Origin of the sequence: Flavobacterium sp. ALD4 (assembly GCF_002836475.1) — a bacterium.
Taxonomy (GTDB): Bacteria; Bacteroidota; Bacteroidia; order Flavobacteriales; family Flavobacteriaceae; genus Flavobacterium.
This window is the reverse complement of record NZ_PJBJ01000024.1, coordinates 57,672-115,342: the sequence shown is the minus strand read 5'-3', so window position 1 is coordinate 115,342 and position 57,671 is coordinate 57,672. Positions and strand designations below refer to the sequence as shown.

Here is a 57,671-nt window from a genome sequence, read left to right as displayed (position 1 = left end):
GATGATTTATATGAACTCGCTGGTGACGCCTTTCGGGGAAGAAGAGGAGGAGAACTTGGCGAAATGCGAGCTTCTGTTTGGGTGGCTCAAAAGGCCCGTGAAGCTGGCCTTAAACCTGCAGGCGAAGATGGAACCTATTTCCAGTTCTTTAATCTCAAACGCAGCCGTGTAGCCACTACTAGTACTGTTAGTGTAAATGGTAAAGCACTTGATCTTTGGGAAGAGATTTGGCCAACTAATTTGGTTGACACTACCCTAGAAGGATCCGTAGTTTGGTTGGATAAAATGCCGGACAATACTGTCGATCTGAAAGGCAAAATTGTAGCTATGAATATTATGCCACCTACTCCCATTACTCCAAGCTGGGTGAGCCTCTGGCAATATCGTTATACCGCTTCTGCTATGGGTCAGAAGGGAAGAGAACTCCTCAGCCATGGTGTTGCAGCTATCATTTTTGTTGCTGATGATACTGTAGAATCGCTTATTTCATTTACGGGATTTCATTATGAAGAAGGAAGTTATGGAATTGAAGATGGCAAATCAGCTACTGCAGCTACGGTACCAATTATCTTGGCAAGTAAGCAGTTAAAGAATACATTTTCAAAACAAGGCGCTTATTTAAAAACTAATTTGAAGGTAGAGAATTTTGACTACCCTTCTGTAAATGTTATTGCAAAGGTTGATGGAACTGATCCTAAACTGAAAGAGGAATATGTGTTATTTAGCGGTCACCAGGACCATGACGGAGTAGGACCTGCTGTTAACGGTGATCCTATCTGGAACGGTGCTGATGATAACGCATCAGTTACGGTAGCGATGCTTGCAATAGGGAGTGCGTGGAGTACACAACCCGCTAAGCGATCGGCTTTATTTGTTTGGCACGGATCTGAGGAAAGGGGATTATTGGGTTCTCGCTATTTTGTTAGCCATCCCACCGTTGAACTGTCTTCCATAACTGCTGTTTTAAATGGCGATATGATAGGACGCAATGCACCTGATTCTGCGGCGCTATTAGGCGCAACAGAACCTCATCTTAATTCTTCTGAGCTAGTAGCTATCACTTTAGCTGCTAATAAAAGTATTGCCAACTTCAAAGTAGATACTTCCTGGGATGCTGCAGATCACCCAGAGAATTGGTACGGCCGAAGCGATCATCTTCCCTATGCTCAAGCTAATGTACCGGCAATCTTTTTTACCACCTTATTGCACCCTGACTACCATACTCCTTTCGATAGCCCAGATAAAATTGACTATCTAAAACTGACTAAGATGACAAAGTGGATCTATGAAACCGGATGGAGAGTTGCTCAAAGTGCCGAACGTCCTGCTTTAACTACTGAAATAAAAAAATAAAAAATAACTAACTATTATGTTCTTAATAGACAAGCCATTTGTTTCTGATTTCCTTATCGAAACAATAAAAGAGAATAATTATAAAATAATTGCAACCAAAGCAGCCAAAGAATTGGTGAAAGATGATGCTTTGGCATGGATAGCCGAAGAGGAAGCAATCAGTTTATTAAAAAACAATCCACAAGTTTCTCTTTATAGCAATTCAGAGAACGCATTATCTTGGATCGATCAAAACTATGGAGAAAGTGAATTATCAAGTCAATTACAAGTTTTAAAAAATAAAGTAAAGTTTAGAGAACTTATAAAAGAGTTATTTCCCGACTTTTATTTCAAGCAAATACGTATTGAAGAAATCCAACGATTGTCTAATAATGAAATACGTTACCCATTTGTGATTAAACCTGCTGTTGGTTTCTTTAGTATAGGAGTTCATATCGTAGAAAATGAAAAAGACTGGATAAAAGCTAAAAATGAGTTACAACCTGATAAACTTAAAAGTATATTTCCTGAAAATGTATTAAACACAAGTAATTTTATTATCGAAGAATTTATTCGAGGAGAAGAATATGCAATCGATTATTATTACGACAATAATGGAGATGCTGTTTTGTTAAACGTTTTACATCACCTCTTCTCTTCCGGAACAGATACAAGTGATCGAGTTTATTCAACATCCAAAGCAATTATTGAAAAGTATAAAATTGATCTTGAATATTTTTTAAGTAAAATTGGTAAAGAGTTACATTTAAAAAATTTCCCGGCTCATGCAGAAGTCCGCATAGATGAAAATGGGAAAATCACCCCTATCGAAGTAAACCCTTTACGCTTCGGTGGATTTTGCACTACGGCTGACCTTATGGGAGTCACTTTAGGATTTAATGAATACAAATGCTTTTGTGAAAACAAAAAACCGGACTGGGATACTATATTTAAAGGAAAAGAGAATAAAATATTTAGTGTCATTATTTTAGATAATAATTCGGGAATAATCCCTTCGGATATTTTAAGATTTAACTATTCCGATCTTGCTAAAGATTTTGAAAAACCGATATTAATTAGAGAATTAGATATAAATAAATATCCGGTATTTGGATTTGCTTTTATTGAAACTGCTGCCAGCAATACAAAAGAATTAACTGATATTCTGACCTCTGATTTAAGAAAATATATAGTGCCAAAACAAGGAAAATTGTAACGCTCAAAAAACTTTTTTTATTAGCTAGATCAATTATTAACTCAATGTCCTTGTTTTCCTTTATAAAATCAGAAAGAAAATAAGACATTATATATTTCCCTGTTTAAACTACCAGTCAATTGCCCTTTATATTCCATCGTTTTGTAATTAATGGCATACACTTGACTGGTATATGTTCTGCTACTGCTGTAATCTCTCGACCAACCACATCATTGTGTAATCTCAAACTGGTCTTGAAAATTATTTAGCTCAATACAAGTAGCAGTCCATGTTAAGTGCAACGCTTCCGAAGACTATGAAGTGCTATGTGTTTTCACAATTTCCATTACCATCCGAAGTTGATTTAAGTCATTATTCATAAATATAATTTATGTTTTACATTATAAATATATATAAAAAACCATGAATTAAGATTCATAGTTTTGTCAGATAAAAAACAAAAGACAAAAACAACAGTCGCAAAAAGTGATGAAATAAATCCCGAGATAGTGGGTGCCCCATGAGAAATCATTTTATGCAGCTACACCCCATTAGGTATTGTTTTATTACTGGTACAAATAGATTTGAAGCTTAAAATAATGATTGGATTCTATTAGATATCGTAAAAGAAGATAATAAAATGCTAGTAAAAAACACAGCCCCTAAAATCGCTGTCGAACCAGCGGACTATTTTACACATTATTGTTTTAATTCCTATCCTCATTCAGTCAAAAAAACTGCTCACCACAACCCAAAGACAAACAACAAACCATGAATCAAAGAATTCTAATTAAAAATACAACGATTGTAAATGAAGGAACATCATTTATTGCAGATGTGCTAATAGCGGACGGAGTTATTCGCCAGATAGGTACTATTGAAATTGATTCTACGTATAACGTGATTGACGGAACCGGTAAGTACTTATTACCTGGAATTATTGACGGACAAGTTCATTTTAGAGACCCCGGGCTTACACACAAAGGTGATTTATACACAGAAAGTAAAGCTGCTATAGCAGGTGGAGTGACTTCTTTTATAGATATGCCAAATACGATTCCGAATATTTTGACCTTAGAAAGCCTAAAAGAAAAGTACGCTATTGCATCAAAAAAGTCCTTAGCTAACTATTCGTTCTTCATGGGGGTAAATGGAGACAATATTGATGAAATTATAAAAACCGATACCAGTCAATTTATTGGGGTTTCTGATGACGGCTTGTACTTTACCAAAAAAGGAAACCTACTTGCTGATAATCCAGAAACAATGGAGAAATTATTTGCTAACTGCAAATCCATTATTGCCATTCATTCCGAAAAAGAAGAAATAATAGAAGTAAACGAACAGGCTTTTAGAGAGCAATATGGTGAAGATGTTCCAGCTAAATATCATCCAATTATTAGAAGTACCAAAGGCTGTTACGAAGCTACAAAACGTGCGATTGATTTGGCTAAAAAACACAACGCCCGATTACATATTCTACACTTAACTACAGAAGCAGAAACTCATCTGTTTCAGAATGACGTACCGCTACAAGAGAAAAAAATAACAACCGAAGTTTCGGTGCATCATCTTTGGTTTTCAGACAAAGATTATGACAGATTAGGGATGCTTATCAAGTGGAATCCTGCGATAAAAACGGAACAAGACAAAGAAGGCTTGTTAAAGGCACTACTTGACGATCGAATTGACATCATCACCACTGACCACGCACCTCATACTTTGGAGGAAAAGCAAAAATCTTATTTTCAATCTATGTCAGGTGCCCCAATGGTGCAGCACTCGCTCAATTGCATGTTAGAGTTTTGTAAACAAGAACTCATTTCATTAGAAAAAATAGTTGAAAAAATGTGCCATAATCCTGCTATACTCTATCGTATGACCAACAGAGGATTTATCCGAGAAGGCTATTTCGCAGACTTGACCTTGGTGGACTTCAATAGCCAATGGACAGTTGCTAAGGAAAACCTCTTGTACAAATGTGGTTGGTCACCATTAGAAGGTACCACTTTTAATACCAAAGTAATACAGACTTTTGTAAACGGAAAACTGGTTTACGACCACGGACAATTCCATGAAGGCACCTTCGGAATGGCAATAGACTTTGATAATAAAGAAGTCTAAAATGTCTATTATTTCAAAAGCAATCGAAATCTTAAATAACATAAATCTAACAGCAATACCAATAGATACCCTTTAGTGATTAACAGAAAATATTGACCATGCAAAAGCAATTCGCAAAATACTTCAGATATAAGAAAGGCTATTGTTTCATCCTTAAATAAGAAATATTCAATTCACTTGTCAATTACAAAAGATAATAAGTGAATTCCAAGATTTTGAGTTAGGAAAATCAGTTAATGATAGATTACAAAGAGCCACAAAATATCATAATCACCCCAAATTATATGAGTACCCTATTATTTACAAACAGAAGACTCTTAATCGCTACTAAGCACGAAAAGGAAAAAGTAATTGCTCCTTTACTAGAAAAAAGCCTTGGAGTAATCTGCTTTGTTAATGAAAATTTTGACACAGACCTATTAGGCACTTTTACAGGAGAAATTGAGCGAGAACTAGACCCGATAGCAACTGCGAGGCAAAAATGCCTTTTGGCAATGAAACTAAGCAACTGCGATTTAGGTGTAGCAAGTGAAGGTTCTTTTGGCTCTCACCCTTCCATATTTATTGCAAGTGCAGATGATGAGTTTTTAATATTTATCGATACAAAAAACAACTTGGAAATAATAGTCCGAGAACTAAGTATGGAAACCAATTTTAACGGAAGTGAAATTACGAATGAACAAGAACTATTGGACTTTGCTGAACTCGTACAGTTCCCTTCCCACGGATTAATCCTTCGTAAATCAAAATCAGAAAATAGTACTATAATCAAAGGTATTACAAACCTAAAAGATCTAAAAAACGCTTTTCATTTGTTACATGAAAAGTTTAACCAAATTTATGTTGAAACAGATATGCGTGCCATGTACAATCCTAGCCGGATGACTGTAATTCAAAACGCAACTAAAAAACTGGTTGCTAAGATAAATTCTTGTTGTCCTCAATGTACTATTCCAGGTTTTGGAATTACAGACGCTAAAAGAGGCTTAAAATGTAGCTTATGTGGTTCGGCCACCAATTCAACTTTAAGCTTCATTTATACATGCCAAGATTGTCAATACACCAAAGAAGAAATGCATCCACATAAAAAAACAACCGAAGACCCGATGTACTGTGACTATTGCAATCCATAAACTCTTTAAGAGCTTTCATGACGTAGCCAAGCTTAAAAACATAATTCTTGTTTCTCTTATTTATAGACTACTTTTTGAAAAAAATTATATAAACCTCATAATACTACGTCACTCTACTTACTTTAGTTTATAACTAAATCAAACAACCTCCTTCGATTAATTCTGATTATCTGCAACACCCCACATATCCAAACTTCTTAAAATATTTTCAAGCGATCTTCCTCTCTCCGTCAATTTGTATTCCACTTTGGGAGGAACCACAGGGAAAATTTTTCTAGAAATTAGACCGTCTTTTTCTAATTCTCTTACTGTTTGGGTAAACATCTTATTTGAAATACCGGAGATTTTATTTTGTAATAATCCAGAACGTAAACCGCCATCTAATAAGTGAAATAAAATTAAGGGTTTCCATTTAGTCCCTATTAAACTCATTGTATAATTGAGAGGACAATAATTTTTTTCGCTCATTTTTAATATTAATCAATTGATAATGTATATTTTACTCTTTTTAGTATGTATAACACTTTATAGTGCGTACTTGCTATTAAAACAAATATAATCTAATTTTGTAATCTAAGACAATAACACATGACAACTAAGACAAATTATCCAAAAGCATTTTCTCATATCGGAATCACAGTGCCTAATATAAAAGAAGCGGTTACCTTCTACTCGGAGGTAATGGGTTGGTACATTATTATGGAACCATCCATAGTAAAAAAAGAAAAGGAAACAGCTATTGGCCAAATGTGTATTGACGTTTTTGGAGAAGATTGGGAAGAATTTGAAATTGCGCATTTAGCCACTTCAGACGGTATAGGAATAGAACTATTTTCATTTCCACACGGAGTTAAGGAAGCGCCTGAATTCAATCCTTTCAATACGGGTCTTTTTCATTTTTGTATCCAAGATCCAAACATTGAAGACCTCATCGCTAAAATAGTATCTTATGGCGGAAAACAGCGAATGCCTATTCGGGAATATTATCCAAATGAGAAGCCTTTTAAAATGTGCTACGTAGAGGATCCCTTCGGAATTGTTTTCGAAATATACACACACAGTTATGAGCTAACCTATTCTTCAGGAGCCTACACAAAATAAATGAATAAGGTTCAATAAGCTCTATTGGACAATTAAAACCCAACTAAAATGAAAAAAAGTATTTACCTACTCTCCCTTTTTATAGCGGTTGTTTATTGTAAAGAGGCGACCAACAAGACAATGAACACTGAAGTCTTAAAACAAGGAGACAGTATTACAAAACAAGTACAACAAGTTGCTGAATTTACCGGACAGCAAGTTACTGGTGTTACTGTGACTTCGACAGAACGAATTTTTGTGAACTTTCCTCGATGGAGAAAAGGAGTTGAAAACTCAGTGGTCGAAATCACTAAAGACAATCAAAAATTAGCCTACCCCGATGAAGAATGGAATTCCTGGGAAATTGGTAGCGCAGTTGAAGATCAAAAATTTATTGGTGTTCAATCTGTAGTGGCTTTTGAAAACAAACTGTATGTATTAGACACACGCAGTCCATTATTTGGTGCCGTTTTAGACGCACCTCGCCTTTTTGTCTTTAATCTAAGTAACGACAAATTAGAGAAAACCTATACATTACAAAAAGATAGTTACTACTCTAATTCTTATATTAACGATTTACGCGTTGATGCAAAAAACAATAAAATTTATTGCACTGATTCTGGCAGAGCTGGTTTAATCATACTGGATATGACTTCGGGAAAATCTACTAGAGTTTTAGACAATCATTTTTCCACAAAAGCAGAGCAATCCTATTTAACTTTCGACAACAAAAAATGGGAGAACACTATTAACTCTGACGGAATTGCGTTAGACACCAAAAATGACTTACTCTACTTTCATGCACTAACAGGCTACAGTTTATATTCTGTACCCACTAAAGGGTTGGCAAATTCAACTAATACGGAAGTAGAAAAATCAGTTAAATTAGTAGCGAAAACTGCAGCTCCTGATGGAATGATATTCGACGAAAATGGTACTTTATATTTTGCTGATTTAGAAAATAACAAAATTATGTACCGCAAACAAGATGGCAGTATTCACACCCTAGTGGAAGGTGAAAAAATCAGATGGGCTGACACGTTTAGTATCTATAACAACTACTTGTATTTCACCAACTCGAGAATTAATGAAGTTACAGCTGATATTTCAAATATGACTTTTACTTTGAATAAAATAAAATTAGCTAACAATTAAAGGAAGCGCAAATTGACTTAACTGCTAGGCCATTTTTCTACTTCAAAAACAACCAGACAGGAAGCCGCTTTTAAAGTAATTTATAGGTGGCTTTTTTATTGAAATAAGCGCTATAATATTATAAATTAGATATATACATCGCAGTACAAATACCAATAATATCTATGAAAACAAAGTACCTAATGATTATTATGAAGAACATTTAAAACTGAAGCCTTAGAAGAAGATACAATCGGTATAATGATAATTTACAAATCATAACTCTTTTCGCCTTATCAGTGTAACAATTACTAAAAACTAACGTCTTGTTAGCACAGTTAAACTTTTATCAATCCTAATGAAAACAGTCAATTTCGAAAGAATAAAGAGGTATCGTTATGGACAGATAGGTACATAAATGAACTTTAGATGATTAAAAATTAATTTACCCAGCATGAAAAAAATAATACTACCGCTTATTCTTTTGCTCGCCCTAACAGGAAAAGCACAAATGAAAGCAGACGATGTAAACACCTTTACTCTCAAAAACGGAATGAAAGTATTGGTTGTAGAAGACTTCTCTATCCCAAACGCTAATATGTATCTGTTTTACAAAGTAGGGAGCCGCAACGAATATCAAGGCATCACTGGTCTTTCTCATTTTTTTGAACATATGATGTTTAATGGTGCAAAAAAGTATGGTCCAAAACAATTTGACCAAACAATGGAATTCAATGGAGGGGCCAATAATGCCTATACCACTGAAAATGTTACCGTGTATACAGATTGGTTTCCTGCCTCAGCTGCTGCTGTTATATTTGACCTCGAAGCAGATCGCATTTCGAGCTTGAGTATTGATCCTAGCATTGTTGAAAGCGAAAGAGGTGTTGTATTGAGTGAACGTCGTACAGGTCTTGAAAATTCTCCTTGGCGACTGCTGTCGCAATCCATGCAGGCAACCGCCTTTCAAGAACATCCCTACCACTGGCCGGTGATGGGTTATGAAGATGATATGAAAAATTGGAACCAACAAGACTTGGAGCGTTATTTTAAAACATATTATGCACCAAATAACTGTGTTGTTGTCGTTAGTGGTGCTATCAAAACCGAAGAAGTAAAACGATTAGCACAGAAATATTTCGAACCAATTCCAGCTCAACCAGCACCACCGCAAGTCCATATTGTAGAACCAGTACAAACTGGCGAACGAAGAATCACAGTTCAAAAAGAAGTAGCTACTCCTTATCTTATGATTGGTTATCATACTCCTGAGACCAAACACGAGGATTACTACGCCTTAAATATTCTCAGTTCGATCCTTTCCAGTGGCAAATCATCCCGATTGTATGCTTCACTCGTAGATGAAAAACAGCTTGCTACGCAAGTATTTACAGATTATGGCGATAGCTTTGATCCTAATCTTTTCAATGTCTATGCTGTAGCCAATAAAAATGTAAATGAAACAGCTTTAGAGAATGCCATATATGCTGAGATTGAAAAAATAAAAAAAGAAGGCATTAGCGAAACAGAATTGCAAAAAGTAAAAAACCAAAAATTGATGGAGTTTTACGACCAAGTAGAAACCATCAACGGTAAGTCCAATAACATAGGTACTTATGAAGTGTTTTTTGGTGATTATAAAAAAATGTTTGATGCTCCAGCCAATTTCAATAAAACTACGATAGCTGATGTACAGAACGTAGCCAAAAAATATTTTACAAAAAGTAACCGAACAGTGGGAGTATTAAAAACAAATGTAGAAAACTAATTATATGAAGAGTATTAGCCAAAAAATCATAATGGTATGCCTACTTGTACTAACACAAATAAGCTTGTCCGCCCAAAGTTATAAATTACCGGATTACACTACTTTTAAATTAGCAAATGGCCTTACTGTTTTCCTGATGGAGCAGCATGACGTACCAGTCATCAGCGTATCTGCACTCATACCTGCAGGCGCGATTAATGATAAAGACAAATCTGGACTTGCTTCACTGACCGCAACAGCTTTAAAGCATGGCACTAAAAATTTCACAAAAGCAAAGTTAGATGAAGAACTCGATTTCATTGGTGCCAACGTCAGCACTTATGCATCTAAGGAATACTCCGGACTTTCCTCTCACTTTGCAACTAAAGATAAAGACAAGGTGCTGACTATTATTAAAGAAGTATTGCTTAACCCTGTTTTTGACTCTTCCGAATTTGAAAAAGAGAAAAGTAGGTTATTGGTTAGGTTAGAGCAGCAAAAAGAAAGTCCACAATCTGTTATAGGAGCTTACTTTGAGTCAATTCTATACGGAGACCATGTCTATGGGAATATAATAACTGGTAATCAGTCAACCGTGAGTAAATTAACAGTAAATGACCTCGGCACTTTTTACAAAATGAATTACAATCCGGACCATGCTGCGATCAGCGTAGTCGGTGATTTCAACAGCAAAGAAATGAAAGCTGCATTGACTGTCTTATTTTCGAAGTGGGAGAAATCGGTAAAAGAGGAAGAAAGTCCTGCTTCAAAAGCGATTGTCATCCCTCAAGAAAGCAGGGTGTTACTCGTAAATAAAGAAGATGCTAGGGAAACAACTTTTTATATCGGTGCGCCAGGAGTAAGTAGAAATAATCCGGATTATGTTGCCATTGAAGTGGTGAATACCCTTTTTGGCGGACGATTTACGTCTATGCTAAATGATGAATTGCGAGTAAATTCTGGTTTGACTTATGGGGCAAGCAGTCGATTTAATGCCTTAAAAAATGGAGGTTCATTCGCAATCAGCACTTTCACAGCCGAAAAAACTACAGAGCCAGCTATCGATAAAGCCTTGGAAGTCCTTAATAAGTTGCATAAAAATGGTATCGATGAAAAATCATTGGCTTCTGCTAAAAATTATGTAAAAGGACAGTTTCCCCCAGGATACGAAACTACCGAACAACAAGCCAGCTTACTGACACAAATGTTCTGGTATGATTTTGACAAATCTTTTATAAACAATTTTGAAAAAAATGTTAATGACTTGGATTTGGCAAAAGCCAACCAAATCATTGCTAAATATTTTCCTATAGACACCCTCCAATTTGTTTTTGTAGGAAAAGCAGATGAAATCAAAAACATTGCGAAAAAATATGGTAAAGTGACCGAAGTGGAAATAAAGGATGGCCCAAAGAGCGGACTTTAATTACGAGGACAATAAATTAGGTATTCCATGGCAAAAAATAAAGAGACATTTCATCAAATATTTTTTTCCTAACTAAGTACATTCTTACCAAATAGCCACAAAAGACCGCTTTTAAATTACTTTAAAAGCGGTCTTTTTTATTGAATTGATTGCCACTCTTCCTAAACTCTATATTCAAATTATACTAAAAAAGACCTAATCTTACCTGAGGTGCGCTCACTCCTATTTGTGTATTCACTGTAGTCCTATAAGCTCTATTTTCATAACGTGATTCTCGATATTCATAGTAATAATATCCTGCATGCTGATACCAGTACTCGCTATGATGACAATGACTGTCACAATAATTATAGTGCGCTGCGTAACCCTCTTTTTTACCTTGAAGATACGCTCGATGTGCTCTTCGATCATTTTTCTTTAATTCCTTTTCGTATTGTTTTTGTTCTTCCCAAAAGGTACGTTCCTCTGCTTTGCTTTTAACCTCTAGCTCTTGTTCATGTTGAGTATCTTCTAAACCTCGTCGCTGATAATAAGACATACTATTTTTTGTCTCTAATTGGGCTTGATCACTAGCTTTGGATTGTTGCGCTTTCATATGTGGCGCAAAAGAAAAAATCAATAGTATTAATGCCGCTTTAAATGTTTTCATAAATTTAAAATTAGTATTATTAGAATAGTATTTCATTGTTAACTTCACTAGTAAGACAACTGTAAACAAGTTTACCCTACCTTACTATTCACTAATTTTAAAAAACATTTATTTCAGGTGACTCTTCATAAAGTCAACTACCTCATCAAGTCGGTTGCTCCAAGGCCAAAAATACTGGGTAACCATCGGAACATGCTTTTTGTTCAATGGTATTACTTTAACTTCTGGCTGAAACGGATGCAAGGCATCGATAAAACGCTTGTTGGTTGTTTTGATGGAAGAATAAGTTTTATCACCTACATAAATTAAAAAAGGAGGCGTATTCTTGTCCAAGAAATAAATGGGTGAAGCATCCTGCCACTTAGCGGGTGAGCTAGTCCAGGTTGTTATATAGTTGTGTGCAGCAGTAGGTGGGTTTTCTTCTAAATAATATTTCATATCTAATCCAGCGGCATCATTCAAAATGATTCCAGAAATACTTTTAGGATCAATTCCATACTTGGGATTCATAACGGCCAATGCGCCCAGGTGTCCCCCTGCTGAATGTCCAGTTATAAAAACTCCATTTGGATTACCATTGAATTTACCGATACTGTCTTTCGTCCATTGAATTACAGCAGCAATTTGTTTGGCCATCCCGTTATAATCCGTATTTGGACTCAAAGTATAATCCGGAATAACAGTTACTACTCCCTTGCCTGCAAAGTTTCTTCCTAACAAATCATAAGTTCCTTTTCGTCCACTATTCCAGTAGCCTCCATGTACAAAAATCAACACGGGAAGCTGTTTTGTTTTTGAATTTCTGGGAACAAAAATATTCATTTTCGGTACCGCTATTGTGCTTTCTTTCGAAGGTGCTAAATATGAGGCATCCTTAATTTTTTTTGAGGCACAGCTGCCCAACAAAAAACTATTTAAGAGAACGAGTATAGCAATTTTATTACGCATGTTTTTTTTACAAATATATAAATTAAAGAAAAAGTAGTCGCCATTATTTCAAAAGGCTTTCCTGTGCTTTTATTCCTGATCAAATTAACTATTATGACCGCAGGAAGAAATGGAATTCATTAGCTTTGTAATTTAAAAGCAATAATTTAAAACGGATGCTTGTACCAACACTATCGCTAAAGCACCGGCAATAGCAACCGTGTTTGAAGAGACAGCTACGCTGCTTTTTTTTGGGATACAGACTTATACTTTATAATAAAATGAAAGACATGAAGCACACTATTTTAATCGTTACCGGTTTAGGAGATTCAGCAGAGACGCATTGGCAAAACTATTGGTTGCAGCATTTTGAAACTGCCCAAAAAGTGATTCAAAAGGATTGGGACAACCCTCTTTTAGAAGATTGGTTGGAAAGTCTCAAAACTGCAATCGAATCTGCAGAAGGCGAAATCATTATCGTTGCCCATAGCCTTTCCTGCTCACTGATCAGCCATTGGTCAAAAGAAAATAAAACCCATAAGATAGCCGGCGCTTTGCTTGTCGCACCCGCAGATGTAGATTCTCCAGAGCATACCCCTGAGCAAATCAGAAACTTCGCCCCCATTCCCTTATTAAAGCTTGATTATCCTTCCATTGTAATCACAAGTTCTAATGACCCCTACATTTCAGTAGAAAGAGCCGCGTTCCTGGCTGAAAAATGGGGAAGTTCCTTTATAAATATTGGAGAGAAAGGACATCTGAATTCCGAATCAGAATTGGAATATTGGGAAGAAGGACAAGAAATTCTGCAATCGTTAGTGCAAATAATAGAATCTAATAAATAAAAGCATCCTACGATTAATGTTACGACTGTTACCTTTACAGATAACTAAAACTACAGTCTACAGCTATAGCTAACTAATAAAATGACCTACCCGTTATTTAGCCTTTTGTACAAGCAAACGAAGTTTACCCTATATTTACTCATAAATTAGATGCATTTTATCCCCACTGTCAAGCACAGCTATTTCTAGGATATGGAAAGAATAAATAAAGTAGCTCAAATCACAGTACTGTTTTGGTTAATGAAAATTATCGCGACGACCTTAGGAGAAACTTTGGGTGATTATATAGCACAAACGCAACAGTTCGGCTATACAATTGCTCTACTTGTTACGCTACTTTTCTTTTTGGCGGTGCTATCCATTCAATTATTTACTGAAAAATATATTCCTGTTTTCTATTGGATGGTCATCATCGCGACAACAACGCTAGGGACAGAAATATCTGATTTCATTGACAGAAGCTTACACCTAGGATATAGTATTGGGAGTGTGATTTTGTTTTCCTGTTTAGCGTTTACATTGCTGCGTTGGCAACAAAAATTCAAGAATCTAAATGTATACCCCATTACTGACAGGAATAAGGAAATCTATTATTGGTTAACCATCCTTTTTTCAAATAGCTTAGGAACAGCTTTTGGAGATTATTTAAGTGATGTGGTTGGACTGACTTATTTGAACGGAGCTCTTGTTACGGCAGGCGTAATCCTGATTGTTGTAGCCTTACATTATGCCACAAAAATAAACCACATTCTGCTCTTTTGGGTCGCTTTCATTTTCACAAGACCTTTTGGTGCCACCTTCGGGGACTTTTTGACAAAACCGGTTGCAAAAGGAGGGTTAGACTTAGGAACTTTAGCCGCCTCACTGGTTTCACTGCTATTAATGACTATCCTTATAATTGTAGCCCATAAAAGACATAATGTAGTAAGTAAATAAACGGATAGTAAATCATTCAAATACTTCTAATAGCGGACTTTAATATCTAGGCAAAATGGAAAACAGCAAAATATTTATAAACTATATCGCGACATTTATTGAAATCATAGGGCGTATTACTATTTTCACGGGCGTACTTTATTCCCTTAGTAAGCTCCCTAGTGTCATTTTACAAAAGAAAACCAGAACCTTCTACTGAATTAATACAAACACTAGGCAAATGGATACTTTTAGTACTGGAAATATTAATCGCCTCAGACATAATGGCCATAGTAGCAACAGAGCCTACATTAGAATCAGTATCTGTTTTATGCTTAGTTGTAATTATCAGGACCATTATAAGCCTATCATTAGAGGCCGAACTCAAAAACGAATTTCCATGGCAAAAAAATAAAATCTAATAAATTAATAACTCTTTATCAAATAACCGTACTATGTTAGCAAGAAAAAATTGGCATGATAAACATTTTGAAACTTTAGGATTTGGGAGCCGCCTGGCTGATGCCGTGGCAAAAAGTATGGGATCCTGGAAATTCATAATTGTACAAACGATATTAGTCGTTCTTTGGATGACATTAAACCTTATTGCTTTTACTAAACATTGGGACGTCTACCCCTTTATTTTACTTAATCTGGTATTCTCAACACAAGCCGCTTATGCCGCTCCAATCATAATGATGGCCCAAAACAGACAAAACGAAAGAGACAGAACACAAGCCCAAGCAGATTACCAGACTAATGTAGATGCGAAACTTGAAATAGAAGCACTGACAAGAAAGCTAAATAGTATTGAAGTTGACAAATTAGACAAAATAATCAGAATGTTAGAACAATTGGAAAAACAGACTTAATTAAAGGAAAAAAACAACCAATCGGATTTTAATTGTTTCGTGATTTTTACTTAAAAAACGAAGCCCATTTAGCCCCTATCACTAAGGCATAAATGGGCTTTCTTTGTTATATGAAACTGTTAAATCCACTCCTTCCTATATATTTTAAAGTAATAATTACTCTTTTTACTTTGGTCGCAACCAAAAAAATAGAAATGCACCTGCAAAAACCAGGAAATTTTATTTTAAAGAAACCCCTTATTATTTTTAGTTAAAAAACCTCCTTTTTAAACTTATTTAGTTAATTAACAATTATTTACAGATTATATTTTTTAATTTTAATTTAAGAAAAAGGAAAATATTAATATTTAAAATCAATTATTATGGCAACTCCAACAGCAAAAAAAGTAGAAGTTACAAAAGCAAAAAAAAATGCAGCTCATGGATTGAGAGATTTATTTGAAGTGGGATTGAAAGATATTTATTATGCAGAAAAAGTATTGAGTAAAACACTTCCGAAAATGGCGAAAAATGCTTCCACTCCAGAATTGGTTACGACTTTAAATAAACATTTGACGGAAACAAACGAACACATTTCCCGTTTGGAAAAAATATTCGAAGTTACTGGTATTAAACCCGCTGCAAAAAAATGTGATGCGATGGAAGGGATACTAAAAGAGAGTGATGATATAATCAACAAAACAGATCAAGGTATTGTTCGTGATGCCAGTTTAATCGCTTCTGAACAAAAGATAAAACATTATCAAATTGCAACTTATGGTACTTTACACGCCTTTGCAAAAACAATGGGAGAAAACAAAGCAGCTGATTTATTAGCAATGACTCTTGATGAAGAGAAAAAAGCAGATGCTGTATTAACTAAGCTAGCGATGACTTCCATTAACAGCCAAGCTTTTAAAGCGGGTGCCCTCACAAATCCAAAGATGTAATTCTTGAACTAAAAACAAATTATATTAAAAGCCTGTTCTTTACAGGCTTTTTTTGTGGACACTATTCCAGTGCGAACCAATTGAACGAGTTTTAACTATTGAACGTTAATTATTTGCTTGTGTAACACAAGTTACTAATAAGCCTTTTCCTTTGTCTTACTTTTGCCTTATCAAATTAGAATAAAGCATAAATACAATTGAACAATAGGATTACTTTTCAGAGTAATTCAAACCCTATAAATTAAACAAAATGAGCTTAGAAAAAATAATCGAAGAAAATGAAGGGACTATTATAGATGTCCGTTCTTACGGTGAGTTTATGGGAGGTAACGTAGTGGGGATCCATTAACATTCCGTTAAATGAAATACCGGAAAGAGTCGAAGAATTAAAAAACTGAAAGCGCCTCTGGTACTATGTTGCGCCTCTGGAAACAGAAGCGGACAGGCGCAACAATTCCTTTCAGAACTTGGAATCGAATGTTACAATGGTGGTGGTTGGTTAGACGTAAATTATTATAAATCGCAAGCAACAAAGTAAGATGATAAACACATTAAAAAAAATATTTGGTCTAGGACCTAAAGTAGACTACGCTGATTTAGTAAAACAAGGGGCTGTAATTCTGGATGTTCGTAGCCCCGGAGAGTACAAACAGGGACACATAAAAGGTTCAATAAATGCTCCGTTAAATGATCTTTCAACACATATTGCAAAATTAAAAAAAGACGCTACTATTATTACCTGCTGTGCTTCAGGGATGAGAAGTGCTTCCGCAAAAAGCACTTTAAAATCGAATGGCTTTGCACAAGTACATAACGGCGGAGGCTGGAGTAGTTTACAAAAAAAAATATAATGAATATATAAACCTTATTAAATGATTGGCACTTCGTGCGTTTTGTCCATCTTACTCTTGGGGTTTATATTGGGATACAAACGTATCAAACCCAAAGTATTCTTTCCGGTCTTTTAGCCGGTTTTTTACTATACCAGGTCTTTACAAATTCTGGCTGCGGTGGAGCGTATGGTTGTGCACTACCGTTGAAGAAAAAGAATAATGACACTGCGGAGGATGTGGAGTATGAAGAAATAACCACAAAATAAATCATTTATTTTCTTATATGCACTACTCATGAAAAACATAGTCATAAAGTATCATTTGATACTGAAGCATTTAAAATACATGTATATAAAAAGCCCCAAATTGGGGCTTTTTATATTATTATCGTCTAAGAGTTAGCACGAAGAAATACCTACGCTGCATAATTAGTATTCGACACTAAAAACTATAAACCATTCAACAAATTAAATATTCATAAAAAATTACACTTCCATTTTTGGATAATGATTATATCCCTTAGCGGTAAAAATATAAAAGTAATTCCGCTTTGTTTAAAGGAACCTCTATCGTAAAGTGTTACACTAAATCAAGATTATCGTTAAAGTGCACTCCGTAAGATATGATATCAGCATCATCTGCCTCTATAACTTGATTGCCGGTTTCTTTGGTACACCCTTTATTAATAATTAGTTTAACTGAGATACGAACGTGGTAAAGCCACATCTATCAAAAATACCTGAAACGGTATCCAAAGCTTTTGAATCATGACCTTCCAAAAGAAATTCTTTTTCTGCCATCTTATCTGTAGAGACATTGATGATTTCTACAATTTTAGAATGAGGGAAAATAAGATCAAAACTCAGCTGGCGGCTTATCGATTTAGTAAAATCATCTTCATTTTCCATAATAATGATAATTTTTGCGGTAGCAACTTCCTTAATTTTTTCGATAGCATCTTGATCATTGACATAAATACCGGAAAGAATAATGATGTCTGCTTCCCAGCTTGCATTTACGGCACAATTCATTTTCTCGATATAGCCATGGCGATTTTGTGCCACAAGTCTCTCATGAATGTCTAAAAGTGCTTTTTCATTTTTGTCAAATAATAAAAGGTGGTAACGCTCCGATAATTCTTTGAGTATCGGAAAATTTCTTTCCTCGGAAGCACCAATCACGGCGATAGTTGTTACATTTTGCATTGTTCTTGTTTTTACTGATGCAAATATACAGCAGGAAGAAGCCTCGTTCCATTGAGATAGAACAAGAAATGCCATTGATCTAAATCAATTTTATTTACGAAGTGTAATTTGTTTCCTCACACGACTTAGCGTTTCCGGGGTGAGACCAAGGTAGGAAGCAATCATGTGTTGGGGCACAAGCGATATAATATCAGGGTAAGCGTTAGTGAGTTTAATGTATTTCTCTTCAGCAGTTGCAGTCAAAGCGGAATTTACTCTTACCTGCAAAGCAATATAGGCGTTTTCCAACAAAATTCTTTGGTAGCGTTCAAATACCGGTAGTGCATTCATTAATTCCTCTCTTGCAGCTACAGTTAACAACAACAGTTCCGAATCTTCAATGGCTTCAATCGTATAGGTTGAATGCTTCCCCATTAAAAAGCTCGACAAATCAGTGATCCACCAGCCCTCAAAAGCAAACTGCATGATGTGTTCATTTCCTTTTTCATCGGTAGTATACGAACGCAAAATACCTTTCTCAATAAAGGCATTATAAGTACAAACGTCCCCTTCTAATAGCAAAGTTTGTTTTTTCCGTAATTTCTTTGGAATAAAAAAAGTCTTACACACGTCAAACTCTTCTGCCGTTAGTGTAACTTTCTGGCCAATACTTCTTGATAATTGTTCATACATCTTCGCAAGATAATAATTACTAAATCAATTAAAAAAATCAACGGTAAAAATGATTACCCTAGAAAAACTAAATCCTAAAAAAGAGACCGTTACGACTCTTATTTCCGCCTAATGATGCCACAAATAGCCATTCTAACAAAATCAAAAATCATTTGTCTTACGGCAAAATAAAAATTACCTTTGGCGCAGTTTAACTTTTACACACAAAATGAAGCGTAACACACAACAATTAAAGGATTTAACTATCCAAGTAAGAAGAGATATCCTTCGAATGGTACATAATGTAAACTCAGGTCATCCGGGAGGATCTCTTGGTTGTACTGAATTTATGGTAACCTTATACCAAAATCTAATGGACCGAAAAGAAGGTTTTGATATGGACGGAATTGGAGAAGACCTTTTCTTCCTTTCAAATGGACATATCTCACCAGTTTTCTACAGCGTTTTGGCAAGAAGTGGTTATTTTCCAGTTTCGGAACTAGCTACCTTCCGTCTAATCAATTCAAGATTACAAGGACACCCAACTACTCACGACGCTTTACCAGGAGTTAGAATCGCATCTGGTTCTCTTGGACAAGGAATGTCTGTAGGTATTGGAGCTGCTCAAGCTAAAAAATTGAACAATGACAACCATTTAATTTATACCCTTCATGGTGACGGTGAATTGCAAGAAGGTCAAAACTGGGAAGCAATCATGTATGCCTCTGCTAAAAAAGTAGACAACCTTATTGCTACAATCGATTTGAACGGAAAACAAATTGATGGTTCTACTGATGAAGTTTTACCAATGGGAAGTATCCGAGCTAAATTTGAAGCTTTTGACTGGGATGTTCTTGACATCAAAGAAGGAAACAACATCGAAGCTATCTTAGCTGGGATGACGGAAGCAAAATCCAGAACAGGAAAAGGTAAACCAGTTTGTGTGCTATTGCATACTGAAATGGGGAGTGGTGTGGATTTCATGATGCATACTCATGCTTGGCACGGAAAAGCACCCAATGATGCTCAACTGGAAAATGCTTTGGCACAAAACAACAATACAGGAGGAGAATTAGACTATTAAGAATTAAGATTGTTGATTACTAATTTCTGAATACAGAATTTTTAATATTTCAATTTTTTCATCTTTCAATTAAAAAAATAATGAAAAACTATATAAACACAGGAAGTAAAGATACGCGTTCCGGTTTTGGAGCGGGAATGACTGAGCTAGGTCAGAAAAACGAAAACGTGGTGGCACTTTGTGCTGATTTAATTGGATCGTTAAAATTTGACGATTTTAAGAAAAATCACCCAGAGCGTTTTTTCCAAATCGGAATTGCGGAAGCAAACATGATTGGAATTGCCGCAGGATTAACCATTGGAGGTAAAATTCCTTTTACAGGAACTTTCGCAAACTTTTCTACAGGAAGAGTATATGACCAAATTCGTCAATCAGTTGCTTACTCTGATAAAAACGTGAAAATCTGTGCTTCACACGCCGGTTTAACATTAGGAGAAGATGGTGCTACACACCAAATACTGGAAGACATCGGTTTAATGAAAATGCTACCTGGAATGACGGTAATCAACACCTGTGATTACAATCAAACGAAAGCAGCTACTTTAGCGCTTGCCGATCATCATGGACCAGCTTATTTGCGTTTTGGACGTCCTGTTGTCCCTAACTTTATGCCTGCTGACGAAGCTTTTGTAATTGGGAAAGCAATCATGCTAAGCGAAGGAACAGACGTAACAATCGTAGCGACTGGGCACCTAGTTTGGGAAGCACTTATAGCCGCTGAAGCATTAGAAGCAAAAGGAATTTCTGCTGAAGTAATCAACATACATACAATCAAACCATTGGACGAAGAAGCAATTCTAAAATCTTTGGCTAAAACAAAATGTATCGTTACTGCCGAAGAGCACAACATCCTTGGTGGTCTTGGCGAAAGCGTATCAAGAGTATTAGCATTGAACAATCCTGCTCCACAAGAGTTTGTTGCGGTTAATGACAGCTTTGGAGAATCAGGAACACCGGCACAATTAATGGAAAAATACAAATTAAACAATCAAGCGATTGTTGAAGCTGTAGAAAGAGTTATCAAAAGAAAATAACCTTCTTTTTTTATGATAAAAAAAACCCCATTCGCTATGCGAATGGGGTTTTTTATTTATCACCAAATTTTATTAGTGACAATTTTTATCTAAATGTTTTTTTAATCTCGCCGGATCGGCAGTATTACCACTACAACTTGGAATATCAGCAAAAAGATAAGACAATCCGGTTGCAGGATTCTTAATTTCAATTTTTGTCCCATAGCCATCACCGTCATCATCAACATCTGCAAAGTTAGGGATACCATCTCCATCGGTATCATCAGGATTCAATACACCAGTTGCCAAAATTCTCACATAACCATCTCCATTAATGTCCTCTTGATAAGAAGGTACTCCATCGTTATCTTGATCTAATCGTTGCAGTGCATATAATTTAAAGCTAAACACTAAAGGTGAATAAGAAGGAATAGTGCCACTTCCCGAGGCATAATAACCCAACCCGGAAGGAATAAACATTACTCCCGCACCAAAATCCTTATGCGTTACTGTTCCATCAGCGTCGTTTGGTTGTGAAGTACCTGTCTTGAACTGCGGGAAAATCTCACTCCAACCTTTTATAGTGCTAAACAAGCTTAACATTTGCTGTGGATACTTCACTTCTTCAAACTGCGTAGCCGTTAATGTAGTAACACTTGATGCCAAAGTTTGCTCTAAATAATCACCTTTATAAGATGCTAAAACGGCATCTACATTACAAGGCGCAGTACCCGTTCCTTCTCTTAATACCAAATAATACAATTTATAAGTAATATCATGAAGGTTTACATCTCTACTCAACAATTTCGGGAAAGTTGATTTGCCGTTATAAGACATAATAGAAGGTTGAGTTCCTCCAACAGGAATCTTAGTAAATTCTACATCCTGATCATTAGGAGCTCCTGGGTTATCAGTAACCGTAATATAGTATGTTTTTAAATATTCTTCAATATCTGTAATGTCTGTAGTGTATTGTACCGCAAAATCTCTTGGCGGAGTAACTTCGGCTGAATCATTATTTTTTGAACATGAAAATAAAGAGAGTGTTGTAATTGATAAAATAAAATAATACTTAAATTTGTTCATTATAGCTGATTTTTAAGTGCGCAAGATACAATATTGATTGATTTTTGTAAACTATTTAACTCCGATTTTAGAATTATTATGAGAATAGATAAATATTTATGGTGTGTCCGATATTACAAGACCAGAAACATGGTAACAGAAGCATGTAAAAAAAATCATGTCACTGTAAACGGCCTTGTTGCCAAACCATCAAAGGAGGTTTTCCCGACTGATAAAATCACCTTTAGAAAAGACCAAATCACGCAAATCCTGACCGTAATAGACATTCCGGAAAGCCGTGTAGGGGCAAAACTGGTTGATATGTACAGAAGAAATGACACTTCTGCAGAGGCATACCAGCATCTGGAACTATTGAAATTATCAAAGCAGCATTATCGAAAAAATGGTACCGGAAGACCTACCAAAAAAGATAGAAGAGATATCGACGAGTTTGGAAATGAAATAAAAACCGAGGGAGACGAAGATAAGTAGTTTCAACGCTTTTACTCTTCTTAAACCTCACTTTAAACTAAAAAAATGAGCAAAAATATCATTTTAACCAATCAAGAAATTGAACATAAAATAAAGAGAATAGCCTACCAGATCTATGAGACGTTTGTAGATGAAAATGAAGTTGTTCTTGCCGGAATTGCAAGCAATGGATTCGTTTTTGCAGAAAAAATAGCCAAAGAGCTGCAAAGCATTTCTACCTTAAAAGTTTCGCTGTGCGAAGTTACAATCAACAAAATCAACCCAGAACTGTCAGTACAGACCTCTCTGACAAAAGAAGAATATGCAAACAAGGGATTAATCCTTGTAGATGATGTCTTAAACTCAGGAACTACTTTAATCTATGCTATTAGGCACTTTTTAGATGTTCCATTGAAAAAATTCAAGACAGCGGTTCTAGTAGATAGGAATCATAAAAAGTATCCCGTAAAAGCCGATTTCAAAGGAATTTCGCTATCCACATCACTATTAGAACACGTTCAGGTCGTTTTTGATGAAAACGAAAATAGCTATGCCTATTTAAGTTAAAATTGCAAGAACGTCCGAAACCGTCTGATCGACAGTTTTACCATCCACAGCAACCTTATATTGCGCCTGATTGTAATAAAAACTTCTTTCAAAAAGATGCACAGCAATAAACTCCTTCATTTCAGCATCACTTTTGCTGGCAAGTAGGGGTCTTTTGCTTTTATTAGCAACCAATCTATTATATAAGGTATCAATTGATGCTCTCAAATAGATCGACAGTACATTTTCACCATTTAACAGTTCGTGGTTATTGGCATAACAGGGAGTTCCTCCACCAAGGCCAATAATCATATCCCCGGGAGCATTTAATAAATCCACAAAAGCTTCATGCTCCATCTTCCTAAATTTGATTTCGCCCTGCTGTTCAAAAATAGCATTTATCGATAAACTCGCTTTTTCTTCAATATATTTGTCCAAATCGACGAACGGCACCCTTATGATTGTCGACAGTGCCTGAGCAATGGTAGACTTCCCGCAGCCCATATAACCTAATAATATAATTTTTCTCATAGAATAAAACCTTCTAAACTAAGGCGTTAAGATTTATTGTTAAAAAAAGACAAATTTAAACTAAAAATACTTGGAAAACTCCAAATTAAGTCCTTATATTTGCACCCGCATTCAAGGCAAGAATATGACTCGATAGCTCAGTTGGTAGAGCACATCACTTTTAATGATGGGGTCCTGGGTTCGAGCCCCAGTCGGGTCACAATTTAAGTGATCAACACATAATTTCCTTGAAGCATTGACTCGATAGCTCAGTTGGTAGAGCACATCACTTTTAATGATGGGGTCCTGGGTTCGAGCCCCAGTCGGGTCACTAAAAGGTCGAGTAATTTATTACTTGACCTTTTTTATTTTTAGGCCACGTGGAGAAACGGTAGACTTGCCAGCTTGAGGGGCTGGTGCTCGCAAGGGCGTGTGGGTTCGAATCCCACCGTGGTCACTATTTACTAGTAATTAATAGCTAAAAGCACCCAATCGGGTGCTTTTTTTATATCTACTAGTTAAAATATACATATCAATAGTGATACTTACTAGTTTATGATTACATTTGGTCGGACAAATGTCGGACAAACAATAATTTAATAGTAACCTTTTAAAAGTAAAAGTAATGGCAACAATCAATTTAATCCTAAGGACAAAAAAGAATCCTGCAAACATATATGCTCGGTTCACAAATTCAAGATCGCTGGACATAACAGTTTCGACAGGCGTATTTGTCGATCCAAGTGTATGGGATAAGAGAAATCAAAAAATTAGAAATGTAATTACAGTTCAAAATCGAGATGAATTAAACTCCACTCTTGCTAAGCTAAAAATTAATATTATAGATGAATTTAATAGCTCATATACTCAGGGCAAATTGATCACACAAGACTGGCTTAAAGACATTATTTCAAAGTTCTTTTTAAGACCAAAACACGAAATCAAAAAAATAAATCTAAACCATCATATATACTTGACTGATTTTGCTACTTGGTGGCTAGAAGAAAAAGCCCCTAAATGGAAGGTAAAAGCGGGGAAATATATGGATGCTAAAACCAAAAAGCATTACAAAATACTTAACGACATCATTATTCGATTTGAAGGTAGAAATAAAATTAAACTTAGAGAGATTGATAACGATTTATTAAGTGATTTTTCCGAGTTCCTTACCAATGAAAAATACGCGGAAATCACGGCAAAAAGAATGGTGGGAAGATTCAAGTTTTTTTGCACCAGATCAGAAGAATTGGGATTTGAAGTAAACAGCAACTACAAACAAACAGTATTCGTGGCCAAAGACGAAGAGGAATACAAACACCCGTATTTAAGCGTCGATGAAATCAATAAGGTATTCAAGTTAGATTTAAGCCACGATAATACCTTGGAAAACGTGAGAGATAATTTTATAATTGGCTTATGGACCGGTTTACGCGTATCTGACTTTTTAACTAGACTTAAAATAGAAGATTTAAAAGATGATTACATTAACATAAAGACTCTGAAGACCGGGACTTGGGTTTCACTACCTATACACGATCACATTCAAACCATACTAAATAAAAGAGGTGGTTTCTTCCCTTCAAAAATATCTGAGCCGAAGTTTAATAAACATATTAAAACGATTTGCCAATTAGTAGATATAGATGAAGAAATGATTGGTGGAGTAACCGAGGTCGACGAGAAAACAAAAACCAAAAGAAAGAAGGTTAAAGTATATAAAAAGCACGAGCTCGTAACCAGTCATATCTGTAGAAGAAGTTTTGTAACAAACCATATTGGTAAAATACCTAATTCAGAACTTTGCAAACTTGGTGGATGGGCAACAGAAGATATGATGCTACACTACGTAAAATCAACAAGCAGACAATCCGCTAATGAACTTAAAAAATATTGGGATGGGTTAAAAATTAATAGTAATAGCAAATAGTAATAATAAATCAATACTTTAGCAATAAAAAATAATTTAAATTAGAAAAAAATGGACCCTAATAAAAGATTAACAGACCCTGAAATACTTCTACAAATTATAAACGCTGTAAGACTTACTAAAAATGGTTTCGCTACTAAATGTAAATACAAATCAGCTATGAGTATATACAATGTATTAGAAGGAAGAAATGGAATATCCGATGATATGGCTGCCCGAATTACTCAAACCTTCCCTGAGGTCAATTACAAGTTTATAATAACTGGCGAAGGGGAAGTTCTAAATGCAGAGGTATCACCTGTACAAAGACCAATATATCCAAACACCAACGATAAACCAAAAGGAACACTCGAAGATTTTGCTTCTGTCCCTGACACTTTACTCCGAATAGAAAAACTACTAGAGGAACTATTAAAAAAATATTAATATTTTATTTATATAATATTGATATTCTATTAATAGTTTATACATTTGCAAATATCAATGCGAGTGGAAATCGGATTTGATTATCTGATTTCTCAACATTGAATTGAATAAGATAACCCGATAACAAAGCCTCCACTCCTTTGTTATACGGGTTTTTTTTATGTCTAATATTTAAATAACATAAGCAAATGATAATATCAACGTACAAGAATTTCGGAACAAAATTAAAAGACGATAATATTCTTAATGTTCTCCAGGACATAATAGACGGTAAATATCAAAGTCAAATAAATTCTATTCGTTATGCAATGCAATCAGGCAAAGAGAAACGAGCAGATGAATTAAAAAGCGAGTTACCTGCCTTTACTACATCTGGTACATTTGATCAGCAAAGAAAAACAGAGTTTTTAAAAACTTATTCTCAAATCGTAAACCTCGATTTCGACCATATCCCTATAGATAAATTAGACAATCTTGCGGCTATTATAAACGATTGCAAGTTTACACTTGCTTCGTTTGTTAGCCCAAGGGGGGAAGGCATCAAAGTATTTATTAAAATCAATTCTAATGCAGACAAACACGTGCTTGCTTACAATCAGGTCGCTAATTATTATAAAGGACTTACAGGTTTTGATTTTGATCCAAAATGCAAGGATATTACCAGATTATGTTTTGTTTCTTATGATCCAAATACATTTGTAAATCAAGATTCAAAAATTTTTAAGGTAGCAGATGAAGTAACTAAAATAACCACAAAAGTTGAAAAGGATAAAACCCCTAATCTTTCTATTGATGATTTACTGGATAAATGCTTAAAATTCACGGAGCAAAAAGAACAATATCAAACTGGCAATCGGAACAATTTCATTTATCTGTTTGCATCTAATACCAATCGAATCGGGATAGACGAAGCTGATGTACTAGACTATTGCATTACTAATTTTGATTTAGGGGAGAAAGAAATTAATAGTTCGATCAACAGCGCTTACAAAAATCAGATTGCAGACTTTGCAAAGTATGCCAAGTACGCAAACCTGCAAACTAACGAAGTAGTGACAAAAAAGGATTCAGTTTTAAAGCCAATAGTAGAGGAAGAAGATTATCTAAAACATACACCTATAATCCCGCAATCAGTTTATGACAATCTACCTCCTATATTATTCGAAAGCTGTCAAGTATTCAGAGAGAATAGAGCAAAAGACACCTTTCTAACAGGAGCACTAGCCATTCTTTCGGGTTGTTTACCCAATGTTTCGGGCTTATATAGTGGAGATGTAGTCTATCCAAGTCTATTTTCTTTCATATTAGCGCCAGCTGCGTCAGGAAAAGGAGCGTTGAAATTTGCTAAAGCTTTAGGAGATAAGTACCACAATACACTACTAGAAGAATCTAAAGAAGCTCGAAAAATATACGAAGAAGATCAAGCAGCTTACAAATTGCTAAAAAGCAAAAACAAACTAGAGCCTAATCAAGCAATGCCAGTAGAGCCAAAGTTTAAAGTAGTTTTTATTCCTGCCAATACCAGTAATGCTAAAATAATTCAGCATTTAGACTGGAACGAAGGTAGAGGTATTATTTGCGAAACAGAAGCCGATACTTTAGGGCAGACCTTTAAAAATGATTGGGGTTCCTATTCTGATATGCTGCGCAAATCCTTTCATAATGAAAAAATATCTGTTAGTCGTAAAACAGATGGGGAGTTTATAGAAGTGAACAATCCGCAACTTTCTGTAGCGCTCTCAGGTACGCCAAAACAAGTTTTTAATATCATTGCATCGGCAGAAGATGGTTTATTTAGTCGTTTTATATTTTATGTATTCAAAACAGATGCTGTTTGGCTAGATCCTTCCCCCAAGGGCAATCCAGTTAATTTGACTGACTATTTCAAAACACAATCTAATCAAGTGTTTAAAATGGTAGAATTTTTCGAAAGAGACGAAATGATAGTATCATTAACAGAGGAACAATGGGATAGATTCAATCCTATTTTCAGTGATTATTTAATACAAATAAGCACATTTGTTAGTGATGACGCTCAAAGTGTAGTGAAGCGATTAGGAATCATTTTATTTCGATTGTGTATGATATTTACAGCCATTCGAAAGTTTGACACAAACGATCATCACAAAGAAGTATATTGCTCTGATATTGATTTTGAAACCGCTTTAACACTAATAAAAACTTATTTGCAGCATAGCATTATTATGTTCGAAAACTTACCGAAACAAGAAGAAGGTGGAGTTTTTAAGTCAGGGCAAAACAAAAAATTATTCTTTGATGCACTACCGCAACGATTTACACGTGGAGAAGCGATTGAATTAGCTAAGAATTTCAATATAGCCGAAAGATCAGCGGGAACATTCCTTAAATCCTGCTTAGGCAAATACTTAAAACAGCCTGAATATGGGGTATATGAAAAGATTTAGTCTTTTTACGTTATGAAGAAGACTACAATTTCATCAAGTTTTACATAAAATCACCCACTTTTATAAAAGAGAAAAATCACTAAAAGTGGGTATAGTAAAATCCTACAAAATATCGTTTATTTACATAAATGCAATTAGAACAAGCCAGAAAGTATGTAAATAGTTTAAAAGATTAAAAGCCTTTTAAGTTTCCCTCATTCATTCTAATTAAATATTCGATACTTTAGCTACTGAAATATCAGAATTTAATTCTAAAAGCTAATTGCATTAAAATTGTAATATAATAAGTTTATGAACATTGCTCAAATTGAAGAAAACCTTCAAAACCTTATATTAAACTACACCCAAGAAACATTCATTTATGAATTGTTGTTGGCTTACGGTTTACCCAAAGCATCCATTACCAGATTACAAAAAGGTAATTTAAACCTTTCTAAAATTGAAGGAGAAATCTCGTGGAAGAAGAAGCTGTTTTTTAAGCCAGTTTTTAACGAAGATTTACACATTGCAATTACTGCTTGTAAGGACCAATTAAAGCAAGAACAACGTTTTGTTATCGTTACTGATTTCAAAACGGTATTGGCTATTGACACCAAGACTACTGATACTTTAGATATTGAATTTGAAGCTTTACCAAAACATTTCGATTTCTTCTTGCCATGGGCGGGAATGGAGAAAGCAACGCATCAAAACGAAAATCCAACTGATGTAAAAGCAGCAGGAAAAATGGTGAAGCTTTTTGACGAAATCAAAAAAGACAATCCTGATACTTCTCCTGAATTTATTCACGGACTCAATGTATTTCTTTCTCGTTTGTTATTCTGTTTCTTCGCCGAAGATACAGACATATACAAACCAGGACAGTTTACAAATGCTATTTCATCGCACACACAAATTGATGGAAGTGACTTAAATGAGTATTTAAATAAGTTGTTCAATGTATTAAATACACCCGAAAACAAACGAAAAGACTTACCAGAATACCTCAATGCCTTTCCTTATGTAAATGGTGGTTTGTTCCAACACAATCACCCGACACCCGCTTTTACGCGTCGTTCACGTCAGGCTATCATAGATGCTGGAGAACTAGATTGGGCCGCCATAAATCCTGATATATTTGGTTCTATGTTTCAGGCAGTTATTTTACCAGAACATCGTGGAGGATTAGGAGCGCATTACACCTCAGTTCCTAATATTATGAAAGTCATAGAACCTTTGTTCTTAAACGATTTATATGAAGAATTTGAGAATGGTAAGAATGAACCTAAAAAACTAAATAAACTATTAGACCGTATAAGCAAACTAAAAATATTTGACCCTGCCTGTGGTAGCGGAAACTTTTTGATTATTGCCTACAAAGAATTACGATTACTGGAAATTAAAATCTTAGAGCAATTACAAACATTACAAAAAGCGGCTACAGGATTTGAACCCTATCAATTGGAACTTATACCTAAAGCGCAATTAACCTTAGCGGCCCAATACCAACATTCCATGTTTTCAAGAGTAGAATTGGCTCAGTTTTATGGTATTGAAATAGATGATTTTGCTCACGAAATTGCTATTCTTTCCTTGTGGCTGGCACAGCACCAGATGAACCAAAAATTCAAAGAAGTTTTTGGCTCAGCAAACCCAACATTACCTTTACAAGCTGGTGGTAATATTGTTCATGGTAATGCTACTAGAGTTGATTGGGAAATAGTTTGTCCTAAAAAAGAAAATGATGAAATTTATGTTTTAGGGAATCCTCCATATCAAGGCTCAAGAAAACAAGATAAAACTCAAAAAGATGATTTAACCACTGTTTTATCAAATTTATCAAAGTACAAAGATTTAGATTATATCTCAGCTTGGTTTTATAAAGGTGCTATATTCATTAAAGATTGTAATGCAAAACTTGCTTTTGTTTCAACCAACTCAATTTGTCAAGGGGAGCAGGTATCTCTATTATGGCCATATATTTTTGAAATGAATATTGAAATATTTTTTGCACACCCTTCTTTTAAATGGAGGAATAATGCAAAAGACAATGCAGGTGTTTCTGTTATTATTGTTGGATTATCAAATAAAACTATATTAGATAAATTTATTTATTTTGAAGCTTTAAAACAAAAAGTTAATAACATTAATGCTTACTTGATATCAGGTACTAACAATAATTTTGTTTTCTCTAAAACCAAACCAATTTCACAATTACCACCAATGAATTTTGGAAACATGCCGGCAGATGGTGGTAAACTATTATTTAGTACACAAGAAATGAATGCGTTTATTTCTGAAGAACCTGATTCAGAAAAATGGTTTAAAAAACTAATCAACGCACAAGAGCATTTGAATGGTAGAGAAAGATGGTGTTTATGGTTAGAAAATATTACAGAACAAGAACTTGTTTCTTTGCCGAAAGTAATGAATGTTGTAAATGAAGTTAAAAAAATAAGAGAAAATTCATCTAGACCACAATTATCGAAAATACCACATTTATTCGCCCAAATCACACAACCTGCTGATGAAAATTGTATAATTGTACCAAGAGTATCTTCTGAAAACAGAAAGTATATCCCAATTGACTTTCTAGATGGTAACAATAAAGTTACTGACTCTTTTTTTACAATAGTTACCAATAGTTTAGAAGTTTTTGGTATAACAACTTCTTTAATGCACATGGTATGGTTAAAAACCGTAGGTGGTAGATTGGAAACTCGCTGTCAATACTCAAAAAATGTTGTTTATAATACATTTCCATTTCCAAAAATTTCAGAAGCTCAAAAACAAGAATTAACACAATGTGTATTTAGGATTCTTGAAGAGCGTGAAAACCACTCTGAAAAAACATTGGCGCAAAAGTATGATCCTGATAAAATGCCTGAAGGTTTACGAGAAGCACACAGATTAAATGATTTAGCAGTAGAACGTTGTTACCGCTCTAAACCTTTTGAGAGCGATGAAGAACGTTTAGAATATTTGTTCAAACTCTATGAAAAAATGATAGCGGAGGAAAAGGAAAAAGATACATTATTTCAAGCCGCGAAAAAAGTAAAGAAAACCAAAAAACTAAAATAACCAATATATGCCAGATTTAGTAAACGTAAACTACCACCAAACGGGAAATAGTACCAAAATCAACACTATGGGTATGCGCGAAATGCAAACCCGTGCCTTTGAATCTCGTGACGCACAATATTTATTATTAAAAGCGCCACCAGCTTCGGGAAAATCTCGTGCTTTAATGTTTTTGGCTCTCGATAAATTAATCAATCAAGGAATTAAGAAAGTGATCGTTGCCGTTCCTGAACGCTCAATTGGAGGTTCGTTTTCTAAAACCAACTTAATGAAAGAAGGTTTTTTCTCTGATTGGGAACCAAATGATAATTATAATTTATGTACTCCTGGAGATGATGGCAGCAGTAGTAAAGTAAAAGCTTTCCATAAGTTCATGGATAGTGATGAAAAGATATTAATTTGTACCCATGCAACACTGCGTTTTGCTTGTGAGGAATTAGACGATGCTAAATTTAACAATACCCTTTTGGCAATCGATGAATTTCATCACGTTTCTGCTGATGCAAACAATAAATTAGGTGAATTATTAAAAGCGATAATGAACAAATCTACGGCTCATATTGTTGCAATGACTGGATCTTATTTTAGAGGGGATTCAGTGCCTATTTTAACTCCCGATAATGAAGCTAAGTTCACTAAAGTAACTTACAATTATTACGAACAGTTAAACGGGTACAACTTCTTAAAATCATTGGGTATTGGCTACCACTTTTACACAGGAAAATACACCTCGGCAATCCTAGAAGTTTTAGACACGAATAAAAAAACAATAATTCACATTCCAAATGTAAATTCAGGGGAATCTACAAAAGACAAACACAATGAAGTCGATTTTATTATTGATGCAATAGGTAAAGTAATCAAGCAAGATTCAGACACAGGTGTTATTTATGTAGAAAGACATGCTGATGGAAAAGTACTTAAAGTAGCTGATTTAGTAGAAGACAGTTCAAGAGAAAGAGACAAAATTGTAAACTATCTTAGAAATGTAAAATCTGTAGATAATATGGATTTAATTATTGCATTAGGTATGGCAAAAGAGGGTTTTGACTGGCCTTTTTGTGAACATGCTTTAACCGTTGGTTATCGTGGTTCATTAACCGAAATTATTCAAATCATTGGTCGTTGTACACGAGATAGCAATAATAAAACACACGCACAATTTACCAATTTGATTGCCCAACCAGAAGCGATACAAGACGATGTGAAATTAGCTACCAACAATATGCTCAAAGCCATAACAGCATCTTTGCTTATGGAACAAGTACTGGCGCCTAATTTTAAGTTCAAAACTAAACTTGATAATGATGATGGCGATATTGAACCAGGGGTAATTAAAATAAGAGGATTTAAGAAACCAAGTTCTAAAAGAGTAAAAGATATAGTTGAATCAGATTTAAATGACTTAAAGGCCACCATATTGCAAGATGACATTATGCTTAAAGCAATACCAGGAAACGTGGACCCTGAAGTAATCAATAAAGTTTTAATACCTAAAATTATTAGAATTAAATACCCTGAGTTATCTGATGAAGAAATTGAAGAAATTCGTCAATATGTAGTGGTTGATTCTGTAATAAAAGCAGGAGAAATAAAAGAGGTGGGAGACCAGCGTTTTATTAGAATGACTGATAAATTCATCAACATAGATGATATTCATATTGACTTGATAGACACTATAAATCCATTCCAAAAAGCATTTGAAATTCTATCCAAATCAGTAACTACGCAGGTGTTAAAAGTAATTCAAGACACAATTGAAGCGACACGGATCAAAATGGATTTTGAAGAAGCCAAGATTTTATGGCCCAAAATAGTACAGTTTAAAAAAATGTACAACAAAGAGCCTAGTCTACAATCAAATGATCCACTAGAGAGAAGAATGGCGGAATGTATCATTTACTTAAAAGAGGAAAAAAGAAAACAAATGGCAAATGGATAAACATCAAGCTCTTAACGATATTTTTAATGATGATGAGTTTGATATTCTAAATGTCAAGCCCAAAGTGTCAAATGCTAAAAATGCAGATGAACGTTTGCTAGCTACTTTTAATGAAATTAATGATTTCTTTTTAAAAAACAAGGTGGAGCCACAACCTAATGCAACCAATATATCAGAGTTTCAACTCTATTCAAGATTAAAGGGGATTAGGGAAAATCCAGAGAAAAGTCTGTTATTAGAAAATGAAGATGTACATGGGTTATTAAACACTCAGAAAAAAGAAATCAAGTCGATTGAGGATATTTTCAACGATGATATGTTTGATATATTAGAAGATGACACCGATTTATTTGATTTCAAATATACTCCAAAACCTGATGAAAGAGCTGCTACGGATTTTGTAGCCAGAAGAAAACCATGTAAGGATTTCGACAAATTTGAAGAAATGTTTAAAAAAGTACAGAACGAAATTTCTAATGGTTCTCGAAAGGTTCTCGATTTCAAAGAAAAGAATTTAGTACAGGGCAATTATTACATTCACAATGGGATTCTTTTTTACCTAGAAAATGTAGATTTTACCGAAAACGAAGAAACTTTTCCAAGTGGTTCAAGAGTACAAAAAAATGGTAGAACGAGATGTGTTTTCGAAAATGGTACAGAATCTAACATGTTATATAGATCAATTATAAGGGCTTTATATACCAATGGTAAAATTGTAACACAAAATAATGCGGAAGTAAATAATGAAATCGAATCAGGATTCTTAGGAATTACTGAAGAAGACAAGGAAGAAGGTTTTATTTATGTATTGCGTTCTAAAAGTAAAGACGACAGAATCATTGAAATCGATAATTTGTTTAAAATTGGTTACTCTAAAGTTCAAGTTGAAGAGAGAATAAAAAACGCCGAAAAAGACCCAACGTACTTAATGGCCCCCGTTAAAATTGTTACATCTTGGAAATGTTATAATATGAACCCGCAAAAGTTGGAGCAGCTGCTACATAATTTCTTTGGTAAAGCATGCCTTAATATTGATATTTATGATGAAAAAAAACAAAGACATTCACCACAAGAATGGTTTATTGCCCCTCTGGAGGTTATAGAACAAGCTATTCAATTAATTATAAACCGAGAGGTTGTGAAGTATAAATATGACGCTAAAAGTACGTCTATAATGGAGAGATAAAGACACTGATATTCTTTTTTCATTAAATAACAGCAAAAACGTACTTAATCAAGAAGGTGTTTTTCTTTGGAATGCACATCCAACAAAACCTATTGAGCTAATTGGTGACGAGATGTACAAGGATGGAAAATCCCCAGAAGAAGCTAAAAAATATAGTTTTTACAATTGCTTTAATATTCATAAAAGTCTTAAAGATCATATTCGTCAACGATTAGACGCTGATGGTATTTCTAGAGATTTTATTTACCCTACACCAGAAATCAACACTTGGGAAGTATTTGAAAAAGCAAAAAAAATAAGAAATAATACAGACTATGAAGTCAATAAAAAGTACTAATTTGAGATGAAATAATTTTACAGTTATGAAATATCCACCACTTTATATTATACATACACAAGCTTGTAAATACCTCACTACAGAAGAAGCTGCCGATTTAAATAAAAAACTTTCCAAAATAACCATTTATGGTGGTAGAATATTTTTAAGAACATTTCTTAAAAATTTTGACATTGAGGTATTCAAAGACAAACCTCTAATTCTAGAAGATATATACTTATACAATTACCTTAAATATGAAATTACAAAAACGAGCATACCAAGAATAGGACTTATCGACCTATACGAAAGAGAAGTTTTTTTGAAAACAAAATAAAAAAGAAATAAAGTCTTAGCATTAATCTATGAATCGAGTCATGTCTTTATATGTAAAAGACAAACTGCTTTTATAAAACCAAATGTATATGTAGCGTTGCAACTCTATTTTATTCAAAATTCTCTCGCGTGTAAACCATCATCGTATACATCATCAACACAAAACGGCCCTATTAACTCAAAAAACGTATAGTAACAGTTCTTTTTATTATAAGAATATTTTTAAAAGATAATTTCAAATGTTAGTTTAAGTTATATGAATATAAAACAAAAAATCTCTTTGTTAAAGTGAGCCTACCCCCCTATCCTTCTAACTGCGCACAAAAAGAAACTAAAAAATAAAAGGGTATGGGGGTACGATTATTTTTTTTAAATAAATATTTTTTGGGTTTTGATCCCAGAAGTTCATATCAACTTTTCATTTAATCGTAGTTGGGTCACAAATAAACACATAAAGTACCAGTGTTTACTGGCTGCTTTAAATCTACAAAATCTATTTTCCCAACATATACCCGACAGCTTGATTTATTACCTTAAAAGCAAACAAATAGGAAGACCTATGAGTACTTTGCGACTAAATTATAATAAGTTACTTGAATTTTTATATAATTTATTTAAAAGATATTTCATATCTTGTTTAGTATTAACATGGGAAACAAAATGGACAAAAACGGCCAAGACGAAAATAAAGTGATGATGCACAAGATTGCATTATTTGTAAAAGAAAAAAGATTAGTACTTGGAATGACACAAAGCGATTTAGCAGAAAAAATCTTTGGCGACCCTAAACAAAAAGGATATATAAGCCAAGTTGAGTCTGAAAAAAAAGAAGGATTAACTATAAAAGTGCTTGCTAAAATTCTAAAAGAGCTAAATTCGGATATATCATTCGTAGAATTTTAATCGAAAATATAGTGAAATATAGTGTTTTAGCGATACACTTGGTCGCTACAATGGTTGCTACAAATTATATTTTAATCACATGAAAGTCAATGAGAGTAAGCTTTAACATAGAATTAAACGAATCCCACCGTGGTCACGAATAAAAACGAATGCTATTAAAATAATTTCAAGCTAGCTTGATTATTTTAATAGCATTTTTTTTTCAAAGCGGAGCTTTGTTGGGAAAGACGAAATCAATTACAAACGTCGTCACTCAAAAAGTACAATAAAACAGGAAAAGGTCAAGATTACACTATGGACTTCCAATCAAGAGAACAGGAGGTTTCCTCTCTTATACAAAAACCCCCCGAATACCGTTACTCACAAGAATCATGCATCCTTCAAATAACCGCTGTGAATCGAAAAAAATAGTTGCCAGGCATCCATTTTTAATGTCTAACCTAAAATAAAATCCATAAAAAAGCGTCCCGACAAATTGCCGGGACGCTTTTATTTATAACTGTGTTTTTTTATTTTTTAAACATTTCCTGTAAAGGCTTTAATTGTGCCATATCGATATTAGAACTTTTCAAAACGGACATCAATGTGACAATAGAATTAGCGTTCATATCGGTACCTAAAACCCGTACGACGGCAAATCCGGCCTCTTTGCTATTTGCAAACAATACAAACTCGTCTATATGCTCATCTGACCCTACATAACTCACTGAGGCTCCTACCGAACCAGAACCATACTTCATAAGCTGCTGGTACTTTTTATTCTTTAGAATCTGATTAACCTTTGCACGTTCTAATTCGAATTGCGCTTTGTTGGTTTCATTAAGCTTAAATGCTAAAACATTCATTTTGTCAAATGACTCTAAAGCTCCAATCTGCTCCGTGGATAATTGCGCTTTGTCAACGTTCAATATACTCGGCGACACATCCAGTGCAATGAAATTTTTATTTTCCGTGTTTTCCACAAAATATTTCTGAAGCGTCGGTTCTGAATTGCAACCAACAACTAAAAGGCTCAGAAAAATTGTGATGTTATAAATCGTTTTCATATTATTTTTTCCCTTTGGTTGCTCTCTTCAAATCCTCGCCTCCAGGGATTCGCATTTTATCAGTAAGAACTGAAATTTCATTCAAATCAAAGTTACCCGTCAACGACATCAAAACAGTTTCATTTGATTTACTCCCGCCTTCGATAAACATCAACAGTTCTTTTATTTGAGAGTCTGTGGCTCCGGATTTCACCAATATTTTAATGTTTTTACCACTGTCATTGACACGCATCAATTCTTCTAAACCTGCTGTTCTTATATACTTTTCCGCAGCTGACCTCATATCAGTAGTCGCTCTTGCGCTACTTGTAGTAAAGACTTTCAAATTGTCCAGCTTTTTTATCAAATTCATGTATTGCTGCGTTTCCTTATCAGAAGCGTCCACTTTAACCTTACTCATTAATTCAAACATTTTTTTATTTACGATAATGGACGTAACATCATCTTGTCCGTCAAATTTATCAAAAACGGTTTGTGCAAAAAACGGGCTTGTAATTAATGCAACTACTAATGTGATTATAAGTTTTTTCATTTTTTTTTATATTTATTATTGTTTGAAAATTAAATTTTTTGAATCCTCATATTTCTCAAGAGTTATAACACTTTCTATGCCAAGATTCACATGGTTCGACAACATTGCCAATGCCTTTTGGGTTTCTTTCATCGCTGCCTCCGGATTGTCGCACGTTCCAAGGTTTTGGCTTGAAACTTCCGTGTCAAAATACAGATAGGTCCCCGCACCAAGCATTACGACAACTGAGGCAGCAATCGACAGCCAAACTTTAATTCGTTTTTTATCCTGAACCATCGGTAGTAATACAATTTTTTGTTCCAACTCCTGCGCAGCTGCCTGTGAGAAATACCCAAACATCAGCTTATATTGTTTTAAGTGAGGCGCAACATCAGCTGAAGCAAAATATTTTCGTAACTCTTTCTCCTCTCCGACATTAGTTGCACCGTCAAAGTATTTTTCAACTAAACTTTCTATTTTATTCAATTCCATACCTGTGAATTTTATTCATATTTTCCCTTATTGTTTTTCTTGCTCTTGAAAGTGCCACTCGGATAGCCGTTTCGTTCATTTGCAGTATTTTTGCAATTTCTTCAAACTCATATTGTTCAATGTCCCGCATCTGAATTATTAATTTTTGCTGTCCCGGCAATTGATTAATGATTTTTTCAACCCAACTCAAACTGTCTCCGTCTTCAACTATCTTATCTAATCTTGCCGATTTGTCAGTAAAATTATCATGACTAATCTTCATGTTTTCAGCTCTTTTTGACTTTAACTGATCCAAACAATAATTTTTGGTCATGGTCATAGCAAAAGCCTCTACACTATTAAGCTTATCTAAGTTTTCATTCTTACTCCATAATTTACACAAAATCTCTTGAGTGGCATCCTCAGCTTCCTCTGTACTTTTAAGCAATCGTTTTGCTAATCGAAAGACTTTGTCTTTGAATGGAACCGTAATCTGCAAAAACTCTATTTCATTCATAAATAAATAAATTATTAGTCCGGCTTATACTATCAAGACGAAACAGTTTTATTTTTGTTACAAAAAAGATTAAAATTAAAACTAAAGATAGTATTTTTACGTATATTACAAAAATTACCCGATATATATGAAACCTACTTATAAATTTGCACTACTACTCTTTTTAGTAGTTTTTTCTCTCCAAGGTTGTCAAGACATGGATGATACTGCGGCACCGATAAACCTAGAAGTTCAAGATTTTATTTGGAAAGGACTAAACCAATATTATTTATGGCAAGCAGATGTACCTAACTTATCTGATGACCGCTTTGCATCACAAGACGCACTGAACACTTTCCTAAGAGGATATCCTGTTCCTGAAGATTTATTTAATGCATTAAGAGTCGACAAGTCGATCGATAGGTTCAGCTGGATCGTAGATGACTATTTAGAACTCGAAGGAGCACTTCAAGGGACCACTAAGAATGATGGGGTCGAATTTGGATTAGTTTACAAAGCCGGCAGTACCACAGAAATATTTGGTTATGCGCGCTATATTATTCCAGGATCAGATGCAGCAACAAAGGACATTCGACGTGGCAGTATTTTTTATGGTATAAATGGAACACAACTTACGGTAAGTAATTACCAATCTTTGTTAGCCTTAGAATCTTACACTCTAAATTTAGCAGATTATAATGCCGGAACCATTACACCAAATGGGGAATCGGTTGCATTGACTAAAACAGTATTAGCCGAAAATCCAATTTTAATAAATAAAGTCATCACTAATGGAACACATAAAATTGGTTACTTGATGTACAATGGATTTTATGCAGATTATGACAATAAATTAAACGAAGCATTTGCAAGTTTAAAATCACAAGCTGTCACCGACTTGGTTCTTGACTTGAGATACAATTCAGGAGGATCTGTGCTGACCGCTACCCGTCTGGCCAGTATGATTACCGGACAATACACTGGAAAAGTTTTTGCAAAGCAACAATGGAATGAAAAAATCAACAGCTATTTTGAATCCAATAATCCTGATGCGTTAAAAAATCTGTTTACGGATAAAATAGGGAACACGTCCATAAATAGTTTGAATTTAACCAAAATCTACATCCTTACTACAAAAAGTTCCGCCTCAGCAAGCGAGCTTGTTATAAACGGATTGAAACCTTATATGGATGTTGTTCAAATAGGCGATGTAACCACCGGTAAAAATGTGGGCTCTGTTACGCTATACGACTCCCCCACTTTTGGAACAGAGAATAGAAATCCAAATCACCGTTATGCCATGCAGCCAATCGTTTTAAAAATAGTAAATGCAGACGGTTTCGGTGATTACTTCAACGGACTGACACCTACTATTCAACTTAAAGAAAATCTAGGGGATTTGGATATCCTTGGAAACACAACCGAACCTTTATTAAGTACTGCAATAGGAAAAATTACAGGAACGGGCAAAATGCTAAGACAAAGTCCTGAAAAAGAGTTCAACTATTTTAAAGACGCAAAATCTTTGAATGGTCTGCAAAATCAAATGTATATCGAAAAAGCGCCAGAAGGCATTTTGAAAGCGTTGGACTAATTCATAAAAAGGAGGCGATAAATTTATATGAAAACGCAACCAAATTATTTTTGACTTTAACTGCAATGCTTTGCTTTTGTAAAACCAACTCCTTCCGAGTCAAAACAAATACATGTTGTTATTGATGCCTCTCATAGAGATTCTGATTTTGGAGCGACTTTCGAAGGTGACAATGAAAAAAAGATTGTAAAACAAATGAAACCGATTGCAAATATCTAACTGATGATCAGGAACAAAATTGCTACTTCAAATTTAGATTAAATATCAACATTAAATTAAAACTAAGAAAGGCTTTCATCACTGAAAGCCCTTTTTTTTATTCTAAAGAGAGTACTATTAAAACCGTACGTTCACTCCTATTTTAAAATTCCTTCCTTTTGTGCTATACCCCACTGTTTCAACAAACTCTTCATTTAAGATATTGTTTATTGACACGAAAACATTTATTCTGTTCTTAATAACATCATATTTAGCCATCGCATTAAACAACTGATATGAATCCAAAAGAACAGCTGTTGTGGCAAACGTTCCTCCATCAAAGAAAGCATCTTTTCTTTGATCAACATACTGGTAATTGATATTAAAAAAAGATCGTGCTGTTGCCTGATAATCTAGAGAAATATTTCCTTTATGTTTTGGAATTAATCTACTTAAAGGCTCTTCCACTTGAGTAAATGTATAATTTGCATTAATCTTCAAAGCATTCGAAAAAGAATAAGAGATCATCGTTTCAACTCCTTTGGCATTATTTCTTCCCACTATATTGATATAATTCGAAGCATAAGTATCAGGATCTGTATAGAACCCAAATGGATTTTGCTCTTCCCTGTAAAAAGTAATGGTATTTAAAGTCAGTTTTTTATCCAATAATGAAAATTCAAACCCTGCTTCTATAGTAGAACTCTCCTCAGGAGTTAAGTCCAAATTGCCATAAGGAGAATACAATTGATACAAACTTGGAGTAATGTAAGCGGTACTATACGATGCCAATAGTTTCAATGGAATTTCAGAAAAAGAATAGGACGGATTCACATTAAAAACAAAATTACTATTATAAACACTGTGCATATTAAAGCGCCCACCAACATTTAGGTTTAAACCAAAATCAGAATTATAGACCGCTGTCAAATAAGGGTCGATTGAATTAAATTTTGCTTCCTCCCCAACAATGGAGTCATAAGGTGTATTCGAATCCATTTCATGGAATTGAAACTGCCCTCCGGCCACTACAAAAAATTGGTTGCTGAATGAATATTTATTGAATGCATCTACATTGACACTTCTCGATTTATAATCGCTAATGTCTACCGAATTAGAATAGCTATTAAAAGTATTATAATTTCTTTCGATAGTGTTGAAACTCGAATTCAAAACAAACTCTCCTTTTTCGTACTTATATTTCGGAGAGAACCCGAGACGAAACTGTTCCGACTTCGAAACATTTAATGGGGTATCAGGATTATTGAAATTATCAAATGTTCCGTCAAAATCATTTTTCATCCTATCGTAATTTGCAAAAAAGTTTAATGACAGCTTTGTTGTTGGCGAAAAACCCACTTTAAGCAATGAATTTATTCGGGACAAACGATCTGCTTCATAAGCCGCTGGTTGTGCAACTGCAGCTTCAGAAATTCCTGTTGTCTCCGTGCTGTTTAAAGAAGCATAATAATTAAATTTATCTAAATTTCCATTAACAGAAAGCCCTTGGTTGTAATCTTCAGGACGATAGTTAGTTCGATCTGCCGTGGTTTGCGTCCCAATATTCATATAGGCATTTCCCGCAATTGCTTTCTTTCCTGCTTTTTTTAGAGTGATATTAATAACTCCGGCTGCAGCACCTGAACCGTATAAGGTACTCGCCGCCCCTTTCATGATCTCAATACTTTCCACCTGCTCCACAGGAATTAGACGTAAATCGTACTCTAAATTGATCCCAGAAGCATCTGTTACCGGGATTCCGTCAATTAAAATAAGGGTTTGTCGGTTACGACCTCCCCGAATGTAATAGCCAAGGTTTTTACCGGCACTGCTTTGGCTTCCATTTATCTCAAGGCCTGCAACGGTACTTAAAATAGTAGCAAGAGATTGACCTGATTTCTTAGACAATTCTTCAGCGGTAATTTTTACAATTACCTTTCCTGACTTTTCTTTTGCCAAAGCAAATTTAGAATCGGAAATTACAACTTCATTTAACTCCTTTGGAGCAGAAGCAGCTTCTTTTTGTTGTGCAAAGGCACAAGCACTCATCAGCACGCATAACGCACTAATACGAACGATTTTGTTGTTCATTTTAATAAAACATTTTTAATAACAGCTCTTGCCGTTACATGACTAAAAATGGGAAGAAAGTATGAAATAACCCATACCCAAACCTTTTTTCCCGAAAGTTTGATACACGATGTAAAAGGCAGGTCTCCTGGCTTGCGTCTTGTTGTTTACCTTCCCATTCCGGATCGTCGGAACAGTGGTTTTGTAGATAACAACAAGCTTGATAGCTTACAGTTGCGGGTACAGCTCAAGAATTTTGATTTGGAATTACGATTTGGAATTTAAATTCCTAAATCTAAATTCGTAGTTCCTAAAATTTCACTTGATTCCCTTTTAATGCCGTTTTAAATAATAAAACAGCAACCTAAATACGGTTGCAAATATAACTTTATACAGCGAATAAAAAATAAAATTTGATTTTTAAAAAGGATTAAATATACCTTTGCAACTCCTGAAAATCATTTTATGAAATTAAATGTATTAAAATTTACTGTTTTGTTGTTTGCCTTTTTTGCCATGGGATGCAAGAAAAAAAAGGAAATTTATAGTTCCGAAACGGCAACTGTAAAAAATGAAATCAAATATGCTAAAGGATTAGAAATCTATAGGTATGGTGGCTATTCAGTCATTAAAATTACCAAACCTTGGCCTGGAGCCAAAGAAAATTTCACCTATGTTTTGCAAGAAAAAAACGGAATCATTCCGGACAGCATAAAGCAGTTTACCGCAATCCAAATTCCTATAAAATCAATTGTCGTAACCTCAACTACACACATACCAGCCTTGGAAATGTTAGGTGTAGAAAATACGCTCGTTGGCTTCCCTAATACCGATTATATTTCTTCCGAAAAAACGCGAAAACGGATTGATGTGGGAAAGGTTAGAGAAGTGGGGAAAAATGAAAACCTAAATACGGAAGTGCTAATTGACATGCAACCAAATCTGATTGTTGGTTTCGGACTAAACAACAGCAATCCCTCTTTAGATATTTTACAAAAAAGTGGTTTAAAAGTTATGTTCAATGGCGATTGGACGGAACAAACCCCTCTTGGAAAAGCAGAATGGATTAAATTTTTTGGCGCTTTATACGGACTGGACTCCACAGCGACTTCGGTATTTAGTGAAATTGAAAAAGAATACAATACTACTTTAGCTTTAGCCAAAAAAGCGACAAGAAAACCAACAGTTCTTAGTGGGTCTATGTTCCAGGATCAGTGGTATGTGCCACAAGGTAAAAGTTGGGCTTCTCTATTTCTAAAAGACGCACAAGCAGATTATTTATGGAAAGATACTAAAGGCACCGGAAGTATATCCTTGCCCTTTGAGATCATTTTAGAAAAAGCTCAGCAAGCAGAATTCTGGATTGCTCCCGGTGATTTTTCTTCTTTAAAACAAATGAGCGACAGCAATCCCCATTACGGAGAATTTGAAGCATTTAAAAATAAAAAAGTATATTCGTACGCTTTAAATAAGGGGGCTAAAGGAGGGATTCTCTATTTCGAATGGTCTCCTACTCGTCCGGACTGGGTTTTAAAAGATTTCATAAAGATTTTTCATCCCGAATTAGTACCAAACCACACGCTTTTTTTCTTTCAGAAATTAGAATAAATTGAGTCATACAAATCGAAATACCGTTCTCTTCACCATCCTAACCATTGGAATGCTTTGTCTATTTCTGGTTAACCTCAGTTTAGGCTCTGTTTCCATTCCCCTAAAAGAAGTGTTTAAAAGTCTTACTGGCGGAGTTACGAGCAAAGAAACCTGGAACTATATCATAGTTAACTATAGATTACCCAAAGCCATTGCCGCGATATTGGTGGGCATGGGATTATCGATTAGTGGATTATTGATGCAAACCTTATTTAGGAATCCATTGGCTGGCCCTTACGTTTTAGGACTGAGTTCAGGAGCCAGTTTAGGCGTTGCCACCGTGATTCTTGGAGCGGCATTTTTACCGCAATCCCTCGCTGCAATAATGCTGTCCTCATACGGAGTCGTATTGGCTTCAAGTCTTGGAAGTTTTTTAGTTTTAATGGCCGTTTTGGCCGTCTCTTATCGCTTGCGCGACACGATGGCTATCTTGATTGTGGGGCTGATGTTCGGCAGTTTGACTAGCGCTCTTGTGGGAACACTCACCTATTTTAGTACCGCTGAACAGTTACAAAAATTCACCTTTTGGTCCTTAGGTAATTTAGGTAATTTATCTTGGACATCTATTGGCATTTTATTCCTTTGCGTGCTACTGGGTCTGTTTCTAAGTCTCTTCAGCATCAAACCGTTAAATGCACTGCTGCTGGGAGAAAATTACGCCCGAAGTTTAGGATTGAATTATAAAACAACTAGACTTATTATCATTTTTGCCACCAGTATTTTGGCAGGTAGTATAACTGCTTTTGCCGGCCCAATTGCCTTTATAGGACTCGCAGTTCCACATATTGCAAAATTGGTATTTCAGACCAGTAATCATACTATTTTATTTTGGAGTACGCTACTTTTTGGAGCTAGCATCATGCTTGTTTGCGACAGCATTTCACAAGTTCCCGGCGGAGATATCACACTACCGATTAATGCCGTTACTTCGGTTTTTGGAGCACCGATTGTTATTTGGTTATTGGTTAGAAAACGAAAAATGATTGGATGATTTTAAAAAAACCTTTTACACCTATAAATGATTAGTAATAACAACATACTTACAACATCAAATCTAAGCATTGGATACACTTCCAAAGCGGCGACTACTATTATTGCGGAAAACCTGAACTTGAATTTGCAGGCTGGAAAACTAATTGCTTTAATTGGAGCGAATGGAATCGGAAAATCAACCTTACTTCGAACAATTATCGGAATTCAGAAACCGCTTTCGGGAACTATTTCACTTAATGGCAAAAACATTCATCAAATAGACTCCTTAACCTTAGCGCAAAACCTAAGTGTGGTGCTAACCGAAAAATTACCGCCCAGTAATTTGACTGTTTTTGAGCTGATTGCTTTAGGAAGACAGCCTTATACCAACTGGATTGGAAAACTGACGGAAACGGATATCTCCAAGATTAACGAAGCCATGGAACTGACTCAAATCAGCCATTTGGCAGCCAAAAAACATTACGAAATCAGTGACGGTCAATTGCAGAAAGTGTTAGTTGCTAGAGCTTTGGCACAAGACACACCGCTGATAATTTTAGATGAACCCACTACCCATTTGGATTTATTGCATAAGGTGGCGCTTTTCAAACTCTTGAAAAAACTCACTAAAGAAACGAATAAATGCATTCTGTTTTCTACCCATGATATCGATATGGCCATACAATTGAGTGATGAAATGATTATTATGACTCCCGAAGCTGTTGTTCAAGATGAACCTTGCAATTTTATCTCCAAAGGAACTTTCAATACCCTATTCAAAGACGAACATATTGTTTTTGATCCAAATAAAGGGAAGTTTGTGATTGTGTAATCCTCCTCCCACCTCCTCCGTAGGAGGAGCAACTGACTTTGAAAACTGAGTGTGAAAAGTAATGCTGAAAGCTTGGTCTTAAAAACTGCAATCTCAATAACTGAGACTCCATACTAAAATACGGAATACTGATTACTCCTTTACTTTCCTTTCAATAAATTAATACTCACCGTAGCAGTATTCGAATCCGGGAATCGCTTAAAATACTGAGTGTCCGGATACAATCCCGCTTCGGCAGCCACTTTATGCAAGACAGGGATTTCCACGATATATTGATCTGAAAAACCATGGGTCGCGTCATATGCCGTTGCGGCAGTCTTTCCAATATTAGCGGCTGTTACACTGGGTGGAATGGTGTGTAATTCTATCATAAGCAAACCAAAATTCCTAACGTAAGGCGACCATTTATTAAAATGCTCCACTAAATTGTCCTCTACTAAATTAGTGCTTACTCGCTTCCCTCGATGAGCAAAAGCCCCAGTCGACTGGCTTATTCTGTCCTTAGTAATGTGCATTGGCTCTTCCCAAATCCTGTTGTGATCCAGAAAAGTGCGCACATTCAATAGATCTTTTAAATCGATACCATAATTTTCCGTTAAGTCATCCGCTAACAAGTCGGGACGACCTATGTCTCCCCAAATAACTTTAGCCCAAATATCGGCTTTAATCAGATTAGCCCGAGTCACTTTGAGAGCTGCTTGGTTGTAATCAGCACCCACTAGAAATAGAGGATAATCATCAAGCATTTTACCTCTTAACGTTTGCCTTTCGATTACAGTGAAGATATGTTCCAAAAAGGCTCCATTTCCGCACCCCATATCTAAAATTCCTTTTGGCTGGTCTTCGATGGGTAAATTAAACAATTTAATGATGATTTCATCCACCACTTTGAAATAGGTCTCGTGTGCACCACCGCTTCCCCAAACATTCATTTCTCGGTCTACGTGAACTTCGTCTTTCCCTTCGGCGACTGTCCTTAAAATACTAGCATTACCAAAAAGCAAATCGTCCATTTTACTGAAAGTCGGCAAATAGGAAACCGTTACACCATAAGCCGTGGCTCTTTTGGCAAAAAACAACCCTATTTCCGTGAATTGATAATTTCCGTTCTTTTGAGTAAACCAGCCTAAATGCGCAAAGAAATCTAATATTATTTTAAAATTTTCAGGTGATTTATGAAATTCTTCCGGGCGGAAAGATATCTCCATAAAATATTTATGAAACATACCGCTCATCCCTAATCGGACTAAAGTGGGGCCAACCAAAGCGCCCTCAATATGCATTAAAACCTGATCTTGTATCTCTCTTTCTATTGAATCATTGGAAAATTCAATCTCATAGTTTTTTTTATATTTTTCGAAAATAATCCGCAAACGCTCAAAGGGAGCCTCTTCAAATAACCGAGCATGAAACTGCATCGAAAACTGCAATAGGTCCACCACGTCTTCATACAAATGAAACAAGGAAAAAGCCGTTTCACTCTTATCCGTGACCGTAAATTTAATTTCGTCAGTAGCGTTGTTGATATGATAATCTAGAAATCCTTGGGAGCATAAGACCCGTAGGCCCACATTCAGATAGCCTTCGTTTGCTTTAAAATGAGAAGTAAGTTCATCAAGGGTTGCTTCCTTTTTATCAAGTATAAAAGACAAAACTCCTTTTTTATAAAGAGCATAGGCTACGGGTGCCGTCACTAAACCATCTAAATGTCTGAAAATTGTACTTCGTAGAGAAACTTTATCGATCATAAAAAGAAAATTTAAAATGAGTACCGTTTGCTTAAAAATACAAATGCAGTACTCAAATATATAAAATTCCTTCTTAACAATGCAATTCCTTTAAAGCTCCTGATTTTAGCGTACTACTTGAGTAGGATCTGTCTTTTGGCCTCTCCGATAACAAAAGCAACAGAATTAGCAATATTAAAACTCCGAATCAAATTTGACATCGGAATTTTTAGATGATTCTCGAATTTACCTAAAACTTCTTCACTTAACCCTTTGCTTTCTTTTCCAAAAACCAACCAATCTCCGTCTTGAAACTCAATCTCCAAATATGATTTTTCGGCATGGGAACTCATTAAGAAAACACGCGATACGTCTGGAATTTGCGCAATCCATTCACCTACATTCTGATATTCAGTAACATCAAGATGAATCCAATAATCCAATCCAGAACGTTTCAAGTTTTTATCATTGATCACAAAACCGAAAGGATGAACCAAATGTAAGCGACTTTCGGTACCTACGCACAGTCGGCCAATATTCCCGGTATTATTGGGTATTTCGGGTTCCACTAAAACGATGTTTAACATTTAAAAAGATTTAAGATTGTTGATTAACGATTTTTGATTGATGTCTATGATTAGATCTCTTGATTTTCGTAATTGTTATTGACTATTGATATTTGCTATTGAAAACTTTCAACTTCTATAACTCCCCCAGCTTGCAAATTGTCGAGATGTACATTTCCTATTCGCACGCGAACCAATCTAAGGGTGGGGAATCCAACTGCAGCGGTCATTTTCCGTATTTGACGAAACTTTCCTTCGTTTACCGTTATTGAAGCCCACGAAGTGGGTCCATGTCGTTCGTCCCGTATTTTTTTTCCTCTAGCACCAAAAGCGGGAACTTCAGTTATCAAAGCGGATTTGCATTTTTTAGTAATGTACTTAGTTCCGTTGAAACCTATTTCGACACCGGCCTTCAGTTTGTCAATGGCTTCCTGATGAATAATTCCATCCACCTGCACATAGTATTCTTTTTCTACTTTTTTAGAGCGAATGATTTCACTCATCATCCCATCCGTCGTCAGCAACAATAATCCTTCCGAATCTTCGTCCAGACGCCCTATTGCCATTGTGCCTATGGGAAAATCATACAATTCCCCCAACAGTTTCTTTTTTCGTTTCAATTCATAAATAAACTGACTTAAATAACCATACGGTTTATGAAGGATGAAATGCTGATGGGACATTGACTTTGTTTGATTTTATAAAGCGCAAAGATAGTCTAGTTTTATTAGCATCAAATTATCCACAACCTATATTCTTAGGATCTAAAAGCTATGTTAAATAATTTACTGTATTCATATAAAATATTTAATAGTAAGGATCTACACTAACAATCACTAAAATTTTATATCATGAAAATAAAGATAAAAATTCAAAAAAAGAGTTTAAGGAACAAAATACAAATGAAGGTTTTAGCGAGAAACACATGACCGATAAAGACAAAGCGCAAGATTCTCTTCTTAGTGACGAAATGGAAATTGATGCCGAAGGAAATAAAGTCATCGTACAAAGAGCCCTCAATGCTAATGGATCAATTGCTCATATTCCTGATGAAGAACGTACATGGAATGAAAACGAAAGCTTGAGCAGAGGGTTTTCAGCAGAAAAAAAGAGGTGAAAGCTGATGCATTGGAAGGCTTAAACAACACATCTGAAACTTATCCAAAAAACCCACTGATAGAAAACGAAAAAATATAAAATTAACTGTATCACGTGATAGCCTATTGGTATACTTAATCCAATAGGATTTTTTGTTTATAATACCTTTAAAAAACACCTGTCATACTCTGATTGATAACGAAAAATTAATTTTTAATTAATAATTAAATAGAAACATCTAATATTCCATACTTTTACTTTTTACAATAATCAGTCTTTCTATGTCCAACATGCTCCCCTTTTTATTCTTGTTTAGTATTGCCCTCGCTATTGGTGTCTTCATCGGAAAACTCATTTTCTCCGCCCGTTTTCAGTCCGAAAAAATAAGCCTCGAAGAAAAACTGATTGCCTTTTCTTCTCAATTCAATCAACTGAAAGAGCAGCTCTTGAATGACAAAACCATTTTTGAAAAGCAATTAGAAAACAGTACCACTGAGAAAGAAATCATCCGTAACGAAAAAGACAGTTTGGCCATCCAACTTTCTAAAAAGGAAGTTGATTTTGAAAACCTTTGGGAACGCAACAAAGAGCAAAAAAATGAAGTAGAAAAACTACAGGAAAAATTCACGAAGGAATTTGAGAATCTCGCCAATAAAATATTAGAAGAAAAATCGAATAAATTCACGGAACAGAATAAGGAAAACATGAAAAACATCCTGTCTCCTTTACAAGACAAGATTCATTTATTCGAGAAAAAAGTTGAAGATACCCACAAAGAAAGCATTGATTACCATGCTGCTTTGCGTCAGCAGATTCTAGGCTTACGCGAAATGAATATCCAAATGAGCAAGGAAACCATCAACCTGACCAAGGCATTAAAAGGGGACAGCAAGATGCAGGGAAATTGGGGTGAGTTAGTGCTGGAAAGAGTATTAGAAAAATCAGGCCTAGAAAAAGGACGCGAATATGAAGTGCAACAAAGCTTTACCACTGAGGAAGGAAATCGTGTTTTTCCTGATGTTGTGATCAACCTCCCTGACGGTAAGAAGATGATTGTCGATTCAAAAGTTTCCTTGACCGCTTATGAAAAATACATCAACGAAGATGACGACGATTTAAAAATCAGTTATTTAAAAGAGCATGTCAATTCGATTAAGCGCCACGTAGAACAATTGGGAAATAAGAACTATCAGGATTTATACCAAATAGAAAGTCCTGATTTCGTGTTACTTTTTATCCCTATCGAACCCGCATTTGCTATTGCACTTAATGAAGACACCACTTTGTACAACAAGGCATTCGAAAAGAATATTGTAATTGTAACCCCTGCTACCCTGCTGGCTACACTAAGAACGATTGACAGCATGTGGGCAAATCAAAAACAACAGGAAAACGCCTTTGAAATAGCCAGACAAGCCGGTGCATTATATGATAAATTTGAAGGCTTCGTGACTGACTTAATAAAAATTGGAAAGAAAATCGACGAAACTAAAACGGAATATAGCGGCGCTATGAGTAAACTCGTAGAAGGAAAAGGAAACCTCATTATCAGTGTGGAAAAACTAAAAAAAATGGGAGCAAAAGCAAAAAAGTCCCTACCTGAAAAAATCTTATCAAGAGCTGAAAAAGATCAAAACCAACTATTAAACTAATAACCTATGAAAAAAATTTTAGGAATTATTGTGGCAGTATTTATACTGTCTATAATTAGCTATTTTACGTTTGTGTATTACGCCACTTATAGCGAAGGTGTTCGATCTGGCCAACTAATCAAGTTTAGTCATAAGGGTGTCGCCTTCAAAACCTGGGAAGGAGAAATAAGCCAAGGCATGTCAGGTTCGCAAATTTTCTCTTTTTCCGTGTTGGATAAAGACAAACAAGTAATTTTTAATCTAAAAAATATGGAAGGACGGTATGTGAAATTATCTTACATAGAACGCTACAAAACATTCCCATGGTGGGGCGACACTAAATATTTCGTAACAGCAGTAAAAGAAGAAGAAACTCCCTTTAAATCAAATTAAATATGAATACCACATACAAAACAGTTGCCTCGTCTAATATTACCATTTCAGAATTAATGTTGCCTTCGCACACCAATTTTAGCGGAAAAATACACGGTGGCTATATCCTTTCCCTACTCGATCAGATTGCTTTCGCCTGTGCATCCAAGTTTTCCGGCAATTATTGCGTAACAGCCTCCGTAGATACAGTGGATTTCTTGAGACCCATTGAAGTAGGAGAACTGGTAACCATGAAAGCCAGTGTCAACTATGTAGGTAAGAGTTCCATGATTATCGGCATTCGTGTGGAATCTGAGAATATCCGCACCGGAACAATAAATCACTGCAACTCCTCCTACTTTACTATGGTTTCAAAAGACAAAGATGGTAAAAACGAAAAAGTCCCAGGCCTTATTCTTTCCAATTTAGAAGAAGTTCGCCGGTTCATCAATTGCTTAAAACAAATTTCCATGAAAAAAGAAAAAGACCGTCATGAGGAGATTTTTGATTACACCTCTATAGAAACATTGGCCAGCTTAGATAAGTATAATGTAATGGTCGAATTAGGCTAGTTTTATTTTCTAAAACTCCCTCTTAGTAGTCAAAATCATGTAGAAAACATAACAAAACCTAAAAACCGCTTTTTAAGGTATTATTAGCTGTTTTAGTAGTCGTTTTACACTACCTATTCCAAATAATATTCGTAACTTAACGTAGTATCATTTATCCTCTAAAATGAAGAAAAAACTACTCTTATTTTTGTTATTAAGTGCATTTGCCATTGACGCGCAAGAAAAAATGACCACAACAAAGGGCGTCATTGTTTTTGAAGCGTCAGTGCCTTTTTTTGAGCCAGTAAAAGCCATAAATGAGGATGTAAATCTTATTTTAAATACGAAGAGAGGAATCATATCATTTGTAGTCTATATAGATCGGTTTTCCTTTGAAAGAAGTCTAATGGAGGAGCATTTCAATGAAAATTATATGGAAAGTAAAAAATACCCTAAAGCTACCTTTAAAGGTTTAATTGAAAAGTTCGATTTAAAAAACATTACGCCTGTTGCAAAAGGATATTACATCAAAGGAAAACTAAGCATGCACGGAAAATCAAAAAATATCCGCGTCCCTGCCAAAATTAAAAAAGTAGCTGACGGAATACAATTAATCTCAAATTTCACTTTAAAGTCTGATGATTATAATATTGAAATCCCGTATATCGTCAGAAGTAAAATATCCAAAAACGTAAAAGTCAGGGTCAAAGCTGTTTTATAATACGTTTATTTGACTAAAGCAGTCAATATATTAGCGACATTTTCATTACTATAAAGAAGCTTAAGGCTAGTGTGTTTATACTCTATACAACTGTAGACCTAAATAAATGGAGAAGACCCTGTTGATGCGGCAACTATTTGGATAAACAATAACGAAGTGTTTCTTTTAAATCACTGTGTTTAAAATGAAATCCCAATTCCTCTAATTTATCAGATGAAACTCTTCTTCCCGTCAATACTATCTTCGACATTTCGCCTAATACCATTTTAATTAAAAAACCGGGAACATTAGGAAGCCAGATTTTGTAACCATATACATTAGCCAATGTTTTAGAGAAACCAGCATTATCTGTATTATCATTTATCGCTGCATTATAAGGCCCTTCCATATTTAGATTCTTAATCGCTTCAAGATATATTTCGCACAAATCCTCCACATGGATCCATGGCATGTATTGTTTTCCAGAACCCAATGCCGAACCGAGTCTCCATTTAAAAATAGGAGTTAATTTATTCAAAAAACCATCATTTTCACCTAATACTAGACCGGTACGTACTTTCACTGTGCGAATGCCTAATTTTTCAAATTGATCTGCAGCTGCCTCCCATTTTTTACACGTAAGCCCAAGAAAATCATCTCCGAAAGCTGTGTTTTCAGTACAAATTTCTTGCCCGTTAACTGCTCCATAAATACCAACTGCCGATGCAGAAATAAAAGCATCTATTTTTTTATTACTTTTCTTTAGAACGGAGTAAATAAGTTGGGTAGAACGTTCTCTACTATTAATGATTTGCTCTTTTCGCTTATTAGTCCATGGCTTTTCGGCAATATTAGCTCCCGCTAAATGAATGATATAATCAGCATTTAATACTGCGTCCTTTTCTATCGTCTGCTTTTCTATATCCCAAGTATAATAAAAAACACTTACCGTATTTTTTATCTTAGTCCTACTTAAGATTGAAACTGTGTACCCGACATTAATCAAGGCCTTAGTTAACTCCTTACCTACAAACCCGGTACCTCCTGTTACTAATACATTCTTTTTCATAGTAATATTTATTGGTGTAATTCAAACGACTCAAAGATACAAAATAATTTTTGTTTAACTTTATTGTTATTTAGTTAAACATTCATTACCTTTATGCTCTAATTTAAATAATTTAAAATGGCGACTAAGAAAACTATAATAACAAAAGACACAATTGTTTCTTTTTATATGGACTATGTTTTAGAAAATGGCGAAAAACCCAAATCAGTATATCTTTTCGCAAAATTAAACGGTTTCACAGAAGCCGAATTTTATGACTTTTTCGGTACTATTGAAAGTTTAGAAAAAGAAATATTTAAAATATTTTTAGAGAAGACAATAGAATTACTTCATAAAGACAACGACTACCCGGGCTATGACATGAAAACAAAGATGTTAAGCCTCTATTTCACTTTCTTTGAATTGCTAACTGCAAATAGAAGTTATGTTATAATGAGTTTAAAGAAGTATGATAGTAATTTAAAAAACTTACTACAGCTTTCAGGACTTAAAGAGAGTTTCAAAACATATGTCGCAGATATTATAACCGACGATATTCGCACAAAGCAAGAGCAGTTTCAAGAATTTCAAACAAAATCAATTCAAGAAAGTTCTTGGATTCAATTGTTATTAACACTTAAATTTTGGGTAGATGATGTTTCACCAAAATTTGAAAAAACAGATATCTATATTGAAAAGTCAGTAAACCTAAGCTTTGAGCTTATCGACACTGCCCCTTTAGACAGCCTAATTGATCTTGGAAAATTTATTTTCAAAGAAAAAATACAAAAAACATAATGAAAACATTAGATTATATACCAACATCCAAAATCGAAAGAGCTACTAAACTAGTTCAGACTGGAGCAAAGGTAGGCGTGAATTATCTTAAATACTATAGTGGAAAAATAGTTGATTCAGGATTAACACGCGCAAAATTAGATGAAGATAATGCTGAAGACATTTACGATGGATTAAAGACATTGAAAGGAAGTGCATTGAAAGTTGCTCAAATGTTGAGTATGGACAAAAGTTTTTTACCTCAAGCTTACGTAGAGAAATTCTCTTTGTCACAATTTTCTGTTCCACCACTTTCAGCTCCATTAGTTCTTAAAACATTCAAAACAAATTTAGGGAAAACACCTTACGAAATTTTTGACGAATTTAATGCTAATTCTGTAAATGCTGCGAGTATAGGACAAGTACATTTAGCAGTAAAGAATAACAAAAAACTTGCAGTAAAAATACAATATCCAGGAATATCTGATAGTATTTCCTCTGATTTGTCATTGGTAAAACCTATGGCAATTCGAATGTTTAACCTTAAAGGAAAAGGATCTGATCAGTATTTTAAAGAAGTAGAAGACAAGCTTATTGAAGAAACCAATTATACATTTGAGTTGAAACAAAGCCAAGAAGTTGTTGCTGCATGTAGAAAAATCGATAATTTGCTTTTGCCGGAATATTATCCTGAATATTCCTCTGAGAAAATAATCACCATGGATTGGATGGAAGGAGTTCATCTATCTCAGTTTAAAAATTCAGATCCAGTAGTAGCGGATAAAATTGGCCAAGCCTTGTGGGATTTTTATATGTACCAAATTCATATCCTTCGAAAAGTACATGCTGACCCGCATCCAGGTAATTTTTTAGTAAGTGACAAAAACCAGTTAATTGCCCTTGATTTTGGATGTATGAAAATAATACCAAATGATTTTTATGTTCCTTATTTCGAGCTAATAGACCCACAAGTAATTGATAACGCAGAGCTATTCAGAGAAAAACTATTTGAATTAGAAATCCTAAGGCCTGATGATACTGAGGAAGAAATCAAGTACTTCACTTCCCTATTTTATGATTTACTTTCTTTATTTACTAAACCTTTTCAGTCAGAAACATTTGACTTTTCAGACGAAGTATTTTTTGAAAATATTGCTTTATTAGGGGAACGCTTTGCAAAAGACCCAAACCTCAGAAAGATGAATGGAAATCGTGGATCTAAGCATTTTATTTACATCAATAGAACATTCTTTGGTCTTTATAATTTGATGTTTGATTTAAAATCTACGATTAAAGTAAATGATTATTTAAGATATTAACAATGACAGAACAAACTTTAACAGACCTAGAAAAAGACAGAGTGATCGAAATGGCGTGGGAAGACAGAACTACGTTTGATGCTATTTTACTTCAATTTGGACTAAAAGAGCAAGAAGTGATAGACCTAATGCGCAACGAAATGAAACCTAAAAGCTTTATAATGTGGCGCAAAAGAGTTCAAGGACGCAAAACAAAACACGAAAAATTACGAGGTTTTAAGGAAGGTAGGTTTAAGTGTACGATGCAAAGACAGATCAATAATAACAAAATTTCAAAACGTTAGCCTTAACGGTCGAAAATTACAACTTTACTGAAATGATTATTAAAAACGTTCGTAAAAAAACTTCATTCATCTGATGACGAGCATAAAATGAATAACCACTTCAGTAAAGATAATTAGAATAGAAAACAGAATATTAAATAAAATCAAGATGAAAAACATATTAATAGTAGGCGGAAGTAAAGGTATTGGAAATGCCATTTTATTGCAGCAATTAGAAAACAATCGTGTAATCAACATTAGTAGAAATGCTCCTGAAGTTTCACATGCTAACCTAACTCATTATTCATTAGACGTACTTAAGGATGAGCTTCCTCAAATAGACAATATCGACACCTTAATTTACTGTCCTGGTTCTATTAATTTAAAACCGATAGGCAGCTTAAGTATTGATGATTTTAGAAATGATTTTGAAATTAACGTAATTGGAGCCGTAAAAACGATTCAAAGATACCTACCAGTCTTAAAGAAAGGAACTAATCCATCAATCCTATTGTTTAGTACAGTAGCTGTAAAATTAGGAATGCCGTTCCACGCTAGTATTGCTACCGCAAAAGCAGGAGTAGAAGGACTCGTAAAATCGTTGGGAGCAGAACTTGCATCAACTGTACGAGTAAACGCAATCGCACCTACCATCACTGAAACGACTCTTGCAGCAAATATTCTAAGAAATGACCGCATGAAAGAAAACATGATAGAGCGTCATCCTATGAAAAGTTATTTAAAACCAGAAGAAGTAGCAGACATGGCTGCTTTTATTACCTCAGAAAAAGCAAAATCAATCTCAGGTCAAATTTTTGAAATGGATTATGGAATTGTGAGCTTCAAAATATAATTAAAATCAATCGCTGATAAGGCTAAAAAACAAGACTATGATAATTAAAGAAACGTTAAGTTACGAAAAGGTAGAGCTGTATGATACTGAAACTACAGACTCTATAGCTGAAAATTACACTTCAATAATCCGTAACTTAGGTGAGGACGTAAATCGTGAGGGGATTTTAAGCACGCCTGTTAGAGCTGCAAAAGCGATGCAGTATTTAACTCATGGATATGGACTAGATCCACTAGAGATTCTAAAATCTGCTCTCTTCACAGAAGATCATAGACAAATGATTGTAGTAAAAGATATAGAGGTATATTCTATGTGTGAGCATCATATGTTGCCTTTTTTTGGTAAAGCGCATATTGCATATATTCCGAATGGCCAAATTGTAGGACTCAGCAAAATTCCAAGAATTGTAGATGCATTTGCTAGAAGAATGCAAGTGCAAGAGCGATTAACAGATCAGATAAAAAACTGTATTCAAGAGGGATTAAATCCTTTAGGTGTAGCAGTAGTAATCGAAGCACAACACATGTGTATGCAGATGAGAGGAATACAAAAACAAAATTCAGTAACAACTACCTCTTCGTTTACAGGTGCATTTGAAGAAGACAAAACAAGAAGAGAGTTTATTAGCTTGATTTCCAATAAATTTAGTTAAATTTAGCACTCAAAATAAAATCTATGAAAATTCTCTTAACGGGCGCAACAGGATACATTGGAAAAC

59 protein-coding genes, 3 tRNA genes and 1 riboswitch (2 of these 63 cut by a window edge) are annotated in these 57,671 nt (G+C 34.9%); of the genes, 46 read left to right on the top strand and 16 right to left on the bottom strand.

The annotated features are described in order from the left end of the window. The 4 genes from CXF59_RS05095 to CXF59_RS05080 form a co-directional block, all read left to right on the top strand. On the top strand, window positions 1-1,353 hold the 3' portion of the coding sequence (locus CXF59_RS05095; protein ID WP_101136719.1) for a M28 family peptidase. Its footprint begins 105 nt before the window's first position; the window shows 1,353 of its 1,458 coding nt (coding positions 106-1,458); its start codon lies beyond the left edge, outside the window; the stop codon is at window positions 1,351-1,353. A 16-nt stretch (window positions 1,354-1,369) separates the two neighbouring features. Then, window positions 1,370-2,548, top strand: coding sequence for an ATP-grasp domain-containing protein (locus tag CXF59_RS05090; protein ID WP_101136717.1), 1,179 nt, complete (start codon window positions 1,370-1,372; stop codon window positions 2,546-2,548). Between the two features lie 750 nt (window positions 2,549-3,298). Next, window positions 3,299-4,651 (top strand): dihydroorotase, encoded by a 1,353-nt coding sequence (locus tag CXF59_RS05085; protein ID WP_101136715.1) that lies wholly within the window; start codon window positions 3,299-3,301, stop codon window positions 4,649-4,651. Window positions 4,652-4,935: 284 nt separating this feature from the next. Then, complete coding sequence (locus CXF59_RS05080; protein WP_101136776.1) at window positions 4,936-5,784, top strand: DUF6671 family protein; 849 nt, start codon at window positions 4,936-4,938, stop codon at window positions 5,782-5,784. A 156-nt stretch (window positions 5,785-5,940) separates the two neighbouring features. On the opposite strand, the gene CXF59_RS05075 is transcribed toward CXF59_RS05080, so the two are convergent. Beyond that, window positions 5,941-6,252 (bottom strand): helix-turn-helix domain-containing protein, encoded by a 312-nt coding sequence (locus CXF59_RS05075; protein ID WP_101136713.1) that lies wholly within the window; start codon window positions 6,250-6,252, stop codon window positions 5,941-5,943. 120 nt (window positions 6,253-6,372) lie between these two features. Between CXF59_RS05075 and CXF59_RS05070 the strand changes: the two genes are divergently transcribed. The 4 genes from CXF59_RS05070 (at window position 6,373) to CXF59_RS05055 (ending at window position 11,171) form a co-directional block, all read left to right on the top strand. Beyond that, window positions 6,373-6,885, top strand: a complete 513-nt coding sequence (locus CXF59_RS05070; RefSeq protein ID WP_101136711.1) for a VOC family protein — start codon at window positions 6,373-6,375, stop codon at window positions 6,883-6,885. A 48-nt stretch (window positions 6,886-6,933) separates the two neighbouring features. Continuing rightward, window positions 6,934-8,019: an L-dopachrome tautomerase-related protein gene (locus tag CXF59_RS05065; protein WP_101136709.1), complete on the top strand. Its 1,086-nt coding sequence runs from the start codon at window positions 6,934-6,936 to the stop codon at window positions 8,017-8,019. Between the two features lie 433 nt (window positions 8,020-8,452). Beyond that, window positions 8,453-9,766, top strand: a complete 1,314-nt coding sequence (locus tag CXF59_RS05060; RefSeq protein WP_101136707.1) for a pitrilysin family protein — start codon at window positions 8,453-8,455, stop codon at window positions 9,764-9,766. A gap of 4 nt (window positions 9,767-9,770) precedes the next feature. Next, window positions 9,771-11,171 (top strand): pitrilysin family protein, encoded by a 1,401-nt coding sequence (locus CXF59_RS05055; RefSeq protein WP_232758661.1) that lies wholly within the window; start codon window positions 9,771-9,773, stop codon window positions 11,169-11,171. A 184-nt stretch (window positions 11,172-11,355) separates the two neighbouring features. Here CXF59_RS05055 and CXF59_RS05050 read toward each other — a convergent pair whose 3' ends face one another. Together CXF59_RS05050 and CXF59_RS05045 are read right to left on the bottom strand one after the other, a co-directional pair. Further along, window positions 11,356-11,820, bottom strand: coding sequence for a hypothetical protein (locus CXF59_RS05050; RefSeq protein ID WP_232758658.1), 465 nt, complete (start codon window positions 11,818-11,820; stop codon window positions 11,356-11,358). A gap of 108 nt (window positions 11,821-11,928) precedes the next feature. Further along, on the bottom strand, window positions 11,929-12,768 hold the full coding sequence (locus CXF59_RS05045; protein WP_101136702.1) for an alpha/beta hydrolase: 840 nt from the start codon (window positions 12,766-12,768) through the stop codon (window positions 11,929-11,931). A gap of 269 nt (window positions 12,769-13,037) precedes the next feature. On the opposite strand from CXF59_RS05045, the gene CXF59_RS05040 reads away from it, so the two are divergent. From CXF59_RS05040 to CXF59_RS05005, 7 genes are all read left to right on the top strand, one after another. Then, entirely contained in the window at window positions 13,038-13,592 is a 555-nt protein-coding gene (locus CXF59_RS05040) for an alpha/beta hydrolase (RefSeq protein ID WP_101136774.1), read from the top strand. Window positions 13,593-13,784: 192 nt separating this feature from the next. Continuing rightward, window positions 13,785-14,528 (top strand): hypothetical protein, encoded by a 744-nt coding sequence (locus CXF59_RS05035; protein WP_101136700.1) that lies wholly within the window; start codon window positions 13,785-13,787, stop codon window positions 14,526-14,528. 161 nt (window positions 14,529-14,689) lie between these two features. Continuing rightward, window positions 14,690-14,929 (top strand): DUF1622 domain-containing protein, encoded by a 240-nt coding sequence (locus CXF59_RS15670; RefSeq protein ID WP_157824521.1) that lies wholly within the window; start codon window positions 14,690-14,692, stop codon window positions 14,927-14,929. Window positions 14,930-14,962: 33 nt separating this feature from the next. After that, window positions 14,963-15,379: a DUF1003 domain-containing protein gene (locus CXF59_RS05025; RefSeq protein WP_101136697.1), complete on the top strand. Its 417-nt coding sequence runs from the start codon at window positions 14,963-14,965 to the stop codon at window positions 15,377-15,379. A gap of 362 nt (window positions 15,380-15,741) precedes the next feature. Then, entirely contained in the window at window positions 15,742-16,308 is a 567-nt protein-coding gene (locus CXF59_RS05020) for a ferritin-like domain-containing protein (protein WP_101136695.1), read from the top strand. Window positions 16,309-16,847: 539 nt separating this feature from the next. Next, window positions 16,848-17,159: a rhodanese-like domain-containing protein gene (locus CXF59_RS05010; protein ID WP_101136693.1), complete on the top strand. Its 312-nt coding sequence runs from the start codon at window positions 16,848-16,850 to the stop codon at window positions 17,157-17,159. A 35-nt stretch (window positions 17,160-17,194) separates the two neighbouring features. Then, window positions 17,195-17,407 carry a hypothetical protein gene (locus CXF59_RS05005; RefSeq protein WP_101136692.1) on the top strand — a complete coding sequence of 71 codons (213 nt, stop codon included), beginning with the start codon at window positions 17,195-17,197 and terminating at the stop codon, window positions 17,405-17,407. A 423-nt stretch (window positions 17,408-17,830) separates the two neighbouring features. On the opposite strand, the gene CXF59_RS05000 is transcribed toward CXF59_RS05005, so the two are convergent. Further along, window positions 17,831-18,346, bottom strand: a complete 516-nt coding sequence (locus tag CXF59_RS05000; protein WP_101136690.1) for a hypothetical protein — start codon at window positions 18,344-18,346, stop codon at window positions 17,831-17,833. A gap of 90 nt (window positions 18,347-18,436) precedes the next feature. After that, entirely contained in the window at window positions 18,437-19,018 is a 582-nt protein-coding gene (locus tag CXF59_RS04995) for a Crp/Fnr family transcriptional regulator (RefSeq protein ID WP_101136688.1), read from the bottom strand. A 208-nt stretch (window positions 19,019-19,226) separates the two neighbouring features. Here CXF59_RS04995 and CXF59_RS04990 point away from each other — a divergent pair, with 208 nt between their 5' ends. Together CXF59_RS04990 and CXF59_RS04985 are read left to right on the top strand one after the other, a co-directional pair. Then, window positions 19,227-20,081, top strand: a complete 855-nt coding sequence (locus tag CXF59_RS04990; protein ID WP_101136687.1) for a transketolase — start codon at window positions 19,227-19,229, stop codon at window positions 20,079-20,081. 80 nt (window positions 20,082-20,161) lie between these two features. Then, window positions 20,162-21,115 (top strand): transketolase family protein, encoded by a 954-nt coding sequence (locus tag CXF59_RS04985; RefSeq protein ID WP_101136685.1) that lies wholly within the window; start codon window positions 20,162-20,164, stop codon window positions 21,113-21,115. Between the two features lie 72 nt (window positions 21,116-21,187). Here CXF59_RS04985 and CXF59_RS04980 read toward each other — a convergent pair whose 3' ends face one another. Continuing rightward, complete coding sequence (locus tag CXF59_RS04980) at window positions 21,188-22,180, bottom strand: FKBP-type peptidyl-prolyl cis-trans isomerase (protein ID WP_101136683.1); 993 nt, start codon at window positions 22,178-22,180, stop codon at window positions 21,188-21,190. Between the two features lie 78 nt (window positions 22,181-22,258). Between CXF59_RS04980 and CXF59_RS04975 the strand changes: the two genes are divergently transcribed. Then, window positions 22,259-22,651, top strand: a complete 393-nt coding sequence (locus CXF59_RS04975; RefSeq protein ID WP_101136682.1) for an RNA-binding S4 domain-containing protein — start codon at window positions 22,259-22,261, stop codon at window positions 22,649-22,651. A gap of 45 nt (window positions 22,652-22,696) precedes the next feature. Beyond that, window positions 22,697-23,197, top strand: a complete 501-nt coding sequence (locus tag CXF59_RS04970) for a phosphoribosyltransferase domain-containing protein (protein WP_101136680.1) — start codon at window positions 22,697-22,699, stop codon at window positions 23,195-23,197. Here the strand turns inward: CXF59_RS04970 and CXF59_RS04965 are convergent. Next, window positions 23,189-23,707, bottom strand: a complete 519-nt coding sequence (locus CXF59_RS04965) for a shikimate kinase (protein ID WP_101136679.1) — start codon at window positions 23,705-23,707, stop codon at window positions 23,189-23,191. The two genes, CXF59_RS04970 and CXF59_RS04965, sit on opposite strands and share 9 nt — an antisense overlap. A gap of 126 nt (window positions 23,708-23,833) precedes the next feature. Here CXF59_RS04965 and CXF59_RS04960 point away from each other — a divergent pair. The 12 genes from CXF59_RS04960 (at window position 23,834) to CXF59_RS04905 (ending at window position 36,208) form a co-directional block, all read left to right on the top strand. Further along, window positions 23,834-23,906, top strand: a tRNA-Lys gene (locus CXF59_RS04960). 38 nt (window positions 23,907-23,944) lie between these two features. Beyond that, window positions 23,945-24,017: transfer RNA gene (locus CXF59_RS04955), tRNA-Lys, on the top strand. A gap of 43 nt (window positions 24,018-24,060) precedes the next feature. Continuing rightward, window positions 24,061-24,143 (top strand) — tRNA-Leu (locus CXF59_RS04950). Between the two features lie 168 nt (window positions 24,144-24,311). After that, the gene (locus CXF59_RS04945; protein WP_101136677.1) at window positions 24,312-25,613 is read left to right on the top strand and encodes a phage integrase SAM-like domain-containing protein; all 1,302 of its coding nucleotides are present in this window, start codon (window positions 24,312-24,314) and stop codon (window positions 25,611-25,613) included. A gap of 51 nt (window positions 25,614-25,664) precedes the next feature. Continuing rightward, entirely contained in the window at window positions 25,665-26,039 is a 375-nt protein-coding gene (locus CXF59_RS04940) for a hypothetical protein (protein WP_101136675.1), read from the top strand. A 188-nt stretch (window positions 26,040-26,227) separates the two neighbouring features. Further along, the gene (locus CXF59_RS04935; protein ID WP_101136673.1) at window positions 26,228-28,465 is read left to right on the top strand and encodes a DUF3987 domain-containing protein; all 2,238 of its coding nucleotides are present in this window, start codon (window positions 26,228-26,230) and stop codon (window positions 28,463-28,465) included. A gap of 291 nt (window positions 28,466-28,756) precedes the next feature. Beyond that, window positions 28,757-31,525 (top strand): DNA methyltransferase, encoded by a 2,769-nt coding sequence (locus tag CXF59_RS04930; protein WP_101136671.1) that lies wholly within the window; start codon window positions 28,757-28,759, stop codon window positions 31,523-31,525. Between the two features lie 7 nt (window positions 31,526-31,532). Further along, window positions 31,533-33,467: a DEAD/DEAH box helicase gene (locus CXF59_RS04925; RefSeq protein ID WP_101136670.1), complete on the top strand. Its 1,935-nt coding sequence runs from the start codon at window positions 31,533-31,535 to the stop codon at window positions 33,465-33,467. Beyond that, the gene (locus tag CXF59_RS04920) at window positions 33,460-34,653 is read left to right on the top strand and encodes a GIY-YIG nuclease family protein (RefSeq protein ID WP_101136668.1); all 1,194 of its coding nucleotides are present in this window, start codon (window positions 33,460-33,462) and stop codon (window positions 34,651-34,653) included. The genes CXF59_RS04925 and CXF59_RS04920 overlap by 8 nt, the downstream gene beginning before the upstream one ends. 112 nt (window positions 34,654-34,765) lie before the next feature. Beyond that, entirely contained in the window at window positions 34,766-34,990 is a 225-nt protein-coding gene (locus tag CXF59_RS04915) for a hypothetical protein (protein ID WP_101136666.1), read from the top strand. 25 nt (window positions 34,991-35,015) lie between these two features. Next, complete coding sequence (locus CXF59_RS04910; RefSeq protein ID WP_101136664.1) at window positions 35,016-35,306, top strand: hypothetical protein; 291 nt, start codon at window positions 35,016-35,018, stop codon at window positions 35,304-35,306. Window positions 35,307-35,953: 647 nt separating this feature from the next. Then, entirely contained in the window at window positions 35,954-36,208 is a 255-nt protein-coding gene (locus CXF59_RS04905) for a helix-turn-helix domain-containing protein (RefSeq protein ID WP_101136663.1), read from the top strand. Window positions 36,209-36,717: 509 nt separating this feature from the next. Here the strand turns inward: CXF59_RS04905 and CXF59_RS04900 are convergent. From CXF59_RS04900 to CXF59_RS04885, 4 genes are read right to left on the bottom strand one after another with little or no spacing between them, the layout of a single operon-like run. Beyond that, on the bottom strand, window positions 36,718-37,254 hold the full coding sequence (locus CXF59_RS04900; RefSeq protein ID WP_101136661.1) for a DUF4252 domain-containing protein: 537 nt from the start codon (window positions 37,252-37,254) through the stop codon (window positions 36,718-36,720). 1 nt (window position 37,255) lies between these two features. Beyond that, window positions 37,256-37,786, bottom strand: coding sequence for a DUF4252 domain-containing protein (locus CXF59_RS04895; RefSeq protein ID WP_101136659.1), 531 nt, complete (start codon window positions 37,784-37,786; stop codon window positions 37,256-37,258). Window positions 37,787-37,801: 15 nt separating this feature from the next. After that, entirely contained in the window at window positions 37,802-38,257 is a 456-nt protein-coding gene (locus tag CXF59_RS04890; RefSeq protein WP_101136657.1) for a hypothetical protein, read from the bottom strand. Further along, on the bottom strand, window positions 38,244-38,753 hold the full coding sequence (locus CXF59_RS04885) for an RNA polymerase sigma factor (RefSeq protein WP_101136655.1): 510 nt from the start codon (window positions 38,751-38,753) through the stop codon (window positions 38,244-38,246). Before CXF59_RS04885 ends, CXF59_RS04890 begins: the two co-directional genes overlap by 14 nt. 127 nt (window positions 38,754-38,880) lie before the next feature. Here CXF59_RS04885 and CXF59_RS04880 point away from each other — a divergent pair, with 127 nt between their 5' ends. After that, window positions 38,881-40,326 (top strand): S41 family peptidase, encoded by a 1,446-nt coding sequence (locus CXF59_RS04880; RefSeq protein ID WP_101136653.1) that lies wholly within the window; start codon window positions 38,881-38,883, stop codon window positions 40,324-40,326. 336 nt (window positions 40,327-40,662) lie between these two features. Here the strand turns inward: CXF59_RS04880 and CXF59_RS04875 are convergent, their stop codons facing one another. Next, on the bottom strand, window positions 40,663-42,615 hold the full coding sequence (locus CXF59_RS04875) for a TonB-dependent siderophore receptor (RefSeq protein ID WP_232758652.1): 1,953 nt from the start codon (window positions 42,613-42,615) through the stop codon (window positions 40,663-40,665). 99 nt (window positions 42,616-42,714) lie between these two features. Then, a riboswitch (cobalamin riboswitch) is annotated at window positions 42,715-42,977 on the bottom strand. An 82-nt stretch (window positions 42,978-43,059) separates the two neighbouring features. On the opposite strand from CXF59_RS04875, the gene CXF59_RS04870 reads away from it, so the two are divergent. From CXF59_RS04870 to CXF59_RS04860, 3 genes are read left to right on the top strand one after another with little or no spacing between them, the layout of a single operon-like run. Further along, complete coding sequence (locus CXF59_RS04870) at window positions 43,060-44,202, top strand: ABC transporter substrate-binding protein (RefSeq protein ID WP_101136649.1); 1,143 nt, start codon at window positions 43,060-43,062, stop codon at window positions 44,200-44,202. Between the two features lie 52 nt (window positions 44,203-44,254). Further along, on the top strand, window positions 44,255-45,235 hold the full coding sequence (locus tag CXF59_RS04865; protein ID WP_198554635.1) for an iron ABC transporter permease: 981 nt from the start codon (window positions 44,255-44,257) through the stop codon (window positions 45,233-45,235). Between the two features lie 27 nt (window positions 45,236-45,262). After that, window positions 45,263-46,048: an ABC transporter ATP-binding protein gene (locus CXF59_RS04860; protein ID WP_198554634.1), complete on the top strand. Its 786-nt coding sequence runs from the start codon at window positions 45,263-45,265 to the stop codon at window positions 46,046-46,048. Between the two features lie 140 nt (window positions 46,049-46,188). Here CXF59_RS04860 and CXF59_RS04855 read toward each other — a convergent pair whose 3' ends face one another. The 3 genes from CXF59_RS04855 to CXF59_RS04845 form a co-directional block, all read right to left on the bottom strand. Continuing rightward, on the bottom strand, window positions 46,189-47,796 hold the full coding sequence (locus tag CXF59_RS04855) for a class I SAM-dependent methyltransferase (protein ID WP_101136646.1): 1,608 nt from the start codon (window positions 47,794-47,796) through the stop codon (window positions 46,189-46,191). Window positions 47,797-47,909: 113 nt separating this feature from the next. Beyond that, window positions 47,910-48,362, bottom strand: coding sequence for a tRNA (cytidine(34)-2'-O)-methyltransferase (locus tag CXF59_RS04850; RefSeq protein WP_101136644.1), 453 nt, complete (start codon window positions 48,360-48,362; stop codon window positions 47,910-47,912). Window positions 48,363-48,457: 95 nt separating this feature from the next. After that, a complete protein-coding gene (locus tag CXF59_RS04845; protein ID WP_101136642.1) occupies window positions 48,458-49,024 on the bottom strand; it encodes a pseudouridine synthase in 567 nt (188 codons plus the stop codon). A 242-nt stretch (window positions 49,025-49,266) separates the two neighbouring features. Here CXF59_RS04845 and CXF59_RS04840 point away from each other — a divergent pair, with 242 nt between their 5' ends. The 5 genes from CXF59_RS04840 to CXF59_RS04820 all read left to right on the top strand — a co-directional run bounded on the left by CXF59_RS04840 (window position 49,267) and on the right by CXF59_RS04820 (window position 52,714). After that, the gene (locus CXF59_RS04840; RefSeq protein ID WP_101136641.1) at window positions 49,267-49,458 is read left to right on the top strand and encodes a hypothetical protein; all 192 of its coding nucleotides are present in this window, start codon (window positions 49,267-49,269) and stop codon (window positions 49,456-49,458) included. A gap of 262 nt (window positions 49,459-49,720) precedes the next feature. Further along, entirely contained in the window at window positions 49,721-51,091 is a 1,371-nt protein-coding gene (rmuC, locus tag CXF59_RS04835; RefSeq protein ID WP_101136639.1) for a DNA recombination protein RmuC, read from the top strand. A 6-nt stretch (window positions 51,092-51,097) separates the two neighbouring features. Then, the gene (locus CXF59_RS04830; protein WP_101136637.1) at window positions 51,098-51,463 is read left to right on the top strand and encodes a 6-phosphogluconate dehydrogenase; all 366 of its coding nucleotides are present in this window, start codon (window positions 51,098-51,100) and stop codon (window positions 51,461-51,463) included. 2 nt (window positions 51,464-51,465) lie between these two features. Next, window positions 51,466-52,014, top strand: coding sequence for an acyl-CoA thioesterase (locus tag CXF59_RS04825; protein WP_101136635.1), 549 nt, complete (start codon window positions 51,466-51,468; stop codon window positions 52,012-52,014). 163 nt (window positions 52,015-52,177) lie between these two features. After that, on the top strand, window positions 52,178-52,714 hold the full coding sequence (locus tag CXF59_RS04820) for a YceI family protein (RefSeq protein ID WP_101136633.1): 537 nt from the start codon (window positions 52,178-52,180) through the stop codon (window positions 52,712-52,714). 133 nt (window positions 52,715-52,847) lie between these two features. Here the strand turns inward: CXF59_RS04820 and CXF59_RS04815 are convergent, their stop codons facing one another. Next, window positions 52,848-53,762 (bottom strand): TIGR01777 family oxidoreductase, encoded by a 915-nt coding sequence (locus CXF59_RS04815; RefSeq protein WP_101136631.1) that lies wholly within the window; start codon window positions 53,760-53,762, stop codon window positions 52,848-52,850. 117 nt (window positions 53,763-53,879) lie between these two features. Here CXF59_RS04815 and CXF59_RS04810 point away from each other — a divergent pair, with 117 nt between their 5' ends. From CXF59_RS04810 to CXF59_RS04785, 6 genes are all read left to right on the top strand, one after another. Continuing rightward, window positions 53,880-54,539: a TetR family transcriptional regulator C-terminal domain-containing protein gene (locus CXF59_RS04810; RefSeq protein ID WP_101136629.1), complete on the top strand. Its 660-nt coding sequence runs from the start codon at window positions 53,880-53,882 to the stop codon at window positions 54,537-54,539. Beyond that, window positions 54,539-55,837, top strand: a complete 1,299-nt coding sequence (locus tag CXF59_RS04805) for an AarF/ABC1/UbiB kinase family protein (RefSeq protein ID WP_101136627.1) — start codon at window positions 54,539-54,541, stop codon at window positions 55,835-55,837. The genes CXF59_RS04810 and CXF59_RS04805 overlap by 1 nt, the downstream gene beginning before the upstream one ends. Window positions 55,838-55,839: 2 nt before the next feature. Then, the gene (locus CXF59_RS04800; protein ID WP_101136625.1) at window positions 55,840-56,121 is read left to right on the top strand and encodes a TIGR03643 family protein; all 282 of its coding nucleotides are present in this window, start codon (window positions 55,840-55,842) and stop codon (window positions 56,119-56,121) included. A 148-nt stretch (window positions 56,122-56,269) separates the two neighbouring features. Then, window positions 56,270-56,953, top strand: coding sequence for an SDR family NAD(P)-dependent oxidoreductase (locus CXF59_RS04795; RefSeq protein ID WP_101136623.1), 684 nt, complete (start codon window positions 56,270-56,272; stop codon window positions 56,951-56,953). Window positions 56,954-56,990: 37 nt separating this feature from the next. Further along, a complete protein-coding gene (folE, locus tag CXF59_RS04790) occupies window positions 56,991-57,605 on the top strand; it encodes a GTP cyclohydrolase I FolE (protein ID WP_101136621.1) in 615 nt (204 codons plus the stop codon). Window positions 57,606-57,628: 23 nt separating this feature from the next. Continuing rightward, window positions 57,629-57,671, top strand: the 5' end (the start) of a protein-coding gene (locus CXF59_RS04785; RefSeq protein ID WP_101136619.1) for an SDR family oxidoreductase. 1,376 nt of this gene lie beyond the right edge of the window; 43 of the gene's 1,419 nt are visible here — the first part of the coding sequence; its start codon is at window positions 57,629-57,631; the stop codon falls past the right edge of the window.

Excerpts from the sequence above, each read along its gene's own strand:
- CXF59_RS04980 (WP_101136683.1), bottom strand. The coding sequence starts at position 22,180 with ATGAACAAATTTAAGTATTATTTTATTTTATCAATTACAACACTCTCT.
- CXF59_RS04815 (WP_101136631.1), bottom strand. The coding sequence starts at position 53,762 with ATGAAAAAGAATGTATTAGTAACAGGAGGTACCGGGTTTGTAGGTAAG.
- CXF59_RS04820 (WP_101136633.1), top strand. The coding sequence starts at position 52,178 with ATGAAGAAAAAACTACTCTTATTTTTGTTATTAAGTGCATTTGCCATT.
- CXF59_RS04875 (WP_232758652.1), bottom strand. The coding sequence starts at position 42,615 with ATGAACAACAAAATCGTTCGTATTAGTGCGTTATGCGTGCTGATGAGT.
- CXF59_RS04840 (WP_101136641.1), top strand. The coding sequence starts at position 49,267 with ATGACCGATAAAGACAAAGCGCAAGATTCTCTTCTTAGTGACGAAATG.
- CXF59_RS04860 (WP_198554634.1), top strand. The coding sequence starts at position 45,263 with ATGATTAGTAATAACAACATACTTACAACATCAAATCTAAGCATTGGA.
- CXF59_RS04800 (WP_101136625.1), top strand. The coding sequence starts at position 55,840 with ATGACAGAACAAACTTTAACAGACCTAGAAAAAGACAGAGTGATCGAA.
- CXF59_RS05055 (WP_232758661.1), top strand. The coding sequence starts at position 9,771 with ATGAAGAGTATTAGCCAAAAAATCATAATGGTATGCCTACTTGTACTA.
- CXF59_RS04795 (WP_101136623.1), top strand. The coding sequence starts at position 56,270 with ATGAAAAACATATTAATAGTAGGCGGAAGTAAAGGTATTGGAAATGCC.
- CXF59_RS04905 (WP_101136663.1), top strand. The coding sequence starts at position 35,954 with ATGGGAAACAAAATGGACAAAAACGGCCAAGACGAAAATAAAGTGATG.
- CXF59_RS04985 (WP_101136685.1), top strand. The coding sequence starts at position 20,162 with ATGAAAAACTATATAAACACAGGAAGTAAAGATACGCGTTCCGGTTTT.
- CXF59_RS04895 (WP_101136659.1), bottom strand. The coding sequence starts at position 37,786 with ATGAAAAAACTTATAATCACATTAGTAGTTGCATTAATTACAAGCCCG.
- CXF59_RS04890 (WP_101136657.1), bottom strand. The coding sequence starts at position 38,257 with ATGGAATTGAATAAAATAGAAAGTTTAGTTGAAAAATACTTTGACGGT.
- rmuC (WP_101136639.1), top strand. The coding sequence starts at position 49,721 with ATGTCCAACATGCTCCCCTTTTTATTCTTGTTTAGTATTGCCCTCGCT.
- CXF59_RS05080 (WP_101136776.1), top strand. The coding sequence starts at position 4,936 with ATGAGTACCCTATTATTTACAAACAGAAGACTCTTAATCGCTACTAAG.
- CXF59_RS04825 (WP_101136635.1), top strand. The coding sequence starts at position 51,466 with ATGAATACCACATACAAAACAGTTGCCTCGTCTAATATTACCATTTCA.
- CXF59_RS04845 (WP_101136642.1), bottom strand. The coding sequence starts at position 49,024 with ATGTCCCATCAGCATTTCATCCTTCATAAACCGTATGGTTATTTAAGT.
- CXF59_RS04965 (WP_101136679.1), bottom strand. The coding sequence starts at position 23,707 with ATGAGAAAAATTATATTATTAGGTTATATGGGCTGCGGGAAGTCTACC.
- CXF59_RS05035 (WP_101136700.1), top strand. The coding sequence starts at position 13,785 with ATGGAAAGAATAAATAAAGTAGCTCAAATCACAGTACTGTTTTGGTTA.
- CXF59_RS05025 (WP_101136697.1), top strand. The coding sequence starts at position 14,963 with ATGTTAGCAAGAAAAAATTGGCATGATAAACATTTTGAAACTTTAGGA.
- CXF59_RS04990 (WP_101136687.1), top strand. The coding sequence starts at position 19,227 with ATGAAGCGTAACACACAACAATTAAAGGATTTAACTATCCAAGTAAGA.
- CXF59_RS04935 (WP_101136673.1), top strand. The coding sequence starts at position 26,228 with ATGATAATATCAACGTACAAGAATTTCGGAACAAAATTAAAAGACGAT.
- CXF59_RS04975 (WP_101136682.1), top strand. The coding sequence starts at position 22,259 with ATGAGAATAGATAAATATTTATGGTGTGTCCGATATTACAAGACCAGA.
- CXF59_RS04920 (WP_101136668.1), top strand. The coding sequence starts at position 33,460 with ATGGATAAACATCAAGCTCTTAACGATATTTTTAATGATGATGAGTTT.
- CXF59_RS04850 (WP_101136644.1), bottom strand. The coding sequence starts at position 48,362 with ATGTTAAACATCGTTTTAGTGGAACCCGAAATACCCAATAATACCGGG.
- CXF59_RS04915 (WP_101136666.1), top strand. The coding sequence starts at position 34,766 with ATGTACAAGGATGGAAAATCCCCAGAAGAAGCTAAAAAATATAGTTTT.
- CXF59_RS05090 (WP_101136717.1), top strand. The coding sequence starts at position 1,370 with ATGTTCTTAATAGACAAGCCATTTGTTTCTGATTTCCTTATCGAAACA.
- CXF59_RS04865 (WP_198554635.1), top strand. The coding sequence starts at position 44,255 with ATGCTTTGTCTATTTCTGGTTAACCTCAGTTTAGGCTCTGTTTCCATT.
- CXF59_RS05050 (WP_232758658.1), bottom strand. The coding sequence starts at position 11,820 with ATGAAAACATTTAAAGCGGCATTAATACTATTGATTTTTTCTTTTGCG.
- CXF59_RS05070 (WP_101136711.1), top strand. The coding sequence starts at position 6,373 with ATGACAACTAAGACAAATTATCCAAAAGCATTTTCTCATATCGGAATC.
- CXF59_RS04880 (WP_101136653.1), top strand. The coding sequence starts at position 38,881 with ATGAAACCTACTTATAAATTTGCACTACTACTCTTTTTAGTAGTTTTT.
- CXF59_RS05060 (WP_101136707.1), top strand. The coding sequence starts at position 8,453 with ATGAAAAAAATAATACTACCGCTTATTCTTTTGCTCGCCCTAACAGGA.
- CXF59_RS05085 (WP_101136715.1), top strand. The coding sequence starts at position 3,299 with ATGAATCAAAGAATTCTAATTAAAAATACAACGATTGTAAATGAAGGA.
- CXF59_RS04810 (WP_101136629.1), top strand. The coding sequence starts at position 53,880 with ATGGCGACTAAGAAAACTATAATAACAAAAGACACAATTGTTTCTTTT.
- CXF59_RS04885 (WP_101136655.1), bottom strand. The coding sequence starts at position 38,753 with ATGAATGAAATAGAGTTTTTGCAGATTACGGTTCCATTCAAAGACAAA.
- CXF59_RS04995 (WP_101136688.1), bottom strand. The coding sequence starts at position 19,018 with ATGTATGAACAATTATCAAGAAGTATTGGCCAGAAAGTTACACTAACG.
- CXF59_RS04855 (WP_101136646.1), bottom strand. The coding sequence starts at position 47,796 with ATGATCGATAAAGTTTCTCTACGAAGTACAATTTTCAGACATTTAGAT.
- CXF59_RS05020 (WP_101136695.1), top strand. The coding sequence starts at position 15,742 with ATGGCAACTCCAACAGCAAAAAAAGTAGAAGTTACAAAAGCAAAAAAA.
- CXF59_RS05000 (WP_101136690.1), bottom strand. The coding sequence starts at position 18,346 with ATGCAAAATGTAACAACTATCGCCGTGATTGGTGCTTCCGAGGAAAGA.
- CXF59_RS04900 (WP_101136661.1), bottom strand. The coding sequence starts at position 37,254 with ATGAAAACGATTTATAACATCACAATTTTTCTGAGCCTTTTAGTTGTT.
- CXF59_RS05040 (WP_101136774.1), top strand. The coding sequence starts at position 13,038 with ATGAAGCACACTATTTTAATCGTTACCGGTTTAGGAGATTCAGCAGAG.
- CXF59_RS04805 (WP_101136627.1), top strand. The coding sequence starts at position 54,539 with ATGAAAACATTAGATTATATACCAACATCCAAAATCGAAAGAGCTACT.
- CXF59_RS04940 (WP_101136675.1), top strand. The coding sequence starts at position 25,665 with ATGGACCCTAATAAAAGATTAACAGACCCTGAAATACTTCTACAAATT.
- CXF59_RS04910 (WP_101136664.1), top strand. The coding sequence starts at position 35,016 with ATGAAATATCCACCACTTTATATTATACATACACAAGCTTGTAAATAC.
- CXF59_RS04945 (WP_101136677.1), top strand. The coding sequence starts at position 24,312 with ATGGCAACAATCAATTTAATCCTAAGGACAAAAAAGAATCCTGCAAAC.
- CXF59_RS04930 (WP_101136671.1), top strand. The coding sequence starts at position 28,757 with ATGAACATTGCTCAAATTGAAGAAAACCTTCAAAACCTTATATTAAAC.
- CXF59_RS04970 (WP_101136680.1), top strand. The coding sequence starts at position 22,697 with ATGAGCAAAAATATCATTTTAACCAATCAAGAAATTGAACATAAAATA.
- CXF59_RS05075 (WP_101136713.1), bottom strand. The coding sequence starts at position 6,252 with ATGAGCGAAAAAAATTATTGTCCTCTCAATTATACAATGAGTTTAATA.
- CXF59_RS05065 (WP_101136709.1), top strand. The coding sequence starts at position 6,934 with ATGAAAAAAAGTATTTACCTACTCTCCCTTTTTATAGCGGTTGTTTAT.
- folE (WP_101136621.1), top strand. The coding sequence starts at position 56,991 with ATGATAATTAAAGAAACGTTAAGTTACGAAAAGGTAGAGCTGTATGAT.
- CXF59_RS05045 (WP_101136702.1), bottom strand. The coding sequence starts at position 12,768 with ATGCGTAATAAAATTGCTATACTCGTTCTCTTAAATAGTTTTTTGTTG.
- CXF59_RS04870 (WP_101136649.1), top strand. The coding sequence starts at position 43,060 with ATGAAATTAAATGTATTAAAATTTACTGTTTTGTTGTTTGCCTTTTTT.
- CXF59_RS05010 (WP_101136693.1), top strand. The coding sequence starts at position 16,848 with ATGATAAACACATTAAAAAAAATATTTGGTCTAGGACCTAAAGTAGAC.
- CXF59_RS04925 (WP_101136670.1), top strand. The coding sequence starts at position 31,533 with ATGCCAGATTTAGTAAACGTAAACTACCACCAAACGGGAAATAGTACC.
- CXF59_RS04830 (WP_101136637.1), top strand. The coding sequence starts at position 51,098 with ATGAAAAAAATTTTAGGAATTATTGTGGCAGTATTTATACTGTCTATA.